Here is a 57671-nt window from a genome sequence, read left to right on the forward strand (position 1 = left end):
CGATCTACAGGAATGCTATCCTGCCCCGTTAGTTAAGAACTTTTTTTATAGATATATAATAATTCCACATTCGTTAGATGGTCTTTAAGGGATTCATTCTTAGATTGAAATTTAAGTTGATTCTACTAAACGTACTTTACTTCTCAGTTAGTAAATAAGTTCAAATTGTAGAAATGTACTAGTTCAACCTAAGTATACAAATTTTTTTCTCAGGGTTTAAAGCATCAATTACTTGTCATCACAATTCAAAATTACTTTAACAACGTCGCTAGCCTAACCCTGTGTATTTCGTTAAATTTATCTAAAATTCTTAACTCATACATAATCTGATCTATATAATGTACTTTTCCAGTTAGTAATTGAAATTCTCCATTTCCGTACAGGGTAAACACTAGTTCCTGGTTATACTCCATTGCACTACAAATCGTTTGGTTTATTTCTTCTAATAGATGCTCATCTAAAATCGGTTTATCCACCTTTTTATAATCCCAATCAACCTTGTTTTGAGAAGCCAGCATTTCAGGTAACATAAATGTAGCCCCCCATTTTATTTTCCCACGATCTTTTATCACATTAGCCCCTCCTTTAAAATATATTGTATGCGTATATGTGTTCGATTAACAGTTAATATATAAACATAACTATTGTTATAAAAAAATAAACGTTAATCCTTCTTCAGGATTAACGCTAGGAAAACAAGTTCATATATCCTCTGTTCTAAGTACCTACTTACTAATTCAAACGGTTCCATACGAGTATATTTTTGATAATCATTGTTCTCAAATTTATAAAAGTCATGCTATTTATTGTTAAACGTTTATTTGATAGAAGTGAATTTTTGTACAGATTTAACTTTAAATTTTTAGATATATTAGGAATATAATAAAAAATACATAATTAGGGGGAATGAATTTGTATAAGTTACAGTTTGTTAATGCCTTTACTCAGGAAATTATTAGGGAAGTCGAGTACCATGATCGAACCTATATCAATAAATTTTTAGGTATTCTTGAAAGTGCTGATGAGGACTTAATTATATTCGATAATAAAATGAATTATTATACAGCAAGGTATTTATCTCATGCTATTGTACATGATGGATATACTATGATTTATAGAGTTTTATTTAAAACTAAACAAACTAGTAAAAATTAACGCTAGGTTTTGAAATTTGTTGATATATTTTTTATTATTTAATTTCGATTACTCCATTTCTCCCAAAGCTCACGAAACAATAAATTATATTTAATCATTACTACGTATCCAAAAGCTAATATGACTATAGATACAGGTTGAATTGGAATACCAAATATAATATTCATTATCATTACATATGTAAGTGCAACTGGAAAGCAGATACCGAGAATGTTTATGAACAGAAGCAACCTATGTGAATCCATATATACCCCTCGTTTCTCATTTTAGTTAATGCAAATATAAATGTCATTTCTTTTAATTTTGCCATTCCAGCACCAAGATATACTTTGATCTATTATAATTGAATCGTTGCTGTATATAATAGAAAAATCACGTAATTTCATTCCCTTAAGATGCTAAATTTTATACTCACTTCCATGCGTTTCACTAAATAGCCATAAAAATTAATAAACCCGCTGCCCTTTTTTCCAATATAGATTCCTGTCATTTTCAAAAGTAAACCATTCCAAACTACGCCAATGTGTTGGAGCGGGTTCAAGTTATAATTTTAACTGGGGAAAATGGTTCTACACCTTCGCTAGTTTATAGTTATTGTGAACTTATACTTTAAGTAAAATCTTTTCAAACATCATCTCTATTTAGTCGGGAATAACCACCATTTACTAGTTTCATACAGTCTTTATTCCAAGAACCATTTTAGAGGGATAAACTTCTTTTATAACCAATGGATGATATAATAAGGGTTATAAACAAATGACCGGAGGAGAAAATTGTGGAAAAAATCTTAATACAAATTTTTAATGAAGTAAAAGAGATGCGACGTGACATTAATGAATTGAAACAAGGACAATACAGACTTGAACGTGGTTTAAATGAAATTAAAATAGGACAAAACCGACTTGAATTTGGACAAGAAAAGTTACAGGAAAACCACGTCTATAGTTTAAACACTGAAAAAATTTGTTGATCATGTTGATATAAAACAGAAGTAGAGCAGACAGTTTGGTTATCTTAGAATCTAAGTGGAAATTATATTGTGTAATTAATTTTGTGTTAATTAAATTACCGAAACAAAAAAACGACATTTTTCTAAATGTCGCCGCAATATTTCACATAAGGAAAGTTTTGAGTACTTAGTAAGATAATACTCAAGCTTTCTTTCTACATAAAATTCGTGAATTGCGATGTACTTTTCTTCAATTCGGATTTGGCCAACTCCTGCCTCCTTTCGATCTCCTCTGACTTTTTAAGAATAAATTCTCCTATGTAAACGTTCTTTCACACATGACAACCCTTTATGGTAAAATGAAGTTCCTTGACAGGGGCATTTAAATAAGCGAGTTGGCTCTTTTAGGGCCAGCCCGCTTTATCTTTGACAGGTGATTTTTATTACTTTTGGAAAAACTAAATACAACTATCCGGAGAATATAGAATACTTGTAAACATTGCTTTAAAAAGCAACAAACTAATAAATAGATGAACAAACCTGCCAAAGATTTATTCATCCAACCTTCTCTTCCCTTTTCCTATTTGCATTAAGTCCTTTCATCTTTGTTGTCCCAAAACATAAAACCACCCCTACAAAATAGAAAACACCTTTTATACTTACCACTTCAGCAATACTACCAACAATAACGGGGGCTATCAGTTGAGTTAATCTGTTTGCAGACAATCGTAATCCCAAGCCCTCCCCTACTCTTTCTTTAGGTAGGTATTGGATTGTAGCTGATATCGATAATGGCTGACCAATCCCAAGCCCCATTCCTAATGTAAACGATAGGACAGTTAATACCACCCAATTCGTAAAAAACGGAAGAATGATTATACAGATACCAGACAGAAAAATAGATCCGACAATAATTTTTGTTCTCGAAAAATTATTTAATAGAAAAGGTAAAGACCATCTTATGATGATTCCTGCTAATGCATTAATAGAGATAATAATCCCAATCATACTGTTAGAAAGTCCAAATTCTAATCCTAATAATGGAAAGAATGCCGCATACATATCTTTTCCAAATAAAATTAACACACCGATTAGAAATACTTTACGCAATGTAGAATCTTTTAATAATCCAATCGTGTTAGTAATCTTTTGTTTTTTTGATTCTTGAGCTTTATCCCCTTTAATTTCCACTAGTAATAAGGCTAAAAAAAGAGCAAATAAACAGCCTAACCCTAAGCCCAAAAAAGCATTTTGATAACCCCATTCCTCAGAGATGAGCCCTCCAATAAAAGGACCTAAAAAACTTCCCAAGGCCATACCAATGCTAAATCTCATAACATTAATATCTCTGTTTTTATCATTTGCATTTATTCCAGTCATAGTTTGCCCAGCCACAACAAAAGTAGTGTAGGCTACCCCCGTGATAACCTGTGATATATAAATACCGAATATGTTTGTTATAACCATTGGCAAAAGTAACCCGATAAAGCTAAATAGCGAGCTAACAAGTATGATTACTTTATAGCCATGCTTGTCAATATACTTACCAATTTGTATAGCTAAAAAGAATGGAAGTAAAGAAAATATACCAGTAATAATTCCTATTTCAACTGGACTTGCTCCTAGTTCATGGGAAAGTAACGATACTAATGGACGAGTCCCCATTACACCAAGCATAAAAAAAACCGTCATTATTGTGACTAGATATCTACGGATGAACTGTTTCAAATTCATTACGCAAAAGTTCCTTTCCTCAATCGATTAAGTGACAAGAATACTTACACAGAAAATAAGTAAGGTGGCATAGATGCCACCATTACTTATTAATAGATTCATTAGCTTGGTTTGCTTTTTTTTTTCGAATGGGTACATTCTTTATGAGTGGATATGCGATCCAAACAATCGCCAAAATCAATAATATCAACGAAAGTGGTCTTTCAATGAAAATCATATAATCTCCATTTGTATTTGTTAATGCTCTTCTAAAATTATTTTCTAGCATTGGTCCAAGAATAAGTCCAAGAATGATAGGAGCTAACGGAAAATCATTTTTAGATAGAAAATAACCAGCCACCCCGCATCCAACTAAAAGGAACAAATCAAATGTATTAACTTGAACAGCATAAACTCCAAAAAACGATATTGCAATAATAATAGGAAGCATATACTTAGCTGGAGTTGAGATTATCTTTGCGAACACTTTTATTAAAGGTAAATTTAGAATAAGTAAAAGAACATTTCCTATAAACATACTTGCAATGAGTCCCCACGCAACCTGAGGATGCTTTTCGAATAAGAGTGGGCCAGGTTGTACATTATACATCATCAAAGCACCCATCATAATCGCGGTGGTAGCTGACCCAGGGATACCTAATGTTAGCATTGGAATTAACGAACCACCCGAGGCAGCATTATTGGCAGCTTCAGGTCCTGCAACCCCTTCAATCGCTCCATTTCCAAACTTCACTTTGTCTTTACTAAGACTTTTTTCAGCACTATAAGAGAAGAACGATGCAATCGAAGCACCCGCACCTGGTAATAACCCAACGAAGAAGCCAATAAAAGAACCACGTAACATGGGAAGTGTACTTGTCTTCAACTCTTGTTTTGATGGTAACAATCGATTAATTTTTTGAATCGAAGAATTATTCGTATCCCTCTCTAATATAGTTCCCAAAACCTCTCCTATTGCAAAAAGACCAACTGCAAGTGTTAAAAACTCAATTCCTTGGTATAGAATTGGTTGATCAAATGTAAAGCGTGCCACACCAGAGATCGAATCGACACCAATGGTTGAAATTAGAAGACCGAGAACTGCCATAAGTAGGGCTTTCGTCATTGATTTTCCCGCTAACCCAGATACAGTTGCTAAACCTAAGATAATTAATGCAGTATATTCTGCTGGTCCAAATTTTATTGCCCATTCAGAAAGCGGTTTCGCCAATAAGATAAGACCAATTAATGCTAAAATTCCTGCTATAAACGATCCAATTGCGGAAATGGCAAGTGCTTCCCCTGCCTTCCCTTTTTTCGCCATTTGGTAACCATCAATGGTTGTAACAACAGAAGCTGATTCACCAGGGGTATTGATTAAGATGGAAGTCGCAGATCCTCCATACATTGCTCCATAATATACACCTGCTAACATGATGATGGATGCTGTTGCAGCCTCCTCCGGTGATAAACTGCCTGTTACCGAGGTTGTAATAGGTACTAATAGCGCAACCCCACTCATTGGACCTATACCTGGTAATACTCCAACGGATGTACCAATTATAACTCCAACAAGTGCGAATAATAGATTGTGCCATTGAAAGGCAATAGCAAACCCATTCCCTAAAAATTCTAATACTTCCAAGTTATTCACCCCTTTCTAAAAAACTAGCCATTTAGGAAAACCTTGTAATGTGCCACTTAAGACCTCTACGTACACATAATAAACAACTACAGTTAACACACCGGAAATGAGTATTGAGTTTAACATTTTTCCTCTTTTCATAATTTGGAAGCCAACTACTAAGAAAATAAAAGTAGAAATGATATAGCCAATCCATTCAAGGGTTAATGCATAAAGGAGAGTTATTCCGAGTGTTTTCATAAATTTTATATAATCGAGTGATTCTTTTTCTTCATTCTTGTTTTTATATGTAGTAGTTTGGAAAAATAATAGAATGCTTAATATGATTAAGACAGACCCTAGTACTTTAGGGAAAATATCCGGACCAACACTACTACCATAAGTACTGGCTGATATTTGAAGACTTTGAGCTATAAAAAAAGTGCCCACTCCAATCAAAATAACAGACATGTACCGATCAAAAGTTTTGCTTGGCAATTTCTCCACCACCATCTGCAGAAATGTATAGCTAGAGAGAAGAGATAATCACTCTCCCCCCTTATTTTACTTACTTAGTCATTCCTAATTGATCTAACACCTTTTTAATGCTTTCTTCTTGTTTTTTGAGGATTTCCATAAATGCTTCTGAATCGTTATAAAAATGCTCCCACCCTTTAGCTTCTAATTCTGCCTTCCATTCATCTGTTTCCACGAGTTCTGCTATTTTCTCTTCCCAATATGCTTTTGCTTCTTCTGTCATATTTTTAGGTCCAAAAATCCCTCTCCATACAGCGAAATCAGAATTAATTCCTAATTCTTTCATTGTAGGAACATCTGCAAATGCCCCTGGTAAACGTTCTGGAGCATCCACCGCTAACACCTTGATTTTTCCTGCTTCTAAAAATTCGCTGACTGACGATGCTACACTCGTTAACACATCTGCATTTCCACCAAGTAATGCTGTCATAGATTCAGCTTTTCCATCGTATGGAACATATTTCAGTTGTGCACCATTTAAGCCATAATCTGTTGCAGGTATTAAAAATGATAGATGATCCACTGCACCCGGTGCAGAACCACCTGCAACTGATAAATCAGATGGGTTCTCTTTCATATAATCAAATAAAGATTTCAAGTCGTTAAATTGTGAATCTGCTGACACTGCAATTACACCATAATCCTGGAATAATGTAGCGATAGGAGTTGTATCTTGATACCCGTAAGGACTATTTCCATCTTTTTTTAGATGATTAATCAACATTGTTGGTGAAGTTAGAAACAATTTGTAATTATTATCAACATCCTGAGTTGCATACTCCGCTAAAAATACAGAACCACCGCCGCCAGGTTTTACCTCTACTGTCAATTGTTGTTCAACAATTTTTGTATCAGTTAAAACCTTTGTAAACGATCTTAACGCAGTATCAAATGCTCCACCTGCTCCAGAAGGGGCTACAAATGTTACAGGCTTTTCAGGATAAGTAGATTCCTTTTTGGCACCTTCACTTTCACTAACACCATTACTATTTGTGTTTGATGAACAAGCAGTAATTAATGTAATCAGTAATCCTAAAACCAAAATATTCCGAAAAAACAATTTAAATTCACTCATCTTTTATCCCCCTTTATTTGATTACAATCCCTTCTAATCCCTTTAATACATCTGTGTAACTATTAGGTACTGTATTGTTGAAGTATCCCTTCAAATCATTTTCTACAATCTCTTGCAATGTAGCTTTTGTTTGTTTAGACATTCTCGATGAAACATGCAAATCCTGTAAGGTGTTAATCACCTCATCCATCTCAGTTACTCGTCTTTCGGCATGAATTGAGGTACGTGTAATTAGTAGATTAACCAGTGCTTCAAAAGGTTGATTGTTAATGGTCTTTTCGATTGATTTCAATATTTCTTTATCAATTCCAAATTTATAACTAGCACTTAATGTTTCTAGTAATAGTGCGGTAAAGCCTTTCATAAAAATACTTCGGCACATTTTCATTGCAGATGAACTACCAGCGTCCTGATTCAAAAAGGTAATCCTCATTCCATATTCATTTAGCTCTTTTTCCAATTGACTTGCACCATCACCGCTTGCGAGAATTGGAACTTTATGCTTATGGGGAGGGACTGGTTCCATGACAGCACCATCTACAAACTTTGCGCCCTTCTTGTTAATAATTGATGCAACCTCCTTTTTTAAGGATGGTGAAGCCGAATTTAAGTCAACATAAATTTTTTCTTCATTAATATCTTTCGCTACTTCCTTCGCAATCGATGCTGCATACTTTGCACTAGTAGCACAAAAGAGAATTGTAGATTTCTTAATTAATTCTTGCAAAGATTCTACTAAAATAACCCCCGCATCTTTGGCCCTTTGGTGTATAATTGGCCCAGCAACTGGATGATCTGACTGAACATCATAGCTATATATTTTACTAATACCTTCATTTTTAAGGCCACTACAAATATGAAAAGCAGCCTCTCCTAGACCGATAAAACCTAAAATGGGTGAACTCAAGTTTTATACCCCTCTCATGTGTTCCTTTTCTAAATCACAAAATGTTTAAACGCTTACAAACTCATAACCACTCAATCATGTACTCTGTATATGAGGGGAAAAGTGGTGAATGCTTTTCGATTCATCCCTTTTCCCTGTGAGTCAACTAAATCTTTCATACTTTACAATAATAACGAACTGTGTTCTTGAATCGTCTTACGAACATTCGATAAATGCGTTTTTATTGCTTGTGCAACCAATTCTTCGTCACCTGATTTTAAAGCCTCTAAAATAGCTCTGTGTTCCGCATAAGAATTCTTATTTCTTCCTGGCACCAATATCGTTCTTATATGAAACCTAGCTAATTGAGTTTTTATGATATTGACCATTTCTACTGCTTGCTTATTCGTACAAGTATCATAAATAATTTGGTGAAATGCTTTATTCAATTTAGAGTATTCATCAAATCGGTTATTTTGTAGATGTTCTTCCATTTTGTGTAGAGTTTCAGATAGTTTGTTTATTTCTGTGTCTGTAATATTGGAAGAAGCATCTACTGCAACTAATACCTCTAAAACCTCGCGAATCTCCATATAGTTGACGACTTCTTCAAGGGTATATGATTTTACATTCGCACCCTTATTACTTTGGACTTCTACCAATTGCTCTTGTTGAAGTTTTAAAAGTGCTTTTTTAACCGTGTTCCGGCTGACACCTATCGAAGTTGAAAGTTCAATCTCATTTAATTTTTGTGAAGGCTTAAACGTGCCATCTAATATTTTTTCTTTTATAAAACAATAAGCAACGTCCATAGGTCTACTCATATTTTCATCATCCTAACCAATTGTTTACTCATTTAAATTATATAATAGATTACGGTCAGAACAACAGATTTGGAATCTTCAATTTAACTAATTAAAAATGACTTCTAGATTAATAGCTATTTATAAAACAGCTATCATTTCTATTTGAACCCGAAGCCCCTCACGTAACTTCTGAACGTTAGTATGTCTCGCTGGGCGGTCATTCTCATTCGGAAACATCTTTAACCATTCTACATTTACTACTTTTTTATAGGCTACATCTGTTGCTAACACGCTAAAACGAGCTATGTCGTCGGTTGTTCCTCCAGCTAACTCCATAATTTCTCGTATATAGTGAAAAATGTTGGCGACTTCATCTTCCACACGTTCCGGAACTTCACCAGTTTCTGGATCAGAACCAATAATTGCAGAAGTATAAACCATGTTTCCAATCTTCACTGCTGTAGGAATTGGATTTTGATGATTCGAGCCCTTTACATGCAGTACCTCACGTTTTGCCATTACTCTAACATTCCTTTCCACTAACATATAAGTATAATAAATAATCTTTTATCTGAGCGTTTTGTTCAATGAAGCAGGAATACTCTCTTCGTTTTCATAGTAGACGACATTTTCATTCTCTAGTATCGGTCGTAGATTATAGAAATCAATGCTTAGTTCGCCTCTATTAATTTTTGCCTTCGTTTGTTCTTCCTTTTCCAGCCGTTTTATAGAAGCCTCGAAACTATTCTCTACGTCTTCCTTCTTAACAATTACTACACCATCGTCATCTGCCATTATCAAATCACCAGGGTTTACAATTGCACCTCCACACACCGTTGGTGCGTTTACCCAGCCGCCTTTAATTTTATTCGTTCCAGCAGAATGAACCGCCTTCGACCAAACAGGAAATTCTAATTCTCGTAATCTAGTAACATCACGAATGGCAGAATCAATAATGACTCCTTGCACACCACGCTTCATTAAGGCTTTAACTATCAATTCTCCAATCATCCCTGCAACATTTTCACCAATTGTAGTGATTACAAGGATATCACCAGGTTTACAAACCTCGATTGCTGCATGGATCATCAAATTGTCACCCGCATAACAAACAGCTGTCACTGCAGGACCTACGATTAGTTTATTGGATAGAATAGGTCGTAACTGATAATCCATTAAGCCTTGTTTTCCTTGCGCTTCATACACTGTAGAAACATCTAAATTAAGGTACTTCTCAATTAATTCCGGGTCTGGGCGTTCAATGTTTTTAAGTATGTACTTTTGCATTATATGAATTCCCCTCCGACATACGGGAAGCAACGAGAAAATGCTTCGGCATATTTGTATTCATTGTTACCAGAGCATCTACGAGCATGATTTCCACGTAATTTTGCTTTCAACGCATAATACTCAATTAAATGGGGTTGTGCTTTAAAGCAATTCATTGCAGCCTGTTTTTGTTCGAATGTTTCGGATATATCAATAATGACATCAGGGTTAAAATTGCTAATTTCTGGTTGATGAGGTTCAAAACCAAATATTCTGGCTTGTTTTGCAGTAGTTGTTCCCTCAAGTCTAACACCACTAGAGGTAGACAATACACTTGCATCAAAGACATACTTGGATACTAATTCATGATCTGGATTGAATGCATCTGTAGGCCCATGACTTAAAATATGGTGTGGTTTCACTTCCCTAATCTTACGGACTAATCGTTCCATTCTCACTTCATTGATTTCCATGTGATAGTCCTGGTAATCCCAAATTTCATAATCCGTTACACCTAAATATTTAGCTGCTTCTTCAATTTCTTGTAGGCGGGTAGCTTTTACATTATCCAATGTTTGCCCATTTTTCTTCCAAAGGTCATTGGATTCCCCCCTAGCGCCATAGCTTAGAATTACTAGTGATACCTTTGCACCATGTTTCACATATTTTGCAATCGTACCTCCACCCCGCCAAACAAAATCAGCTGCGTGAGCGCTTACAACTAATAGATTCGTATTTTTGTCAATCATTTTCGTGCCCCTCTCCTGTATAATCTATAATATGTAAACAAAATATTTAAACTATATTGTTTAACAATTTTGTATATTTATAGTGTAAAATAACCTGATTTTCATGTCAATATAATTTAACAGAAAATTATTAATAAATTTTAAATATAGAAAAATTATTAAAACTCCAGGAAAAACCAGGCAAAGCCCGGCCCTTTTAATTTCCATTTCTTCGATTTGTAATATGTCCAATTCAGGTCTTGGTTGTTTTTGAGAATCTCTATCTAGTTTCTTTAATAAAGAAGAAGGAATTTTATCAGAAGCATTTCTGAAAAACAAAATAGGAGCAACTTGTTTTAATAACTCCGTTGCTCCATAACTTTTGCACATGTTTGTTTAAATATATACCTTAACAAACTTTATATATTAACAAGTCTAATTCATAAGTCTCTAATATTAAAACGACCCTCACAATCATCACAAAATAAAAAAAGTAATAGTTTCAAGCTGATAAACCGCCATCTCCTAATAAATATTGGCTATCATCATAAGCTAAAAATAAGGCTCTGTTAAAGGTAAATGTTGATATTTGATACTTGTGTTAATTCTTGATTCACTCCAATTATTAACTTAAAATTATAACTTCCTGTGCAAACGTAATTAAAAAAAGCGAAAGTCTTAAAGACTGCCGCTTAATTCATATAATGTTGATTATGTCAATTTCTACCCACTAACTTTCTTGCTCATTCGAATCAAAATACTAAAACCATGATCAGATTTATATTTTATAATAAATTTTATATAATTCCATACTCCTTAATATTGAATCACGTAACGACTTCTTATCAGATGTAATTTATAATTGAGTACACTTATTAGTATCCTTCCTTGTGACCCTCAAAGACACCCCTGAAAAATGTTGAACTTTTTCAGGGGCAAGAAACCGTCACTCTGCTACCTATTTCGCAATTGCGAATCTAATAGTTGCGGCAGTGTTTGGTACTTGATATCCATTTTCATCAATGGCTACCACTTTAATTTCGTATTCAGACCCACGGTTAAGTTTTTTGATGGATTCTATCCACTTTCCATTTGGTAGCACTTTGACTTCTAAGACACCATTTTGGGAACTAAACCGTTCGTGCCAGTAAATCTTTATCATTTCTACTCCTACAGCTTTACCTTTAACACTCACACTGCCACTATTTATTGTTATATTATTAACTGGTTTTTCAATTGTTAATGACGTATCAGTTTGGATATTTTTACCTAGATCTGCCGCTAACATTAGGTAGCCTGCCTGTTCTACAGTTAAATCCTGAAAAATGTTCCCATCAGCTAAAGCTTCTACTAATCTTTCCAGATAACCATTCACCCGTGGTTTGTCGCCCATTAATGCTGCTGTGTAGACAACAGTTGCTTTATCTCCGGTGATTTGTGAGTCTGTATACCAATTAGGAAATTTCTTGTTATAAAAATTATACAATTCAATTGCTCTTTCGCTATCTGGCTGAATCAACCCAGTATAAATTCCGGTTAATTGTTTTGCAACATCAGCCTCGGATGTTAGATCAGGAATATCCTTCTCATTTGCTTGGTTAAGCGATAAATAATAGTATCCATCTTGATTATTCCAGAGGTGATTTTCAATTCCTGTTTCGAGTTGAGATGCAAAACTTTTAAAATAGCTAGCAGGACCAGAAGAATTAAAGTGTTTTTCAAATAACCAAACACTATCTTTCATACCTTGAAGGGTTAAAGCGTTATCTTCAAAGCTCTTAACTGTATTGCCAGGGTGTTTCCACATTAAGCCGTCACTTGCCTGTGTCCTCATTATTCCTAGCCCACCAGTCATAATGTCCAAATTATATTGAGTAGTTAGAAATTGATTTTCCTTTTCATAGTATGCTTTTAAGAGTGATATAAAGGTTGCATTAATCACACTAGAACTTTCATATCGGTTAGATTTTTTCCATTCACTCGTTTGAGTATCCTTATAATAATCGTAATGTGTTCCGTATACACCCAGATTATCGCCCCAGTTCCAGTTAGTCATGTACCAATCCATATATTTTTTAACATTAGGAATCGTTTCTTCTCGTAATAATAATCCTAATGCTGCAACATTCGATGAAGCCGTTTTGATATCTGAGTTATGCTGATTTAATGTAATTGCACCATTGTCCAACTGACGATCCACAATCCAAGAAGACAATTGATTCATTACTTCATCATATAAAGTTTGTGCACTAGAAGAAATTGGAATAGTTAGGTCCTTTGTTCTAACAACATTGTTTTCATGCTTAACAAATGCCCAAACTGTTAGTTCCTTCATTTCTGGTTTAATTCCCTTTAACACTAGAAGTCCATCATCACTAATTTCAACAACCTCAGGTTGATCAGAATGGTAGGTAATTTGAGCATTTGAAAGGTCAACACTTGAACCATCATTGTAATGTGCAACTGCCTTTATTTCAGTCGATTCGTCTCGATGAAGATTAGTCTTAGCAGATATTAGATAAGCATCCTTAATAATGTTTGCTTCGTTTCCAACTTTTACCTCAATTCCAAACTGTCCTTCTTCTATAATATTATTAAATTTATCTTTTGCCTGATATTTTAATAAATAATCCCCATTTAATAAACCTTCTAATAAAATAGACCAGCTACCATTTAAAATATTTGTGGTAAACACTGTTTTTTCTGATGTTAACTCATGAGTAAACTCAAAGTTAACCTCATGGATTCCTTTAGCAGTTCCGTTCAAAGTATAAGGCATTTCAGAAATGATGGATTGTTCACCTAGGTTTGCTATTTCAAAACTCTTTGTTTCATTTGAGAGTTCCATAGCTTTTGAAGCAGTAAGCATGGTGATCCCACTTTCCATGACATACCATGGCCATGGATGATTTTCATCTATATAAGTATTTTTTACGGTTTCTAAAAATTGATCAACGCGAATTTTATCCCCCATAATTGCAGCTGTATACGCAATAAGTGCCCATGGGAATGCATCTTCTTTTTCCAATACTGGCCAACCTGGGTGATATTCATTAAATGTATTATAAATTTCTAATGCTATGTTGCTTTTTGGATCTATAATACCAGTCCATATAGGGAATAATTGTGCAGTAGCATCTGCGTAAAATGTATTCCAATCGGGATTAAGTAAAGTACCATCTGTCATTTTGCCAGGTGAGTATATGTTTTTATTTGATATCCATAACTCATTCTGAATCCCCTCAAATACCTCAGTTTGGTGTTTAGAATATGTTGCTGATGATTCTTGATCATTAAAAACTTGATTACAAATCCATACCATATCCTCCAAACCTTTGTATACTTCCGTATTATCCATTAAGTATTTTACTTTGTATGAAGGTTTTGCCCAAGTTAAACCATCCTCTTGTTTGGTTGATAGCATGGCAGAAGCTATCAGTAAAATGTCTTCTTTATGTTCTTTTAAGTATTGATAATCACCCGTTACTTCAGCATATTTACGTAAAAGATTAATAAATGTTGATGCATAGGAATCTGTAGAATCAAAATCGTTGGTTGGTGTTTCAGTCTTTTTATCAGTTTCTATGATGTAATCATATACGGATCCAGCAGGAGTGGATTCTGTTTCTTCTCTGTTTAAGTGTTCAAAATACCAATCCATATAATCTTTAACTGTTGAAGAATGTTCCTCTTTTTCTAATAAACCTAATAAACCAAGATGAGTAAAGTAAGGTACTACTTTATATTTTCCATTGTAATTCGAAATCGGGTGGCTGTATGTCGGTATGGCACCGTTTTCGAATTGTAAACTACTAATCCACTCTGCTTCTTGTTTTAATATTGACGTGTACAAATCCGAATCCTCGTTATCAATCTTAGTTATTGCAAAACCCCTTGTTGGTAAAACGATTGATATTATCAAAATAGTAACGATGAATAGTTTGATAGAAATATTACATAATTTCCCCTTCATAACAACACCTCCGCATTTTTAAGAAATTCAATCCATTTCCTTCTTACCCTTTGATTGCTCCTGAAGTCATTCCTTTAATAAATTGCTTTTGCATCAAGATATAAATCAAAATTACTGGTAGGACCATAATGGTAGATGCAGCCATGAGAAGTTCATATTGTGTTGTATATTGGCCTACAAAAACAGATAAACCCATTTGAATTGGCATTAAATTATTATCTGTAAATACAACAAGGGCAAGCATAAATTCATTCCAAACGGATAAAGTATTTAATATAATGATTGTCGCGATAGCTGGACGTGCTAGAGGTAACATAATCTTATAGTAAATTTGGAATCTATTTGCACCATCCATAATTGCAGCTTCCTCCAACTCACGTGATATATCGTCAAAGAAAGCCTTTAAAATAAATATCGAAACAGGTAATGAAGTTGCTATTAGAGCTAGAATATAACCCGTTCTTGTATTTGCTAAACCTAAATTACTCATAACGATGTAAATCGAAATAAATGCTCCTGGTATAGGAATCATCAAGGTGGCCATAAAACTTAGGTAGATAGTTTTTTTACCGAACATCTTCAGTCTCGATATTCCATAAGCAGCTAAGGATGAAACAAGAACAACCCCTACCACTACCGCAACAGAGTAAATAATGCTGTTCATTGTGTAGAGATTAAAGCCACCATCTATCCATGCATCAATATAGTTTTTGAAATTTAAAGCATTGTTAGGAATAAAGCCTCTATTAGTGAAAATCTCATTTCTTTCTTTCAATGATGTAGAGACCATCCAAATTAATGGGAAAATAGAAACAAGCGCCCAACAAACTAAAAATAGGTGGATAAATCCATTTGAAAAAAGCCTCTTCACCCTATACAATATGCAACCCCCCTTTTTTACTCTTTTTGCGAAATTTTTAATTGAATTATTGATAGAGTAAAGAGCATGATCCCGAAGATGATTGAGAATGCACTAGCCATTCCAAAATCAGAGTTAGCAAACGCCTCTCTATATATTCGAAGTGCAGGAACCTCTGTTGTGAAACCAGGACCTCCCATTGTCATGGAATACACTTGGTTAAAGATACCTAATGCCCCTAAAATTGTAAGAATATTAACGAGTGTATATACACGTTTTAAGGATGGTATGGTTATATAGATTAACTTATGAAAACGGTTGGCTCCATCGATTTCTGCAGCTTCATAGATATCTTTTGAGATACCTTGCAATCCAGCCAAGAATAAAATAAATGAACCTCCTATTCCTTGCCACATAGATGTAACTGCAACTGCATATAAAGCGGTATCTGTCGAACCAATCCAGATATGTGTCCATTCTTCCAAACCAATATTCTCCAAAAATGTATTTAGTATCCCTTTTGGTTCATAAATCCACTTCCAAACATAACCTACAACAATACCTGAAAGTATTGGTGGAATATAATAAATTACTCGGTAAATCTTACTTCCCCTAATCCCGGAATTAACGGCTATTGATAGAAGTAAAGCAATCGTATTCATAAAAATCAATGACAACAATGCAAATATAGCTCCATTACCTACAGCATGCCACCAATTGCTATCTGTTATGGCTTCAATATAGTTCTGGAAACCTATGTAATCTAAATTGATATTAACCCCGTTCGCATCAGAAAAACTATATTGCAACGTTCGAATAATTGGGAAGAGAGAAAACGTAAGAAATAGCATGATTGCGGGCAAAACATATAATAGATTTAAATACTGCTCATAGCTTTTTTTTCGAGATCTTTTCTTCACTCCCGTTGACTTTTCTACCATTTGGTTTGGAATCATATGCACCCCTCCAGAAAACGGGTTTGTGTAAACTACAAACCCGTAATCTTTATTTACTACCTCCTTACTCTCCTTTTTTTATCTCTGTTGCTAAATCCTCTAACACTTCTTCTGGTGTTGCTTCACCAATTACAATAAGTTGAATCCCTTTTTGTAAAACAGTGGCAGCATTTGGATTTTTATAAACACCTGGAGATTCAAAAACGTGCTCCATTCCTAATGAGAAATTACGTAAAGCAGATGACATCCCATCATCTGATTGAGCAACTTCTAGATTTGCAGGTAAGTTAAAGCTTTCTTTTGCATAAGTTTCTTGTTGTTCTTTCGCTACTAAATACTTCACAAATTCTATTGTTTCTTCTTTGTGTTTTGTATTATTACTTACTACAAGTGGAACACCTATTCCTCCGGTAATCTTGATATCATATTGTGCATCTGATGGTACAGGAGGCATGAAAACATCATAATTTTTAAATTCTGGGTTCATTTGATTAAATACACCAATTCCCCATGAACCATCAAAAATCATCGCCACTTCACCATTTACAAACATTTGTTCAGCTGCTGGTAAATCCATTGTGGCTATACCCTCCGCAAATGCATCATGTTCATACAATTCTTCAAACAACTCTAACACTTTTATATAATCGGATCCTATTACTGGTTCTTCTCCTTGTTTGATTTTAAATAATTTGTCTTGACCTAGAAAAGCTAACTCATAGGGATTCAAAATAGGGTCAATTACCCATGACCCCATACCGGTTGCAAATGGAGTAATGCTAGCTGCATTGAGTTTATCGATAGCATCAATAAATTCATCCCATGTTTTAGGAGCTTCTGTAATTCCCGCTTTAGCAAATAAATCTGTATTGTAGATAAATTGCATATTATTTGCATCCATCGGAATGGCATAAGTTCCATAATTAGTTACCTCAAAAGGATTTCCCTCTTGAAAACTAAATGTTTTAACCAATGTTTCTGGGAAGTTTCCTAGCACATCCTCCATTTCTTTGCTCAACTCAAGTACACTATTGGTTTCAACTAACTGAGCTAGGTCTCCAGCTCCACCGGAATAAGTCATTAAATCTGGTAATGAATCTGTTTGGGCGGCTGCAATAATTTTTTGCTTAAATCCATCACCACCGAAAAGTTGAACATCAACTTTTGTTCCAGTTTCTGCTTCAAAGTCTTCAGCAAATCCTTTTAATAGATCATGACGGTCATTAAGATAATGCCAGAATACAATTTCTGCACTCTCATCTTTACTTTTATTATCCTTATTTGTTTCCTCCGAACTGCAACCAGCAACGAACAATAACAGGAATGTAAAACTAATAATCATTTTTCCCCATAAATGATCTTGCTTACCAAACATATTTAAACCCCCCATATTTTTAATAAGTTATATTTCTTTTTTCGTATTTCTTTATAATATTTTTGTTATGTTCATCCCCACCATCTACATTTGCACTTATAAAGACCGGAGGGGCTTGATTACTTTCTAGAAATAGATTTATTATTTCTACTGTAAGGGATTGTGCAATTAAAGTTCCAACAACAGTAGAGGCAGAACCGGTTTTAAACTCATACTTAGGAATTTCTAAGAGTACATCCCCATATGGACAGTGATTATCAATAACAATATCTGCTACTTCATATAACTTCTTCCCGCTATGGTGTCGACTTGTTGTGTTTTTTGAATGTTTTAGGGAAGTTACAGCAATGACTGGAATACCTCTATTCTTACATTCCAATGCTAATTCAACTGAAGATCCATTTCTACCAGAATTCGAAACAATGAGGAAAGCATCTTCTGGGTGTACATCATGAATCTCTAATAATCGATTTGCTGTTTTAGGACTCCGCTCCAATTCGACTAAATTAATAGAGTCGTTATCTCTTGCTGCAATATCTTCAAGACCAACAAGTTTCATCGGGGCTAATCCTCCAGCCCTTCCACACATTTCCATTCCAAATGATCTAGAATGTCCTGCTCCGAAAACATGAATAATTCCATCTTCTAATAACCTTTCAGCTAATAATTTTGAAGCTCGTCGGATATTATCCATTTCTTTTTCCTTAACTTCTTGGCAAATGTTTAATATAGAACTGTAAATATTTTCAGCGTTTAGACTCATATTTGATATCCTCTCCTTTAGAATTAATAGCATCAAATTTAATATCCATATTTAAAACCTCCCCTGCTAAAATGATTGTACCTATTATTGGTGGATACTTTGGTAAACAGATTTGAGCAGAATTTCTATATTCCTCAACTTTCTCTTTTAAACTAGTTAACACCCATGCTTGAGAATTAAAGACACCACCGGTAGGATATATTTTTAAAACCTCTCCATATAATCCGTCATCTTCCAGTTGTTTTATAATTGAAATGATTAATTCACCAAGCTCTGAACCCGCAGCCTTTAATATATTTTGTGATGCAATATCCCCTTCATTCGCTAATCTCTCTACTAGTAGTGACAAGTTTGAGATATCACTTCGATCTATGAAATGACCGTGGATTTTCTTTTTGATTCCCCAATAGGAATCCTCCCTAAAAATATGAAGGATTTCATCTGTTAATTTGGTAGGAATGCCTCGATATTCAATATGTTTGATAGCTGCTTTAATGGCTTTTAACCCTATCCAATATGCACTACCTTCATCTCCCAAAATATGACCGTACCCACCAGCAACATACTCTTTAGTATCATTAAAGCAATAAGCAATGCTTCCACCACCTGCAATCACAAGAATGCCATCATTTTTACCAGAAGAGGCACCTGCCAAATTGGCTTTGACATCACCCTCAATGATAATATTTTCAACATTTATACATTCAAGAATCCAGCTGGATACTAGACTTTCATGTTCTTTATGAATACCGCTAATACTCACAAAAGCAATCTTGATTAAATCAATGCGTGTAGTCATTTGACTTAATAGCTCTTTAATCGATTGCTGAATACCCTGCTTTGATTTAAACTGTCCTTTATCGGTTAGCATGTGATCAATAGAAGGACCTTTTGCAAATTGAAAAGTTCCATCTTCATGATTATAAAGACAGGATTTTGTAGAAGTTTGACCAGCATCGATACCAAGTATGAACATACTTTCACCCCTTAGCTGTATAAGATTTAAATGCTATATGGCACGAACAAAGCGATTCGTAATTTCCCAAGGGGCAGTAATAGATGTTCCAATTACAACACTGTGAGCTCTTCTAACATTAATAGCTTCATTAACTTCCTCTGGTTTTGAAAATCTTCCTTCTCCAATAACGGGTATTTTTACCTTTTTCACGATACTTTCTAACAAGTCTAAATCTGGCCCGTCCGTCTTTTTTGAATATGGTGTATATCCCGCCATGGTCGTTGCAACAATATCGACTCCACTAGCTTCTGCCCTAATAGCTTCATCTAGATCTGAGATATCAGCCATCACAGGCATTCTTAATTCTGTTTTGATTTTATAAATGAATTGCTGCAGTTCTTCGATGTCAGGCCTTGCCTCTATAGAAGCGTCTATTGCTATAATGTCAGATCCTGCATCTGCTATCTTTTGAGCACTTTCAAAATCAGGAGTGATGACTGTTTTACCTCTTTTATCTGGTAATTTATAAATACCTATTATCGGTAGTGGCACATTTTTCTTAATTTCTTGAATGTCATCTACCCCATTGGCTCTAATTCCACCGGCACCTCCAATGTATGCGCTTTCAGCCATGGCGCGAATTAGTCGTGGATCACCATAAAATGGAGTTCCAGGCCAAGCTTGGCATGAAACAATTAACTTCTTTTTCAATAATTCAATCATGTTACATACTCCTTTCTTTTTTAATACAATTTATCTAAAATGGATTCAGTCGTTTTCCATAAGCTCTTCTTAGAAGCTGGTGACTGATTATTTAGCTTCATCGTTAGAATGACAGTGAGAAGTTCAATTACGTATAGAATAGATGTTTTACTTTTAAAACTTTCCACCTCTTTGAAGTTCGTTAACTTTCTATTCACACAAACCAAAGCGATATCAGATACTTCTGTAATAGGTGATTTTCCATGACCCGTAATACATATCGTTTTAGCCCCTGTTTGCTGTACTGAATCAAGAATTTTTACAATATCTCTTGTACTTCCTTGCTGGGATATACCAATCGCGATATCATTTTGATTTAAATGAGCTGCGGAGATTGATTGCAAATGACTATCCATTTGGGCATCGACTGTTAGTCCAAGCCCCATTAACTTAATTTTTAACAATAATGCCATTGGTCCTGATTCTCCTACACCAAAAATGGCTATCTTATTAGCTGTTGCAATCATGTCAACCGCTTGTTTTATTGAGGGTTCATCAAGACTTAAAGAAGCATCACGAACACTTTTCGAACAAATATGCGCAAATTTTTGCGAAAAACTTAAATCCTCCTCATTTTCTTGTGTGGATTCCTGTCGCTCTAAATCTTGGGCTAATCGAATCTTTAAATCTTGGAACCCTCTTAATCCAATGGAACGACAAAATCTTGTTACCGTTGATTGTGCGATCTGCAATTCTTCCGAAATTAATGTGACGGTATTATAAATAATTTTTTCAGGCGAATGTAATATAAGATCTGCAATTCTTTTCTCCGTCAGACTTAATCCTCCATAGTTACTTTGAATAAGTGTTTGGACTGATAAACCATCTGAATCGGTTTTGTCCTGTATATTTTTAGTATCTTTCATATTGATTCATCCTATCTCTTTATTTATTTTAAATTATAACTCTATTCAGATAATTTGAGCAAGAAATTTTTTTCGAAAAAACTACTTTTCAAGAAATTTTTTTCGATTCAATAAATAGTTCTCACTATACCAAATAATTTAAGCGTACTTATGTAGTATAAGTATCTTAGTTTAAGCTTCATAATAAAGGTAAGAATATTATTTTTTTAAGGCCAGTAAGTAAAGGCACAGTAGAAAATTTGTGTCTAAATTCATTACTATGATCATTACCTCTAATTATTGGTGTACATAGTTAAATAAGGAGAAAAAAGGCCTTTCCTTCTTATTTACTTATGTTTTGTAAAATAGTAATATAAATCTAATACATTCAATAAAAGTAATTTTAGATACTATCTGTAGTGCTTTTTAAATATAATGAGTAAGTTAAAATTATAGAAGCTTATAAAACCTCTTTTAACTGTTTGCCTCTAATCTAATAAATTTCTATAAGTATTTTAATTACTTATTTTTTTGTAGAAATTGTTTAAAACTATTCCCCAATAGACATAATAAAAAGAGTTATGTTTAGATAAACATAACTCCCTATGACACACCTATTAATTCCCTATCCCGCTCTAATAATTATAGGAAGTGAAAAATAAGTCGATTCTTGTCGAAATCTAATAGATATTATGTAAACTAGTTTCAAACTGCATCCGAACAATAACAAATGACTTAACTTCCTATAGTAATGGATATTGTGGAGTTGGCTCCCCCTAACTTGACGATAATGTGCTGGAGCGTCCGGATAACTTCCGGTACCGTTCTGATAACTCCTAGGGTCGGGATTAAATGACAAGGTGCGTCCAAATAATTTCATTTTTTGGAGGTCAATTCCTATGGATTTGCAACAAGCCTTTTACTGCATTAAATTTTTCTTCTAATGTAAATTTAACCATATAAAAAACCGCACCTCTGGATCTACGTCAAAATTTTGGACACAAGAAAGTTAATATTATAAATAGTGACTGCCCCTCGAAAAATAAGTTGGGCCATGGCGCTTGACATGGAGCCTCCGCGGGCATGATCTTCCCGCCGAGAAACCAGATGGCACACCATCGGCTTCGCCAGCCAAGGCTATCATGCCGACCCTCCATGTAAAGCGGTGCACAAGCGACATCTTGAGACTACGCCGAGAGCCTGATATTGTTTTCAATCTCTTGTGGGGTTTTATAGCCGAGGCTGCCATGAATCCTTTTGCGGTTATACCAGCCTTCAATGTATTGAAATAACGCTATTCTCGCAGTTTCAAAATCTATATATTGAACATGGTTAACTTCTTCTTTTTTTAGGATCGCATGAAAAGATTCAATACAAGCGTTGTCATAAGGACTACCCTTATAACTAAAGGAATGTGTCTTGTGATAAGATTGTATCTTTTTAGCAAAATCTTCGCTTGTATACTGTGAACCCAAATCTGAATGAAAGATAACATCATCACCTGGTTTTTGTGTGATATAGGCATTTTTTAAAGCCTTTTCTATCAAATCTGTTGTCTTTGAACGTGAAAAAGAATACCCGATAACCTTTTTGGAATGCAAATCTAATACAGATGCTAAATAGCACCATCCATCTTTAAGCGTATGAATATACGTAATGTCGCCAACCCACTTTTCATTGATAGTAGTAGTAGAAAAATCTCTTTTTTTAAGACATTTTCACGCTCTACTACGTTTCCTTTACTTGGGGTAGGACGAAACTTCTTAACTGTTATCGAACGGATACCAGCGACTGACATTAATCGTTGAACACGTTTAATACTAGCTATATAGCCCATATTGCCAAGTCGATCCTGGATTTTCGGTGCTCCATATCGTCCTTTGTTTTCCTTATGAATTTCCTTGATTTTTTCGGTTAATTCTCGATTTTCACGATCACGATTTGATTCCGTTTTGCTTAACGATTGATAGTAAGAACTTTTAGGCATACCAAGTGTTTCACACATTTTCTTAACAGAGTAGTCCATTTTATGTTCTTCAATAAATTCTGTAAGTTCAGCGTCACTTACTTTCTCGCGAATATGGCCATAGCATTTTTTAAGATTTCAAGCTCATGTTTAAGACGGAGGTTTTCCTTTTGAATATCATCAATTTCTTTAGGAGTAATCTCCTTACCCTGGGGTCCTTCAATAGGGGTAAAGCTCTTAATCCATTTATAAATAGTTACTTACGATACGCAAAATTCGCTACTTAAATCTTTCACTGAACTGCCAGAGTGATATAGGTCAACTACTGTTTTTTTGAAATCATCATTATAATTTCTTTGTTTCATCGGACACATCCTCCTTAGTTACTGATTGTAACTACTTAACTAAGCTGTGTCCATGGAACTATACTAACATCACCTCCAATTGTTAGTCTTTGTCTCTAACAATTAGGGTGCAGTTTAATAGGTAGACTTTTTTTAAAATGTCTGCTCTATAGGGTACATTGTAATAAGACCCAAGCCTTTTTAAATACATATAATATTTCACGAATACCCTCTTGATAACGATATGGCAATGTATATTAGCTTAATATCTCATTTCAATTCTCTTATTATTCTTTTATATAAAACTAACAATTTGAAACGTCAAATTATCGTCTGTTTATTTTCAACAATTACAGCTATTCCCTGACCAACTCCAACACACATAGTAGCAAGTCCGTATTTCACTTTCCTTCTCTTCATTTCATGTAGTAGAGTGGTTAGTATTCGTGCCCCACTTGCGCCTAGAGGATGACCCAGTGCGATTGCTCCCCCGTTAACGTTTACAATTCCTTGATCTAATTCTAATTGACGAATGCATTCCAATGATTGTGACGCAAAGGCTTCATTTAATTCAATTAATCCTATTTGTTCCTTAGATAGACCACTGCGTATCATAGCTTTTCTTGTAGCATAAATCGGCCCGAGCCCCATTATTGAGGGCTCTAACCCTGCCGTTGCACCTACAACATATCGAGCCATGGGTTTTACCCCTAATTGCTCTGCCTTTTCCGCACTCATTAACAATAGAGCTGATGCTCCATCATTTACTCCAGATGCATTTCCAGCAGTTACAGTCCCACCTGAAAAAATAGGCTTTAATTTAGAAAGTTTTTCGAATGTTATTTCAGGACGTGGATGCTCATCATTTTCTACAATTATTTCATTCTCTTTCTCGTCACGAATACTGACAGGTACAATTTCATCAACAAACCGATTCTCTTCGATTGCTTTCTTTGCCTTTAATTGGCTTTGTAATGCAAATTGATCTTGTGCTTCCCTTGTAACATTAAAACGTTCCGCAACATTTTCAGCGGTTTTGGGCATTGATTCTGCTCCGTACACTTCTTCTAGTTTCTTATTTATAAATCTCCAACCAATGGTTGTATCGTTAAGTTGCATGGAACCTCTAGGAAATTCTTTATCAGGCTTAGCCATTACATATGGAGAACGGGTCATACTTTCGGTTCCACCTGCTATAAAAATATCCCCATCCCCTAAAGCAATTGCTCTAGCTGCGTAAATCACAGCATCCATACCTGAGCCACACAACCGATTAAGAGTTGTACCACCTACCTCAACAGGGAGATCTGCTAGTAGGGATGACATTCTTGCAACATTACGATTATCTTCTCCAGCTTGGTTTGCATTTCCTAATACAACTTCTTCAATTTCTGTAAGTGGAACACTAGGATTCCTTTCAATAAGAGCCTTAATTACAATGGCACCTAAATCGTCTGGGCGAACAGTTTTTAACGTACCTTTGTACCGTCCTATGGGTGTTCGAACTGCATCAACTATAACTACTTCTTTCATTAATTATAATTCCCTCCTTGCTTGTAGAGTTATAATCATAAACACCTTTGCCAGATTTCCTCCCTAGTCTACCAGCGCTGACATATTGCTCTAATAATGGGGCTGGCCTATATTTTTCACCTAGTTTTTCATGTAAGTATCTTAAATTATTTAATCGGGTATCAAGACCGACTAAGTCTGCAAGTTCAAATGGGCCCATAGGAAAATTAAGCCCCAGTTTTATAGCTTTGTCTATTTCTTCAGGTTTTCCTACTCCCTCTTGCAGCATGTAGAATGCTTCATTTCCGACGAGTGCACTAATTCTACTTGTCACAAATCCAGGAAACTCATTAATAACTACTACCTCCTTTCCCATTTTTTTCGAAACTTCCTTAATTACTTCTGTTGTTTCAACACTGGTTTCTAAACCTCTAATAATTTCTACAAGTGGCATTTTATGTACTGGATTAAAAAAATGCATCGCAATTGTTTTTTCTGGCCTCCTACCATAAGAGGCAATTAATGTAGGACTCATTGTTGATGTATTTGTAGCAAAGTAACAATGTGCTGGTGCATATTCTTCCATTTGTTTAAAAACAGACTCTTTAATTTCATGTTTTTCCGTCACAGCTTCGATAATTAAATCAGATTCTCTTGCTACCTCAGCCAAATTTGTAGAAAAAGAAAGTCTATTTTTTGCTAAAATTGACTCTGATTCTAATAATTTTCCAAGCTCAATCCCCCTTTCAAAAATTATTTCTATTTCTTCTTTTGCACTGTCTAATGCCACTGGCTTTACATCTACCACTGTAGTATTAAAGCCTGCAACAGCAGATATATAAGCAATCCCTCTTCCCATTATTCCTGAACCCACTATTAATATATTTTTTATCATCTATTGTCCCCACCTTAAATTTTTAACTAGCTTTAATTCCGGTGATCTAACATAATGTAAAACTACTATCTATACAAAAAAAGAATGTGCCTTATACATGAGGTTAAAATAGTCAACGTTGTCAACTTCTAGTTCTATTATAATTGTATAGCAACGGTCACACTTTCAAGGAAATCATTGATTCCTTCTTGACCTCCTTCTCTACCCCAACCGCTATTTTTTACACCGCCGAAAGGAGATTCGATATAAGCAGAAACAGCACCGTTAACTCCAACATTTCCAACTTCTAGCTTTTCTGAAATACGTAATACACGTGTAATATCCTGAGAATAAACAAAAGCCATTAAACCATAGGGGGTAGCTGTTGCGCGTTTTATTACTTCTACCTCGTCCTTGAACGTCAAAAATGTTCCTACAGGGCCAAATGTTTCCTCATTACAAATATCCATTTCCTCATTTGCATTCCATATTAACGTAGGGCGATAATAATAACCGTCAGATAAGTCTACATCATTTACAACATCCCCGCACACATAGGTTTTGGCCCCTTTCTTTATAGCATCACTAACTAATCTATCTACTTTCTCAACAGCACGCTGGTTGATTAATGGACCAACAGTTGACTCTTCATGGTGACTAGGGCCTACTTTAAGTTTATTGATTTTTTGCATAAAGCGATCAAAAAATTCAGCAGCAATTGATTCATGTACATAAATTCTGTTTGGTGAACCACAGATTTGCCCAGCATTTCGAAATTTAGCATAAAGTAGCGAGTCTAAGATTTTTTCTTGGTCTATATCTGGAAATATGATGCATGGAGAGTTACCACCTAATTCCATTTGTGTTTGCTTCAAATTGCTTGCTGCTTTAGCCGCGAGATGCCTACCTACGTTTGTTGAACCGGTAAAAGTAATTTTCCGGACGGCAGGATGTTCACAAAAGACATTTCCAATTTCTTCAGCATTCCCAGTAATAATATTTATAACACCATCTGGAAAACCCGCTGTTTTAACTAACTGGGCTAATATTATCGCAGATAGAGGTGTATCCGGTGCAGGTTTAGCTACATACGTACAACCTGCAGCTACTGAAGCAGCTAATTTTCTTGCTATTATTCCAAAAGGGAAATTAAATGGGCAAATAGAAGCTACGACTCCAACTGGTTGTTTTATTACAAAAATCCGCTTATCACTGTCTGCTGGAGGAATAACCGTACCATAAATACGTTTAGCTTCTTCTGTATACCAACTTATATAAGCAATTGCTGACCTAACTTCTCCAATAGCCTCCTGTAAGGTTTTTCCGCTTTCAGCCGATAATAAAGAAGCGATAGGTAGCAACTCTTTCCGTAACAGATTTGCTAGTCTAAACAAATATTTAGATCGTTCTCTTCCGCTCTTAACCGACCAAAGTGGAAATGCTTTAGATGCGGAATCAACAGCTAGTTCAGCCTCAACTTTTCCACCTTGTGGTACATAACCTATTACATTTTTTGTTGATGGATCGTATACTGGATCCCATTCATTAGATTCGGCTGTTATCCACTTACCATTTACAAACATATTTAAACGGTTATCTTGGCCGATTAATTCTTCCCATGGAAATTTCTGTTTTATCATCATTTATCCTCCCAACCAGAAGCTCGAATTGTCAAAACTTTATATAGAATAGGTATTGAATCCTATAAACCACGGTTTTAAAATAAAAAATTGTCACCCCTTAATTTAGGATAATTGTGAGATTATCAGACGACTCCAAAAACCCTAAAGAAAGGATGTGACAAGCGATTACCTCACTTATTACTTTATTTATAAGAATTTAGGTAATTAGAATCCTACAGACTTGTTAAAAAAACGTTTTAAAAACTTCAAGTCTATAATCCTGCCAAACAATCGGAAAGTAGAAAAACAGATTTTTATAAAATATTTTAAGAAAATGGTTATTGTAAATCGTTTGGTTTTTTTAGGTGTTTCATTTTTTCAAAAGGATTTTTACATGTATTGCAATAATAAATTTCTCGACAGAGTGTTGTTCCAAAAAACGTCTCTTGAACTGCATGAACAGAATTACAATATGGACAGTTCACCTGATTGTTCAAAGCAACAGCGATTCCATATTCTTGAAGTTTTTCAACCCCTTTTTTACTTATCAGCTCGGCACCCCAATCACCATTAAAGTCCCACTCTACATGCACATTTATATTTGTATGTTCCTTCTCTATCGTTTTTTTAACCAAATCCTCAATATACTCTAATGCGGGACAACCTGAAAAGGTAGGTATGAGCCTAATTTGAATGGTTTTACTTGAAACCATAACATCTTTAACAATTCCTAGGTCCATAATACTAATCGGCAATTCCGGGTCATCTATTGTTTCTAATAACTCATTAACTTGTTTTTTTCTAACTTCGACAGATAATAACTCCATCATATTCCACTCCTTTCTATTAACTCCAAACCATATCAGGGCTTTCCCTGTATACTGTGGTTAACTCATCGTACAATAGAGAAAAACCTTCAGAGTGATTACCGTTACGTCCGCCTTTTTGTACTAATTTAGCCATCATTTGTTCTTCAGAATATGGAATGTCTACATTAAGTAGTGACAAGATCTTGTTTATTTTTTGTAATGACTGTGATAAAAGATCTTCCGGCTTCGAAGGCACATCCAAATATTTATCTGATATTTCTTTGTACAATGTACCTGAGAAAAAGTCAGAAATAAGGGGATATATTTCATCGACGGTTTCTTGTATCTTCATTCTTCCTTTTTCATCTTTTGAAATAATAAGTGCCCACTCTGTCCAATGCTCGAGGTGTATAGATTCTTCTCTCTCCATTATGTTCGAAATATTCAGAATTATCTGCAGTGAGAGCTTTTTGCTAAACTTAAATCTTTCATTATCGACTACCTCATAAAATAATTGTTTGATTATTAATTTTACCCAATCATATTCATACCAGTATTCAGCTAGATGGGAAACACGCAACTTCTCGGGTGACCGCTCATACATCAACTTATCCATCTCTTTTTCTGATTTTGATTCTGTAATTGTACGAAGCAGCATGCGGCAGTGACCCATTTCATCCTGAGAAATTGAGCCAATAGCGATATTTTCCTCTAAATCAGGACCATAATCGTATACCTTTTTAGCCATTAAATGTCCTACCCAAAATTCATCTTCAGCCCATTCGAGTAAAAATTGTTTAATAAGAGGGTTTATATTCATCACTTTTTCCTCCTTTTTTTAATATGTGATAATGGTTAATATGTTACTGTCGCTTGACGGTATGATTTGTCTTTAGCTAAACCTAAATACTCTGAATCCTCAATCGTATGAAACTGATGTCTTTCAATAACAGTTAATTTATAGCAGTTTTCACGCCGCGCAAAAATTTCGCGTGCACTGTGTAGAGCCAGTCTTTCATTCGGTGCACGCACACTTCCAACATGTACTGGGTTTCTCTCGGCTTGTTCATGTCTAATCACTTCATAAATTTTGAATCCATTCATGATTACATCCTCCTTATCTACCGTCTTTACTATATTTTTTTGATTAGTTCTCTAATCCAGCGTGAGGATTCGTAACTTGTTTCAACTTTCTTACGCCAATATTCAGAACATGGGCCATTCCCCTTTAAGACATGTTTGACCTCTTCCCAATTTGGCATTGTGTAACTCCAATATCCGGTTTCTTTATCTTTCAATAACTGTGGGTCATTAATTTGGTATCCAAGTGATTCAATTAATGGAACAATTTTATTTAACCAATTGTCACGAATCGTATCGTTAAAATCTACTTTCACTTTCATTTTCAGTGCCTTATTCTTAGGTTTGTTTCGGTCTGATGGTCCAAAATAAGCTAACATTCTTGGAAACCATAAATCTATCGAAGCTTGAATCGTATCCTTTTGTTTCTGAGTTCCGTTTTTTGATATTTGTTTAATCATATTAATTGCAAGATTATAATGAAATGCTTCTTCTTTCATGATTTTACGTAAAGACCTTTGATAAGGAAGAAAACTTGTATTAACTAAAGACTGAAATTGAACAATGGCTGCTGTGTTCTGTAACAACATACCGGAAACCATTTCTTCAAAAGTTTTGAAGTCATAATGAAAAATATTTAATAATTTATTTTCCCCACTTATATACCCTTCAACAATTTCCTCTCTTGATAAACCCATATCTTCACAAGATCGAATAAGGATATGCGCATGCCCCATTTCATCTTGGGATTTAGCCGTGTACATCATTTTTCGAATAATGGATGGATTTTTAGGGATCCATTCAGAAAATATCATTCCACCGACAATTTCTGCCAAAGCTTGAAATCCCATTACACGTCTAACTTCAATTTTATAATCCTCAGGCATCCAATCTGTAGCATCAACCTTGCCGCCGTTTGATACATATTCAATAAACTCTTGCGTTTTATCGCCAGATACAGTCATTCAAAGCCCCTCCTCTAAATATTTAATTAACGTTAATTAAAATTACATCTTAAATATATGGATACCGACAGCTGCAGAATCTTCACCAATTCGACCACCTGAATTATGTGTTAATCCAACCTTGGCATTTTGTACTTGTCGTTCTCCTGCATCCCCACGTAATTGCCAAACAATCTCACATATTTGTGCCACACCTGTGGCTCCGCTTGGATTCCCTTTCGATACTAACCCACCGCTCGTATTGACAGGAATCATACCTCCTAATGTTGTATCACTATTTTCTATCAATCTAATACCTTCTCCTTGTTTTGCAAACCCAAGTGATTCATATAGAAGAAGTTCTGCTGGAGAAGTTGCATCATGAACCTCAGCTAAATCAACATCACTAGGATCAAGTCCGGCAACTGCGTAGGCTTTCTGAACTGCTTTTTCGACAGCACTATTGCCACTCCCAAGATTAGCCGAGCCCGATTGTATGACTGAGGCTGCAATACTCACTGCTTTCTTTACTTTTTTTCGGTTTGAAACAGAACGGTTAGATAACACAATTGCCGCAGATCCATCTCCTATTGGAGAACACATGAACCGAGTCAATGGGTCAACTACTTTAGGAGAAGCTAGTATATCCTCTATACTTAATCGATCTCTGTATTGTGCTAATGGATTTAAGGAAGCGTGAAACCGGTTCTTACTAGCTATTTTGGCTAAGTGTATCGGTTTAGCTCCATATAGATCCATGTATTTCTTTGCTTTTTTTGCATACGATTCCATAAACACGCTGTTGTTTTGTTCTGCTTGAGTTTTTTCAACATCTGTTGCCGCTGCTAAAGCAAGTAAGGTTTTTTTTCTTTCTTCATGATAGAGCTTTTCCGTTCCAACAACTAAAACTGCATTATATTGACCTAATTCAACTGCCATACTTGCTAAATTAAAAGCGGTAGACCCGCTTGCACAGGCATTTTCAATATTGTAAATTGGTATCCCTGACAAACCCGAATCCCAAAAACTAACCTGCCCCCTGATACATTCTTGCCCTGTAATAAATCCTGCCATGGAATTAGCAAAAAATATTGCTTCAATTTCATTTTTTTCTACGTCTGCATCTTTCAACGCTAGTTCCACTGATAGTCGAGTCAAGTTCCTTAACGTTAATTCTGGGTATCTGCCAAATCTGGTCATACCAACACCTATAATTGATACTCTTTTCATAATCCTACTCCTTGTTAAATGTCTTTATCGTTTCAGTCCGTTTGATATCATTTGATAAAATATATCTACTATACTATCAATATCTACTTTTTCGTTCGGATCATACCATTTATAAATCCAACTACACGCCCCAAGAATTCCATTAACTACAATAACAGGGTCTAATTCGATAAAATCTCCACTATTTACACCTTGCTTATAAATATCTTGAATGAGTTTAACAAATTTCTTTTCTTGCTCAGTTATAAGGATAAAGTGTTCATCTGTTAGTTGGTGTTTTTCTTGAAAAAATACAGTAAAGATATCCATATTGTTTGAAACTAAGTAGATATATTCCTTTATTGCTCTTTTCAATTTCTCATCTGGACTACTGGATTCTTTAACAATTCGTTTCATAGCTTCTAAACCTAAATCCATGGTTTTTTGATATATGAAAAATAATATTTCTTGTTTGTTTTTCACATGATAATATAAAGCTGGTGCAGTTATTTGTAATTCTTCTACCACGTCTTTTAATGTTGCATTTTTATAGCCTTTTTCACGAAAAATTTTCGCAGCGTGCTCTATAATCTCAATACGCCTAGAGCTTTTTTTATTTTTCCTTCTTTCTATAGATTTTTCCATTTAATCACACGTCTCCATCTGTAGTTATTACTTGATTCTCACCAAAACGACAGCAGAAGCTTCAACTACTCTTTCTTCATGTTGGTTCGTACAATATCCTTTTAATTGAACAAATCCCGCCTGAAGCTTCTCTTTAAGTGTCAATTTATCTACAACCCATCTTGTTTGTATTGTGTCATTGGCGTAAACTGGGCTTGTAAATTTCCCTTGAATATCTGTATTAGCCACTGCTGTTCCTGAAAAATAGTTTCCTAATGCGCTTGCCATTACTCCAAGAGTAAAGGGACCGGGAAATATTCGCTGCTTAAACTTTGTCTGATCCACAAATAACTGATTAACATGTACAGGGTTAAAGTCGCCTAACAAGGCACTTCCTAAAACAAGATGTGTTTCTGTCAAAGTGATTGTTGAAGTAAACTCATCGCCGATTTTTAAATCATCAAAAAATCTTCCTTGAGCTACATTTACTGTTATCATGCATAATTCACCTCTTTTTGGATTTGTAAAAACTTCAAATATAAATCATTAGGTATTCTAATGGGTTTAAAATTAGTTATATCGATAAATCTATGGTCTGTTCTGCCCCTTACCAAAGTTTTATCCTCTTCTTTAAAAATCTCAAAATGAATACTAAAACCTTTATCTGATAAGTCCTGTAATTGAATATTAACCACTAGTTTATCTTCCAATCTAGCAGGTTGAAAATAATGACACTGGCTATACACAATAGGAGTTCCAATATTAAATTCCTCTGATAATACTTTGTTTGATAAGCCAAATTTTCTAAGCATCTGAGCTTCTGCTTTTTCTGCATAAGTGTAATATCTACCAAAATATACTACCCTTGCATAGTCAACATCATCGAAATCAACGATCAATTCAAAGTCCATCCACAGTTCCTCATTTCAACTAATTTGGTTTTAATTTATGCACTAATTTTGATGGATTACTAAGTTATCGTTTGTTCTTCAATTTCATGAACTGAAAAATCAGGAGAATCCAACTTTATGGTTTAAAGTTCACAATTTTAGTTGGGTGCACCCTCCTTAGAACAAATACTAAGGAAGGGTGCATTATCTATGTTTATTTTCCAATTTGATTGATGTCTGTTGTTTCAGGTGCTTTTGGATCGGATACTTGTGTCCAACTTTTGTCAGGAATATTACTTTCAAAAACTCTTGTTTCAGTAAGTCCATAATGGCGCTCAGGACTAAAGGATAAATTAGACATTAATCCCTTCATATCAATATTTGACATTCTTTCTGCTTGTGTAATAAATTTTTCAGTAGTGATGTCGTCCCCAACTGCTTTTAATATTTCAACTAACGTAATGGCATTTACTAATCCAAACATCATATTATTATTTAACGTTTCACCTGGAGCAAACTCTGAAACAATCCCATTAATTTCATCCAATGCTGGATCATCAAGCGGCGCGAAATAATCAACCAATAAATACCCTTCACCAGTATTACCTGCAATATCAAAGAATGGGTCGCCACGAGAAGGTCCAGTTCCTATCACCAGTGGGTCATAACCTATTTTATTTGCTTCTTTCATAAATTGACCTGCAGTAGTATAAATACCAGCGACAAATACCTGCTCTACTCCCTTTCGTTGCAGATTTGTAACTTGAGAACTTATATCCTCAGCACCCCTAGGGAAAGCTTCCTCAGCGATAATTTCTACACCCAATGCTTTTGCCTCTTCCTTTGCACCATTTAAGAAATCTATACCGAAGTCATCGTCTTGGTATAACACACCGATTTGTGGTTTAGATATGTCTAATTCTTTTGCAATATAATTAATTACTCTGCTTCCCTGCAGACTATATGGTACAGCTGAGCTAAAAATCATAGGTCGATGTGGAATATGGTTAACGGATGAAAATCCTAAACTAAAGGTTGGGACTTTATTTTCATCAATAAAATCATATGCTCCCGCAAACGCAGCTGACCCCTGTACACCTGCTAATGCAAAAATCTCGTCATTAAATACTAGTTTGTTAATTGCAGTTGCAGTAGTGGCTGGATTCGCACCATTATCCTCAGTAGAAAGTTTCAGTTGTCTGCCATTTATTCCACCATTTTTGTTAATATAATCAAAGTACGTCTTTACCCCTACTTCCATTTGGGTGCCTGCAGCTTGATATGGGCCAGTTAAGTCCACCAATAATCCAATATTAATAGTTTGATCAGATATACCTCGACTCGCATTATTACTAGATTCATTGGCAGTTTTGTTTCCTCCCCCTGAACATGCTGACAAGACAACAAGAGTTATTAATACAGTGACAATCCACAATCGTTTTACCATAGTTTCACTCCTTACTTTCTAGTTTTAAATTGTCGTCAACTACCTTTTGACTTCATTTTTATTTTAAAACAATCCTTATCAGCCTTACCTTCAAGTATTTCTTATAAGTGATTGCTAAATAAACATAATATTCAATCTACTAAGAGTGCTTATATGGAAAAGAATCAAATTTTCCTTTAATATTTTTCCAAATCCCATATAATCCCTTTGGTTCAAACATCAGAAACAGTATAATAATTAGTCCATAAACACTTTGACTTAACAAAGCAAACATGGATGTTAATTGTGGTACTAAGTCATTGAAGGAATTTACTGCCATACGTAAACCTTCTGGAAGTATGGAGATAAACAAAGCACCAATAACTGCTCCAGGTATAGTACCCATACCACCTGCAATAAGCATTGCTAAATACCCAATCGACATCTCAATACTAAAGTGATCAGGACTTATAAAACCTACCAAATATGCAAATAGACAACCCGTAATACCAGCATAAAATGATGAGATTCCAAAAGCTAAAACTTTGTACTTAATCAAATTTATCCCCATTGTTGCTGCTGCTACATCACTATCCCTAATGGCGACAAGAGCTCTCCCCAACTTACTACGAAACTTTATATTAGCTGCCAAGATTATTAATACAATGACGAAGGGAATAATCAAAAAATAAAATTCTATCTGTGTTTTTACAACCCAAAACCCAATTACAGGTTTAGTTATGCTCATACCATTATGTCCACCAGTAAAATTGGAAAGCTTTGCAATGACATACAAAATAATAAAATGAAAAACAAAAGTTGATACTGCTAAATACAGTCCTTCCAATCTTAATGCTGGCAACCCCACTATAAATCCAAATAACATTGTAATGATCGCAGTTAAAAAGAGAACGAGTATAAATGAGAATCCATAACTTGATAAAATCGCAGCCACATATGCACCAATAGCCACAAATGCTCCATGCCCTATTGAAATTAACCCTGTCAATCCGGTTAAAATATTTAATCCCAAAGCTCCTATTACAGCAATCAAAGCAAAGTTCAATGTGTTCAACCAATAATTCCCTAAAAACAGCGGCAATCCTAGTGAAAAAATAATCGCCATCGTTACAAATAATTTTCGATTTACTGTATTAAGCAGAGTAATTTCTTGTTTATAGTTAATATGAAAGTTTCCACTTCTAGCCAAATTTCCACCTCCTTGAATTACATCAAACTCTTTTGACCTCCACTGTGCCGTATAATCCATGTGGTTTGACCATTAAAACGATAAATAAAACAACAAATGCGGCTATTTCTTTAATATCCCCACCAATAAATCCTCCTGCAAAGGATTCCACCAAGCCAATCGTTATTCCACCTACAATAGATCCTTTAATACTATCTATTCCTCCTAGAAAAATAGCAGGTAGTGCTTTCAATCCTACTATATACATGCTTGGAGTTACGTAATTTATTTGGCTATAGAATATCCCTCCAATTCCTGCCACTAGTGTAGCGATAAGCCAAGAAATCATAAGAATTGAGGTAACACTTATTCCCATTGCCTGTGCGACTTCTTTGTTTTCTGCCGATGCTCTCATTGCAAGACCAATTTTTGAATAACGAAAAAAGATAGTGATGGCAACAATTAAAATTGTACTGGATACAATCGTCCAAAACTCTAATTCATACAGAGAGGCAGAGCCTATTTTTAACGTTCCCTCACCAAAAAAAGATGGAATTCTTGTTTCTTTTAATCCAAACACAATTCCACTTAATCCTCTTAAAAAACTAGCAATCCCAATAGTAACCATAATAGAAGAAAGGACTGATTCATCGATAAACCTTTGCATAACAAGCCGGTTTAAAAGGTAGCCGAGTAAAACCATACAAAGTAACGTAATCAGTAACGCTATTCCAATCCCCCACTTCATATCAACTAAGAGGAAGAGAGCGATATAAGCTCCTATCATAACGAGTTCTCCCTGGGCCATATTAATGATTTTAGAAGCTTTATAGATGACTACAAACCCAAGTGCTACTAATGCATAAATACTCCCAACTGACAAACCACTTACAAATAACTGAAGAAGATATTCCATTACACAACTCCTTCTTTTTCAGAGTACATTCCTTCGATTACATCCTTATATTTCCCTTCTATAGTTTCACGCCTTAACATAAAGATACTTGTTAGCTCCTCATCACTTTGATCGAGTTCCTTTTCTAACAATGTAAACCTCTTAATTGTTTCTTCTAAAGGTAATAGATTGTTAATCGTACTAATTTCTTGTTGAATGAGTGAGACCACTTTTTCATTCTGCACCATATTTTTAAAGGTAGTGTACGGTATTTTATTTTTTTGCATCCAGTACCCTATATTCTTTACATCGACTTCAATCAATGCTGTAAGGAACTTGCGATCTTTGCCTATTAAGATCATTTCTTTTATATATGGACTAACTTTGAATTTTTTCTCGATTTCTTGTGGAGAGATTCTAGTCCCTTCCGAGGTAAAAAAGATATCCTTTTTTCGGCCGACTAAGTACAATTGCCCAGAATCAACAAATCTTCCAATATCACCTGTTTGCAACCATTCACCATTAACAGCCGAGGCAGAAGCTGCAAAATCCTTATAGTATCCAGCGAAAATATTTTTACCTTTAATTAAGACTTCTCCCTCATTATTTAAAGTAACCTCAACTCCAGGAACATTTTTCCCGACTGTGCCAAATAAATAGTCATCCCCTTGATGGACAGTTACAAATCCCGTGCATTCTGTTTGCCCGTATCCTTCTCTAATTTCTAAACCTAACATACGATAAAACTTAATAATCTCATGTGCTATTGAACCAAATCCATTAATACAAACGCGTACTCGACGAAGTCCTAGATGATCTAACAATCTTCTAAACACTAAAAAGTGAAAAAATCGATATTGTACTTTGAGACCAAAGTTGATGCGATCACCAGTGCTTTTCTTATTAATATAATTCAAGCCAACCTTAGTACCTTGTTTATATATAACACGCCCAAGAAATGTAGATTCTTTCATCTTTATTAAATGATTAGAATAGATTTTTTCCAAAATGCGGGGAACTGCAACAAATAACGTCGGGGCAATCTCTTTTAGATCCTTTTCTACGGTTTCTACACTTTCTGCAAAATTTACGATCCCTCCAATATAAAGAGGACTATATAATGACATTATTCTTTCTAGCATATGGGGCAAAGGGAGAAACGAAACAACTGTATCGCCTTCGTATAACTTACATACCGATTGAAATTGTATAACTGATGTAAGTATATTATGTTGAGTTATCATTGCCCCTTTAGGAGAACCAGTACTTCCAGATGTATAGACGATCATAGATACATCATGTTTTTCAATAGATAACAATTCTTCCAAATATTCATCTGGATGTAGATTCACGTGTTTTTTTCCGGTTTCTTGAACAGCACGAAATGTAGTAATCGTATCTTTAAGATAACGTTGAATTCCTTTAACATTGATCACAATGATTTTCTCTAGTTTAGGCAAGGTTACTTTACACTCTAATACTTTATCTAATTGCTCTTGATCTGAAACTACACATACTTTTGCGTCTGAGTGGGATAGCATGAAGTGCAGATCCGACTGAGTGCTACTAATGGGAATCCCAACACTAATTCCGCCAATATGCTGTGTTGCCAAATCAGCATAAATCCATTCAGGGCAGTTATCAACTAATATTGCGAGTTTATCACCCTTCTTGAACCCAGAAGCTTTTAACCCAGATGCAAATAGCTTAACGTGCTCATAATATTCATTCCAACTTGTTTCTTTCCATATCCCTAACACCTTATGTCGAATAGCCGGTTTATCTCCTAATCGTAAGACTTGATTTAGAAAGATGATTGGAATGGTATTATTAAGCATTAGTTTTTCTTTATATTTATCCTGAATCTTAGGGGGAACCCCATCGACAGATAAACACCTTTCGCCGCTGCTAGCCAGTGATTTCATTTATTTCAGCCTCGCTCTGCTCGGGATTTGAAGTTTGATTAGAGTCATTTCCTAAATAAGCTCTAATTACATTTGGATCATTTTGAATTTGTTGTGGATTACCCTCGGCTATTTTTTCACCGAAATCTAGAACTGTAATTTTGTCAGCTAAATCCATGACGAAACTCATATCATGCTCAATCAATACCATAGTTGTTCCCAGTGTCATGCGGACTTCATTTATATAACGTGCCATATCTTCCTTTTCGTCAATGTTCATTCCGGCAATTGGCTCATCTAGTAATAACAATTTTGGTTCTCCAGCTAATGCACGCCCTAAATCTACTCGTTTTTGTAAACCATAAGGCAGATTACCTACAGTATGCATTCTATAATTCTCTATCTCCAAAAATTCTATAATTTCCTCTACCTTTTCCCTATGTTCAATTTCCTGTTTCATAGATTTACCTAAATAGACTGCAGATGCCAAAACACCTGATTTTATTAAACGATGTCTCCCTAGTAGTAGGTTCTCGATAACGGTCAAATTTTTAAACAACTCTATATTTTGAAAGACTCTGCCAATCCCTAACTCTGCAATTTGATGAGTTTTTTTACGATGTAGAGCTTGATCTTGAAAATATATATCTCCTGCTTGAAACTTATACAGCCCACTTATACAGTTAAGTAGACTGCTTTTACCCGCTCCGTTTGGCCCTATAACTGCGTGTAACTCACCGTTTCTGACGTCAATATCTATGTTGTGCAATACATGTAGTCCACGAAAGGATAAATTAAGGTTACTGACACGTAGTTGAATTTCAGACACTTGAATCCTCCCTCATGATAACCATCTTTTCTTACTTTTATATGATTTGATATTTTTGAAACTTCTTCTACTGGAATCTTTCCCTAATCCAAGGTAATATTCTTTAATATTGTCGTTTTCTAGCAAATTTGTACTAGTGTCTTCAAATACAATTTGTCCGTTTTCCAAAATATATCCATAATCAGAAATATTTAAGGCTATATTTGCATTTTGTTCTACCAACAAGATAGTGGTGTTATTTTCTAAATTAATTCGTTTGATAATTTCAAATATCCTTTCCACGAGTAACGGTGCCAATCCTAAGGAAGGTTCATCGAGGATCAACAATTTCGGATTGGCCATCAGAGCCCTACCAATAGCTATCATTTGTTGTTCTCCACCACTTAGATAGCCAGCTAAAGATTTCCTTCTTTCTCTGAGGACAGGAAAATAGTTGTAAATAAATTCAATATTTTCAGATATTTTCTTCTTTGTAAATCCACCAATTTTAAGGTTTTCTTCTACTGTTAATTCTTTGAAAATACCTCTTCCTTCAGGGACAATGCTAATTCCGCTTCTGACAATACTCTCTGGCTGTTGCTGATGAATTTCCTTACCATCTAGAATGACACTTCCCATTTCAATTTTTCCATTAACTGTATTTAAAAGACCCGTAATCGTCCTTAAAGCAGTTGTTTTCCCTGCTCCATTATTGCCTAGAAGGGCAACTATTTTGCCCTCAGGTACCGAAAATGAAATTCCATTTAGGGCTAAAATAACTTCGTTGTAGTAGACCTTTATATTATTTACTGCAAGCAATCCACCGCCTCCTTAATCTATTTTCTTAAAAGGCAGAAATTTTTATGAATAGTAACTTTGCTGTAGCTTCACGCATTTACAACTGTGAAAAAATAATATTCTTTTGAATTTCGGTCGTTCCACCTGCAATTTCCCAAAACTTCGCATCCCTCCATGCACGTTGAACGTCAAATTCCATCATATAGCCATTTCCGCCGAAGATTTGCATACCTTTGTTTGCCACATAGGTTAATGTTTCAGAGCTATAATATTTTGCCATGCTAGTTTCTTTGATTGCCAGTTCGCCATTATCACGCAATTCTGCTGCATGATTTGTTAGCAATCTTGATGCATTTATTTTTGTCTGCATCTCTGCCAAGTAATGTTGGATAACTTGAAATTCGGAGATACTTTTATTAAATTGTTTTCGCTGATTTGAATATAATAGAGCATCATCCATCACCTTTTGGGCATAACCTACTGTTACCGCAGCACCTGCAATCCGTTCGTCCCCAAATGTACTCATCAAATGATAGAAGCCATTTCCCAATTCGCCTAATACATTCTCTGCTGGCACAACGACATCTGTAAAAAACACTTCATTCGTTGATACAGCTTTCATTCCAAGCTTATCTAATTTGATTACTTCGATACCTGGTGTATTTTTATCTACTAAAAACATCGTTAATCCTTTATTCTTTGTTGCAGCTGAGTCTGTTTTTGCAAGTACCAATAAATAATCAGCAACATGAGCCCCGGTTGAAAACACCTTACTTCCATTCATAATAAATTCCTTGTCACCATTAAATTTCGCGGACGTTTTAATATTTGCAATATCTGATCCGGCATTAGGCTCCGTGACAGCTAGCGCAAACTTGATACTCCCATCGATAAGTTTTGGAAGATATTTTTCTTTTTGCATTTCATTTCCGTAAGAAAGTATTGATTTTCCTCCAAATACCACGCACATTATATAAGCGGTCGCAACAGCTGGAGCATGATATGAAAGTTCCTCCATTACCGTCACTAAATCTTTCATATCTCCATCCATGCCACCGTATTTTTGGGGAAAAGGCACTCCGAGAAAGCCCATCTCAGCCAAATCACGCATTTCTTTTTCTGGAAATTTTTCGTCAATATCTATTTCTCTGATGCGTTCAATAGGTATACTTTTTTTACAATATTTCCTTAACGTTGCTTTTAATAATTTTTGCTCATCAGCTAGCAATAAACTCATTTTATCCTCCTCTATCCCAAAAAGTATTTATTATTATCTGCCAACAAAGTTTGCTTTGCGTTTTTCTTTAAATGCTAGGATGCCCTCTTTAAGATCCTCTGTACCAAATAAGAATGTAGTAGAATCTATTAAATATTGATCTCGTTCGCCACCTAAATCTTGATCAATTCCTTGTTTAATCAATTCCAAAGAAAATGGTGCTTTCTCAGCTAAAGTATTGCCCCATTCTAATGCTTTAGGAATTAAATTCTCTGGATCGACATTCTCATTTATTAGACCCATTTCCTCTGCTTCGGCCGCAGAAAAATAGTGGCCTAGTAACAATAATTCCTTGGCTTTTCGCCTTCCAACTATACTCATTAACCGTGAAATCGCATATGGAGGAATGATGCCAAGTCCCCCCTCAGGAAATCCGAATTTAGCTTTACTCGATGAAATGACCAAATCACAAAATAATGTCAATTCCAATCCACCACCAAGTGTAAGACCATTTACAGCAGCAATAACTGGTTTTGGAAATCGCTCAATCTCACGAAAAACCTCTAATTGGGATTTGATATACTTACGGGCTGATTCAAAATTACCTATAGGAAGATTTTTTAAGTCTGCACCTGCTATAAAAAACCTCTCTGTCCCTGTTATAATGACCGTCTTTATTCTATTGTTCTCTTTTAATAGATTAAAAGCTTGCAAAATACCATTATTAACATCTTCACTTAAAGCGTTTGCATTTTCTGGTGAATGTATCGTCAACAATGCAATGTGTTCATCCTTAAATTCACAGATAACCTTTCTATTTCCAAATTCCATATTTTCACCCCTAAATCACTGAAGTACTGTGACCTTTCCAGTAATTTTTTCGTAATAACACTTTGTTGATTTTCCCTAATTCATTTCTCGGAAGAGCATCTACAAATTCAACCTTTGAAGGTTTCTTGTAACCAGCAATATGTTCTTTACAAAAACTAATAATTTCTTCTTCTGTCACTTGGTAACCAAGGTTTGGTACCACTACTGCCAGGACCGCTTCTCCCCATTTCTTATCAGGAATGCCAATGACTGATACTTCATTTACGGCAGGATGTCTATATAAGACTTCCTCTACTTCTCTTGGATAGATGTTAAAACCGCCACTGATAATCATGTCTTTTTTACGGTCTACAATATAGATAAATCTATCTTGATCCCATTTACCTATATCACCCGTATGGAACCATCCGTCTTTTATTACTTCTTCAGAAGGTTCATGATTCCAATAATTTTTCATTACATTCTCGCCTTTTACAATAATTTCTCCGGGTTGACCTACGCCGACCTCTTCACCATCTTCATTGACAATTTTTATACTCGCATTTAAAATTTCTTTCCCACAAGAAGCCAACCGTTCAGTCCATTCAGCGGACCCATTTAAAACATGCTCTTCTTTTCTTAAGGTTGTAACAATACTAGACGTTTCGGTTGAACCATAGCATTGACAAAATATAGAGCCGAATTGTTTTAAAGCCTTTTTTAAAATTTCAACTGGCATTGGTGCAGCTGCATATAAGATCATCTCTAAACTAGAGGTGTCATATTTTTCAAGTTGGTCAGAATCTAATAGCATGGAGATCATTGATGGCACAAGAAATGCATGTGTAATACTATATTTTTGAATTAATTCTAAAACAGTCTTAACTTCAAACTTAGAAACCACAACACGCATTCCTCTTAAAATCGCAGCCATATGGGGAACGCAAACAATGTGATAATAGGGCATTACAGCTAGATAAGTACCATTTTGATTATGAATAGCTTCAATAATAAAATTCGTAGCACTCTTTACTAGATTTATATGAGACAGTGGAACACCCTTTGGCTTTCCTGTAGTCCCACTTGTATAAAGTAACAATGCAATATCTTGAGGGCTTTTGTTTATAGTTGGCTTAAAATCGGATGAATTCTCCAACAGAGATTCGTATAAATAATCACAATTACCACCATCAATGGAAATCGTATAGTGTAATGAAGGAACATCAATGTTACTTAAGAGTTTTATAAATTCACTGCTGGTAACTACCACCTTGGTGCCTGAGTCCTCCAAAATATACTTAATCTCCTGTTCTCTTAACCTTTCATTAATGTTAACCATAATCATACCTGCCATTGTAATACCATATATTAATTCAGCAGACGCATAGGAATTGCTTAATATCATTGCAACCCTATCTCCGGGCTGTAATCCTAAATTTAGTAAAGCATTTGCAAAGCGTTTACTCCGCTCAAAAAGTAGAGAATACGTAATGTTTTTTGTATGTAACTCGTCAATAATAGCAACTTTCTCTGGTAATAACCTTGCCTGTTTTTCCACAATACTCGATACAAACTCCAAAATTAATCCCTCCTAATTAATAATTAAATATTATTGCAAAGGGTAACATCTACATTTTTTCTTCAACTTTAGTACAGCACATATGAGTAATAGAGTTCTTATTTTGACAAACGCCTTTACCTATTTTTTGGGAACAAATATTCTAGAGAGATTATTCATAAGAAGTGTGAGTAGTATAGTAGATACAGTCGGCCGCTCAAAAAAGAAAACCCTTTCATTATCTGCGTGAATAAAAATGGTGGAGTATCACAAATTAGATTAATTAATACTAATTAAAATAATTTAAAAAATAAAAAGATCTGCTCCACCTGTAATCGGTATACATTGGCCTGTTAGATAATCTGATTGGTCCGATAGTAGAAAGGCAACTAGATTTGCACCTTCCTGCGTTTCACCTACTCTTTTCAAAGGAACCTTATTTTCCATTCTTTGTTGATATTCTCTAGGAATTGTCTCCCATGCTGGAGATTTAAGAAAAGAAGGCGCAATACAATTCACACGAATATTATATTTTCCTCCCTCTAAAGCAAGTGATTTTGTAAAACCTATCACACCTGCTTTGGCTGCAGAATATACCACTTGACCAAAACCACCCATCATACCCGCTATAGAAGACATATTTACAATTCTTCCATAGTTTTGTAGACGCATGTCATCCCACACTGCCTTTGTCACATTAAATGCCCCAGTTAAATTAACATTTAGATCAGTTTGCCACATTTCGTATGTCATGTCTTTCATTTGTGCCATCGTATTCATTTTCGCTGCATTATTCACTAATAAAGAAATACTTCTATTCATATCTGTTTTAATATCATCAACAACAGCTTGAACTTGTTCAAAATCTGCAACGTCCATTTTATATGCTTTGGACTTTCTCCCCATATTTTGAATTTCATTCGCTGTTTCAACAGCAGCTTCATAATTCAAGTCAGCTACCACAACATCAGCACCATACCTAGCTATCGTTAATGCATCCATTTTCCCAATTCCTTGCCCTGCACCTGTCACTAAAGCCAATTGGCCTTCAAGATTATAGCTCATACTTATCATCCCTTCAGAATAAATAGATTATATTAATTGAAATGTAGGTAATACTCTGTCTTTTGAATATGGACTGTCAGGTACTTTTAACACATTAAGAGTTACCTTTTTGTTAATTTCGATATCTTCTTTTTGCGAATTCACGATTTGTGTATACAACCTTATTGGGCCAACCTTCACCAATGCAAAGACAAGAGGTCCTCTAAATTCTGCTGGAATGCCTGTTTCCTGTATTGTAAAAGCTTCAATAGTACCCTCATTTGGTAGAGTAATCCACTCAAATTGATCAGAAAGGCATTCTGGACAAACAGATTTTAGGGGAAAACTAATATGCCCACAATCCTGACACTTTGTTGTAGATAGAATTCCATTACGTAAATTATCGTAATAAGTGTAAAGCTTAGTAAATTGTTTGGTTTGTTGAGGGAAAGGATCCATTGTGTATGCATATTCCATTTATAACACCTCCGATGAAAAGATATTTACAACATGTTCACCAGGACCGCTATTATTGTGTGTAAGTCCTATTTTGGCTCCATTTACTTGTCTATCGCCAGCTTCTCCACGTAATTGCCAAAAAATTTCGCATGCTTGTGCAACTCCCGTAGCCCCTAACGGATGTCCACAGCCAATTAGCCCACCTCTGGGATTAACTACTACGTCTCCCCCATAAGTTGCGCGTCCACTCGTAACAAAACTACCGCCTTCTCCTTTTTCACAAAAGCCCATTTCTTCATAAACCAATAGCTCAGCAACACTAAAGCAATCATGAATCTCTGCTAAATCCACATCACTAGCTGTTATTCCCGCTGATTGATATGCATTTTGAGCAGCTAATTTTAATGCCGGCCAGGAAGCTAAATCTTCATATGAATTAGAAACTGTAAAGTTATTAACAACTTGACCACTTCCTGCTAAATAAACAGGTTTCGGGACAAGATCTCTAGCACGTTCATCAGAGGTTAATATTACCGCAGCAGCTCCATCCGTAATTGGGGAACAATCAAACAACCGTAATGGAGATGAAATGATACGTCCATTTAATGCATCCTCTATAGTTGTTGGTTTTCTAAAGTGAGCATTTTGATTTTTGGATGCATGATATCGGTTTTTAACAGAAACTGCTGCCAACTGTTCCTCTGTTGTACCATATTTATTCATATGAGCTTGTGCAGTAATGGCAAAAACAGGTGGAGCAGTCAAACCTATCGAGCTTTCAAATTCTCTGTCGAGTCCTGCACCCATGTTTCCAAAGGTTTCAGATATAACGGGTGTATTTAATTTTTCAACACCTACTACCATAACCGTTTTTGCTAAACCAGACACAATACTTGCATAAGCTAACCGAATTGCAACATTACCACTTGCACACATATGTTCAACACGAGTAGATAATGAAGTAGGTCGTATCCCAAGCGTTTCTTCAGCTAACGAAGCAACATGGCTTTGAAAGACATTTCTCTCTGGCAAAACCGAAGCAAGGATAAATCCATCAACATCCTTTGGCTTTATTGCACCCTTCAGCGAATCAAAACATGCTTTTCCAGCCTCAGCAATAAGCTCACGGTAAGTGGCATCTCGGACTCCGAACTTTGTCATACCTGCACCAATAAGACAAACTTTATTTTTCACTATGTTCACTCCTTCTTCTCAAGCTTTAATTTCTATTCTAGAATTTCTTCCAATAAATCATCTCTAAGATTATTTAATCATCTCTTTTTAACAAGCCCTTTTCACAGTAGTTAACAATATTTATTAATTTTTCCTCGTGACTAGATTGGTCTCCTTCTTGATTCCAAAATGGAATCCAATGCATTACTCCTAATAACATCTGGATAGCAATTCTAGTAGGCATCTTTTCAAAACTTCCTTCTTGAACACCTTCCTCATATAACTTTTTCCACAAAGATAGAAATTCAGATTGCATTTTTCTAATAATCATTTGGTGTTCATCTGTTAGAGAGTTATGTTCAGTGAAAGCAGAATAAAATAAATTGCTATTATTTAAGATTAACTCTGCATAAGCAGAAAGAGCTTCACGCAAGCGTGTTCGTGCTGATTTTGACTGTAAAATAATATCCTTAATGCTTTTAGTTCCCGAAGTCATTGCAGATTCTAGTATATAAAAAAGCAATTCTTGTTTACTGGATATATACGAATAAAGCGTAGGTTTTGTAAGACCAACTCGCTCAGCAACAACATCCATACTCATATTGTGATAGCCTGTTTCTCTCATTAAGTCTATTGCTTGGCTTGCTATTTCCCGCTTTTTATCTTCGATTTTTTTAGCCGCCCTTTTTACCTTTAACTCTCCCCCGATACTCATAACTAACCATCAAACCTTTCTGACTTTTAAAATTAGTAGTTAATAAACAAAGTTGTATTCTTTGTTTTTAACCAACAAGTTAAATAAACAGATAATTTAACTTGTGAGTTAAATATATTATACACGTTATTAAATGTCAATACTTTTTTTATATTGTTTATTTTCAGAAACTTTAATAAATAATTCCACTTTCCTTCTTGTTCTCAGATCATATTATACTCTTGTAAAGCCTTCTCAAAATCACATACAATTTTGTATCCTGCATGACTATATCACCACACATTATTAACATATATAGTAAATTAGTAAATCTGCAATACGGATGAAGTATAAAATGTATCAACAATGGGACAATCGCTTGAAGAATTTTTTTCAGAATCTGGGGTATGATGTGATCAACCCTGAAGAATTTGAATCTGAGTTTGTAGCATACGTCTGAATCAAAAAATGAGAAAAAATAGTTTACGCTTTCATACAGGAAAAAAACAGTGAACATAATTGAACCAAAATCGGGAATATTTGTAAAAATTTATATAATATGATGCCCCTTTTCTCCCTTCCGCCCAACAGTAGTGATAAAGAGATGATGTACATAAAAGCAATTCAAGACATTCAACGTTCTCAGTTACGCTTGTATTTGAAACGGATTATGACGATAAGTGGAAAATGACACAAAAACAAACCCTGCTGCAACAGCTAATAAACTTTATTCAGTGGCTGTTGCAATCGTTGGTCTACAAGACCTACAGCTTTTCAACGTCGAGCGTAATGATAGCTTTTTTATGCTATCTCAAAAAATTAACTAATTTGAGGAAAATCTAGAGAAAGGAGGAATAACAAATAGCAAATTCACTCGAAATGCTATTTACAAATGAAGATGGGAAGACAGCTAAAGTTTCCTTTGAAAATCCAAACGAACCTGTTGTTACAGGAGCAGTATCAGCTACAATGGACGTAATCGTTGCGTCTAATGCATTTTTAACACCAAGCGGCGCAATCGTCGCGGAAAAAGCCGCACGTGTTGTAAAAACACAATGTTGAAGATGTTCAATTTTATAAGTTGATCAGGCCGACTCTCTTCTAGGGAGTTGGCTTTCCTATTGTTGTGACATTGTACCCACTGCAGCGGATTGAAACGAAGCTAGATAGTGTCATTGACTCGATTCAAATGCTGCCAAGGCCACTCCACCGTATGAAACAAAGAAAGGTATATCGTAGGACAAGGACATCTAACGTGTTGGCGTTAGGTGTTCTTTTTTTATATGAAGAAATTGATTACAGCCACAAAAATGTACCATCTCTGTCATGTTTTTTACCATCAGTTGCCACGAAATTTACCACTTGCTTTTAAAGTATTTACCCAATAGAAAAACGTCAACGATCTTGAAGTAAAAAAGCCTAGATCCTCTTTATTTGAGGACTTAGGCTTTTGGTCATCTGCAATCAGGCCAATTTTGGAATATCATTTTCTATTGAATAGTATCGTTGTACTGCGCAGCAAAGATCTTTTTATATATGACAGTTCTTGTAAAACTAATGCTTCCGTTTTGTTTAAAAACCCGCTAAATACTATTCATTAAGTTAATAAGAAGTTTTCAGTGAAACCTTAAAAGGAACCAGGATGACAATCCCTGATTCCTAACATAACGCCCTAAGCCTTTTTCGCAAATAATTCTAATAACTCCTTGGCACTATGTACTTCTTTATCTGGTTTATAGCTTGCATTTGTTGGTAAATCTTTTTTACGATGATTCATCCAGATCGCTTGCCAGCCCGCTTGTTTTGCTCCGATAATATCTTTTTCAAAATTATCCCCGATATACACGGTTTTGGTTTGGACTAGGTCCAGTTTCTGTTCTATAAAATCGAATACTTCTCTTTTCGGTTTTGCATGACCAATCGAACCAGAAATAAACGTCATATCTGCCGGAATCCACCGATTAAGGCCGAGCTGTTTAATTTTCATTGCTTGATGTTTTTCTTCACCATTTGTAAGAATTCCAAGCTGGTTCCCATCTTTGTAAAGTACATTTAGTAGTTCTTCTACTTCAGGAAACAAGGTAATGTTATTTTGTTCGGTCACATACGTTTCATGAAAAATAGTCGCCATTTCCGTATCTATAGGGATATTAAAATCCTTACAGGCAGCCATGATTCGTCCGGTTTGCCATTCATATTGGGGTATTTCACCTGCTTCACTTTGATCAAATAAAATCTCGCTATACTTACGACTAGCTTTATATAATTGATCGATTTCTTCGTCTGAAAATGGCTCTTGAAAAAGCTTCCTCACCGTATTATGAAAAGATTGTGCTTGATCATATAGTGTATCATCGACATCAAATATTATCGTATCCATTCTCATAGCCCTCCTTATACTATGATGATATCATTTATTTATAAACTAGAGAAAACAGATAGCCAACTAACTACTTCCTTCATCTAATCAAACTAATAAGCAACAGCACCTACCCTAACGTGTAGGAAAGGTGCTGTTACTAGTTATTATAATAAAACTCATTACTTATGTCTTGTCCCCTACTATTAATACTAAACTAATCCTTAACCAATCTGTACCGATTGTTGAGAATCAACCACCAATAAATACAACCATTACATTAAAGAAAATTCTCTTTTATCAGCGAAAATATTTACTGCAAAGTATTTAGTCTAATACGTAATAAAAGAATTACTCTAAGTCATATAGAAAAAGATTTCGTAATTTGTCAGATTCTGCGCTTAACTAAGAAATTACAACTATTAATATATAAGGAAACTACTCCTGCCCTATGGATATAACGTTAATTATATGGACTTCTTTAGGTAATCTTCTCTGTTATTAATTTTCATAATTTGCGAAAAATACAATATTGGTTAATCTAGTCTTAATATTTTTACAGGCCGCCTCAAAGTCTATCACATCCCTATGATGTGACCGCTACTATGTGAAGGTAACGAAGCAAATTTACTTTAGATTCCTAGAATATCCACTAATTGCTTTATATCAAGTATTGTAGGGAATTATTCTTGTTAATATAAATATTAAGCTACTACATTTTGTATTAAAAGGATCGGTTCAGAGGCATAATAAAGGATATTATGTTTAATAAACGTGACACTCAAAGACACACCGTCTAATTCCTTATCCCTGTCCAATAATTAGAGGAAGCCAAATGATAATTCAAACTTTGTCGAACCTAATGTTTATTTTGTAAACTTAAAAAAAGAATATGCATTAGATTATTATCTAATCCAGTACCTTCTTTTGTGAAGTTTCTAACTTTAATAAAATTGTTATATTTGGTTTATAACAACAAAAAAACATGCAACTTTTAATCCTGCATGTTTTTCGGATGGTTAATCTATTTTTTGAAGTATATATTCATACATATCCATTTTATTAATATTATCCCCCTAGGTTTGGTAACCATAAACTCAAGCTTGGGAACATTATTATGATGACCAATGCGACCACCATCATTACTAAAAATGGAAATGAGCCTCTGAATATATCTTCAATACTTGCTTTATCGCCAAGTGCGGATTTCATTGAGTAAACGACCATTCCAAATGGTGGAGTTAATAGCCCCATCTCGATGACAATAACAGAAATAATTCCAAACCAAATTAAATCAAATCCAAATGCAGTAACGACTGGAAGCATGAGAGGCATTGTAATTAATAGAATTGATGTAGAATCAAGCACCATTCCAAGGATTATTAAGATAATAATAAACACAATTAACACTAAGTAAGGAGATAATGATAGATTATTTATGAAATTTTGAAGAGAATTTAATATCCCACTCATTGCAAGCATTCTTGAATACATTTGTGCGGCGATCAATAGAAATAATACACTGGCTGAAGTATATCCTGTTTCAATTAAAGTATTCCATAATGAACTTTTAGTAATTTGTTTCTTTGCGAACGCTAACAGAAAAGCTCCAAAAGCACCTACAGCACCTGCTTCAGTTGGAGTAAAAAATCCTGCATACATTCCCCCTAGTATTAATACCATTAGCAAAACTAAACCCCAAGGTTTGAATAATATTTTTACATCTCTTTTTGTCCATTTTGATTTGTCTGGCTTTTGATGTCCTACAAGTTCAGGCTTTGCTAAAGCCATAAGATAAATTCCGACACTATATACTAATGCCAAAACAATCCCTGGAATAATCCCCGCCATAAATAGTTTTCCAATTGAAACCTCTGCCAACATTCCATATATGATTAAGAGTAAGCTTGGTGGAATCAACATTCCTAGCACTGAACTACCTGCAATCGTTCCTAAAGCAAACTTTTTGCTATATTTATGTTTCGTCATGGGTTCTAATGCAACTTTACTAAAAACCGCTGCGGAAGCTACACTTACCCCAGTTATAGTAGCAAAAATTGCATTAGCACCAACTGTCGCAATACCTAGCCCACCCCGAACTCTTCTTAAAAATACATTAAATGAATCATATATTTCCTGACTAACGCCCGAAATATTTGCAAAAAGCCCCATCAAAACAAACAGTGGGATAACACCAAAAACATATTCTCTTATGGCTTGAAATGAAGTGGTATGGAGAATATTAAGACCTAGATTTATGTCACCAAGACTAAACCAAATTCCAGCTATACTTGCTACGCATAAAGCAACTCCGACATGAACACCCAATAAAATTAAGGCTAGCAAGAATGTAATCGTGATTATGTTAGCAACAATAGGATCCACACTGATTTCCCCCCTAAACACTAATCATTGTTAAATGCTGATATCATCTTTTACTTCTTTAGATTTACTAAATATGGTCCATAGAGAGTTAATAAAATTGATTGTAAACTGAATTGCCATAACTAAGCTTCCTAACATAACAAGAAAATGTGCAGGAAACGTGGGAACGCGTAACGCCCCTTCACCTTCATACTCACCGGAACTTAACGCAGTCCATGTCGGATCCCATGATTTAATAAATATCAGAAAAAATAAACCAAATCCTAGAATTGAAGCAAATCCATTTAATACAGATTTCCATTTATCTGGAAGTTTGTCGAGTATAATAGTTGTTCTTATATGCCTATTATTATTTAGGACATGTGCCATTTGGAGAAAGGTAATCCCAACAATTGAATTCCTTACGATCTCAGAAGTTCCCATAAATGTCGAATTAAACAAATTTCGAGCACCCACATCGTAAACAATCATTAACATAATTAAGAAAATCCATATTGCGCCAATAAAACTTAAAAATGAGGCCATTTTAGTAAAACCTCTTACAAACTTATTTGAGGATTTTTCCAAGTTCTATTCACCTCTTTTCTTAGTGTATAAATCTTCCAATCTCATGTGAGATTGGAAGATTCATATGATTAATCAATCGTGTATGGTTTTGGGAAGTTGTGTCCATGATCCATTTGTCCTTGAATATAATCCTTCATGATATCAGATCCAGGCAGACCTTCATCATTCATTCTTTTTGCGTAGTCATTCGGTATATTTGGTAGTACTTCAAGCCATTTAAGTTTTTCTGCATCAGAAAGTGTTGTAACTACTCCACCTTCTGACTCAATTTGATCTAAGTTCTTACTAGTTTCTTTGCTTAGTTCTTCTGCCATGTTAAAGGAATATTTTTTACCAACATCAACAAGTACATCCTGAACCTCTTTAGGAAGACCTTCGAAAGTATCTGCATTAACGGATAAACCACCAACAATTACAGAACCAAAGCCTACCTGAGTGAAATATTTTGCAACCTCATATAATCTGTAGCCAATTGTAGAGCCTGTATACATAATGTAACCGTTGTATACTCCTGTTTGGATGTTCTGATATGTCTCGGTTAATCCACCTTGTACAGGCACTGCGCCTACAGGTTTAATCCATTCAAGATTAGCTCCGGCACCCCCGATTTTTTTTCCAGTTAAATCTTCAACAGTTTCAAAAGGGAAATCCGTAATAATCTCATATGACTCCGTAAAGCCAAGGCCTAATAGCTTTTGATTTTCTTTTTCATATTCCTTTTCAAATTCTGGGTACTTTTCTACGAGATCATATGCGACTTCTGCAATTACACCAGGGTCAGGGCTTGAAAAAGGGGTATTGTACCCAATATTTGTAATTGGTAGTTTTGAAGGCTCAAATGGGCTTACAATAAATCCGATATCAAGCAATCCTTCTCCAATTGCCTCTATTTCTTCTCCAAGCTTTGCTACTGTACCACCAAACGCCTTGGTCCATTCAATCTTGTAATTAGTAGATTCAAGTGCCTTATCAACTTCTGGAATAAAGTAATTATCAATCGTTCGAATCCAAGTTGCTCCTTCTACAGTGTGACCAGAACCAATTCTTAATTTAATAACTTCTTTTCCATCGGATGAACTATTGCTCCCAGGAGAGCTACATGCAGCAAGTAATCCAAGCATAATGCTTAGTAATATCACAAACCCTTTTCTAATAAACTTTATATTCAATTTAATCAATCCCCCATTATAGGCTATTTATAAAGTATTTTGTATTATGTTCATACGATGGGTAGAAATTATTTCTTAACTGGTACTTCTTCGCCTTTAAACTTACGATAAATCCGTTTCGCCTTATGTTCAAATCTTGGGAGACTATCTTCTGGCACAAGATTTACTATGGATTTAAACTGTAGTTTTTCTGCAATTACAGTTTGTACTTTTCTCTGTAAGCTTTCTATGTCCCCGCTATAAGTTGGAGCGAATTCAGCTACAATATGAATGATATCTTGTTGAACCCCTTCTTTTTCTAGATTAATTCCGAAATGACCATTCATTTCTTCCATGTTTCTTAAGACATCTTCTACAGCACTGGGATAAACATTAACCCCTTTTACGATTAACATGTCATCACTTCTACCTACAACTTTGAACCGATAACCTGTTCTACCACACTCACATTCAGTATCGATTACTTCAATAATATCGTGTGATTTAAATCGAAGGACTGCGTTTGTATAGCGCTCGATATGCGTGTAAATCACTTCACCTCTTACACCCTTTTTAATATCAAGTGGTGCACCTGTCTCAACATCAATCAACTCAGGATAAACCAAATCCCCAACCAGGAAATGCATCCCATTTTGATGCTCACATTCTGCCCCGATAATTGGGTGAATATCAACCATTCCGTAAAGTTCACAACATTTAGCATTCCATGTGTCTTGAATTAGCTTTCTTGTAGCAGGAATTGCTCCCCCTGGTTCACCCCCTGTAATTATCTTTTTTACTGTAGTATCAGCAGGATCTATCCCTAATTCCTTCTTAACAACATCTGCCAAGTACATGATGTAGGATGGAGTTGCATTAATAGCTGTTATTCCCAAGTCTTGAATCATACTAGCTAACCTTTTTGAGCTACCAATCCCAACTGGAACCATTGTTGCTCCCGTATATTCACATCCCATATGGTCTGCTAATCCACCTACAAACATGCTGTAGTTCCAACTATGAGCCACAACATCATCTGGCCTAATTCCACATGCCCAAAAGGTTCTGGCGGTACTTTCATCCCATAGTTCGGCATCTTTTTTGGTTATTCCTACATAAGTTGGTCTTCCTGTACTGCCACTTGAAGCATGAAGTCGTACAATATCTCTTGAGGAAGATGTTTGATTCTCCCCAAGAATTGGCGGCTGTTTTAATAATGCATCCCTTAATTCCTGTTTAGTTGTATAAGGAATTTTAACAATATCATCTAATGAACAGATATCACTAAGTTCTAGCCCAGCTTCTTTAAACTTACTTTGATAAAATGGTGAGTTTGTGAGTGAATATTCTACTTGCCTCAAAAATTTTCTTTCTTGTAACTCACGTAAACTTTCAGCTGAGATAGATTCTATTTCTTGATTAAACAATGCAACTTCGCTTTTTACTGTATTAACCATTATTTATCATCCTCCAGTACAGCAATTGCTCGAACAGGGGAGCCAGTTCCTTTTCTAATTTTCAATGGTAGGCCAATATACTGAAAGCGCTTTCCTACAACTGGTCTTAAGTCTGCTAAATTTTCAACATTTAGTAATTTATATTTCACACAAGCATTATGTGATGGGTATGTTTTATCTATTGGATTATCGATACTTGGAGCATCGACTCCAACATTTACAGCCCCTTGTTCTGCAATCCATGCAGTTGCTTCATAATCAAGACCTGCATAGTTTCCTAACCAATTTTCTGTTCCATAATTTCGAGTATAATGTCCTGTATAGAGCAAGACGGTATCACCTGGTTTAATCTCAAGGTTTGCTTTTTCTAATGCTTCTTTCAAATCATTCACTGAAATAAACCCACTTGACGGAATATGTGATAAATCAAGTGCAATGCCAGAGGTATAAAATTTTTCAAGTGGAAGTTCGTTGATTGCCTCTGCATTTGGATCTGGATCCATATGACTAACAGCATCAACATGTGTTGGGCCATGATCACTCAGCATAAGTCCACGAGTAGCATATGAAAATTCGCCCTTCAACATCTTTCCAGTTTCCTCGTGAGAGTGATGATCCCAAATAACTGTCTTCACATGTCCAGGATACACAGGCATTCCTTGAAAAATTTCTTGAGATAAATCAATTAATTTTGCCATTTCTTATTCCTCCTCATTAAATTTGTGATCTTTTTCATATTGTTCTCGCTCGAAAGGCGGTGAAACCGTTGAAAGTACTTTTAAGACCTGATTACTGTTATTGATTAATTGGTGCATCTTCAGTGGTGGTACATAAACAACAGTCCCTGGCTCTAATGGTTGCTGTTCTCCATCTACAATGATGGCACCCTTTCCACTGATACAATAAAACACTTCTTCTTGGACTTCATGTGAATGCATATTACTGGTACAATGTGGTTGGTAGTCAATAACACCCATCCATACATGCTTTGCTCCTAATGTCCAAGGTGCACAAAGATGTTTTATCTCCCTTGCATTTTCACCGGTATAAACATCTCCTTTTACCTCATGTTCCTTGATAATCTGCATTAAATCTCCTCCAATTGATTATTGATATTTTTCAAAAATAACAGCGCAGCCCTGGCCTCCGCCAATACAGAGTGTCACCAAGCCGTATCGAGTATTGCGTTGTTCCATTTCATACATGATCTTGACTGCTAAGATATTGCCTGTCGCTCCAACTGGGTGTCCAAGAGCAATTGCACCACCATTGACGTTAACGATATCATCATTAAAATTAAGAGTTTTTGAGACTGCTAGACATTGTGCAGCAAATGCTTCATTTGATTCAATCAGGCCGATATCATCAAGTGATAAGCCTGCCTTTTCAAGGGCCTTTTTAACAGCGGGAACAGGTCCAATGCCCATAATACTTGGCTCTACTCCAGAAAATGCATAGCTCTTGATGGAGACCATAGGTTTTATACCTCTCTGAATAGCTTCAGATTCCTTCATTAAAACTAGAGCTGATGCTGCATCATTAATACCGGAAGAGTTACCTGCTGTTACACTTCCGTCCTTTCTAAACACTGGGCGTAACTTTGATAGCTTTTCTAAGGATGTTGCATTTTTTGGGTATTCATCTGTATCAAACTGTTGATATTTTTCTCTGCCTATTGGAACTTGAATCGAAACAATTTGATTTTTAAACGCTCCATTCTCAATAGCTTGAGTTGCTTTATGCTGACTTTGATATGCGTATTCATCCTGTTCATCCCTACTAATATTGTATTTTGCAGCTACATTTTCAGCGGTAACACCCATTGCATATTTTTCAAATGGATCTGATAAAATTTCAGTTAAAGCATCTCTAACTGTAACCTCGCCCATTTTCCTTCCCCATCTTCTTTCATAATCTAAGAAGGGAAGTTGGCTCATGTTTTCCGCCCCTCCTGATACCACGATATTGGACATTCCTGTTTGTATTGATTGAGTCCCACTAATAATTGACTGTAATCCAGATGCACACAACCGGTTAACCGTCAAAGCTGTCGTTTCGACTGGAAGTCCTGCTTGTATTGCTGCCATTCTTGCAAGATAGGCTGATTCTCCAATCTGTCCTACAGAGCCAAATACCACCTCATCAATTTCTGTTACTTCTAGCTTTGACCGTAGAATCGCTTCCTTAGTTACAATAGCAGCCAATTGAGATAAAGGAATATCTTTTAGAGAACCACCAAATGCTCCAATTGCAGTTCTAACACCACTTGTAATTACAATTTTTTCCACTTTGATCACCCTTTTCATAATTTAATGTCTATTGGAAATATTCAGTATATTTGTGGCGGATTTATCCAGCTCTTTTGTAATCCTATTATATTGAGGTCCAGCCCCCATCGACAATGATGGTTTGCCCAGTCATGAAGTTAGAAGATTCTGAACACAGGAAATGAAAGGCACCTAATAAATCTTCTATTTGTCCTATTCTACCAAGGGGTATATGTTTTTTGATCTCATTAAGTATTTTTGGATCTTTATATAATTCCTTTGTCATTTGTGTTTCAGTAGCTGTTGGGGCAATTGCATTCACCGTAATATTGTATGGAGACCATTCAATCGCTAATGCCTTAGTTAATTGAGTAACACCTCCTTTACTAGTAGAATATATACTTCGG

The 57671-nt window shown here is 35.3% G+C and carries 55 protein-coding genes and 2 pseudogenes (1 of these 57 running past the window's edge); 5 read left to right on the forward strand and 52 right to left on the reverse strand.

The window, feature by feature from the left end:
* Nucleotides 1–251: 251 nt before the first annotated feature.
* Nucleotides 252–572: a YolD-like family protein gene (locus tag V7138_RS07395; protein WP_335395554.1), complete on the reverse strand. Its 321-nt coding sequence runs from the start codon at nt 570–572 to the stop codon at nt 252–254.
* A gap of 340 nt (nt 573–912) precedes the next feature.
* On the opposite strand from V7138_RS07395, the gene V7138_RS07400 reads away from it, so the two are divergent.
* On the forward strand, nt 913–1155 hold the full coding sequence (locus V7138_RS07400) for a hypothetical protein (protein ID WP_335395557.1): 243 nt from the start codon (nt 913–915) through the stop codon (nt 1153–1155).
* A 775-nt stretch (nt 1156–1930) separates the two neighbouring features.
* Nucleotides 1931–2125 carry a hypothetical protein gene (locus V7138_RS07405; RefSeq protein WP_335395558.1) on the forward strand — a complete coding sequence of 65 codons (195 nt, stop codon included), beginning with the start codon at nt 1931–1933 and terminating at the stop codon, nt 2123–2125.
* Nucleotides 2126–2659: 534 nt separating this feature from the next.
* Here V7138_RS07405 and V7138_RS07410 read toward each other — a convergent pair.
* The 42 genes and pseudogenes from V7138_RS07410 to V7138_RS07615 form a co-directional block, all read right to left on the reverse strand.
* Complete coding sequence (locus tag V7138_RS07410) at nt 2660–3838, reverse strand: MFS transporter (RefSeq protein WP_335395560.1); 1179 nt, start codon at nt 3836–3838, stop codon at nt 2660–2662.
* Nucleotides 3839–3920: 82 nt separating this feature from the next.
* The gene (locus V7138_RS07415) at nt 3921–5462 is read right to left on the reverse strand and encodes a tripartite tricarboxylate transporter permease (protein ID WP_335395563.1); all 1542 of its coding nucleotides are present in this window, start codon (nt 5460–5462) and stop codon (nt 3921–3923) included.
* Nucleotides 5463–5477: 15 nt separating this feature from the next.
* Entirely contained in the window at nt 5478–5939 is a 462-nt protein-coding gene (locus tag V7138_RS07420) for a tripartite tricarboxylate transporter TctB family protein (RefSeq protein ID WP_335395565.1), read from the reverse strand.
* Between the two features lie 70 nt (nt 5940–6009).
* Nucleotides 6010–7053, reverse strand: coding sequence for a tripartite tricarboxylate transporter substrate binding protein (locus V7138_RS07425; RefSeq protein ID WP_335395568.1), 1044 nt, complete (start codon nt 7051–7053; stop codon nt 6010–6012).
* Between the two features lie 13 nt (nt 7054–7066).
* A complete protein-coding gene (locus V7138_RS07430; RefSeq protein ID WP_335395569.1) occupies nt 7067–7960 on the reverse strand; it encodes an NAD(P)-dependent oxidoreductase in 894 nt (297 codons plus the stop codon).
* 161 nt (nt 7961–8121) lie between these two features.
* Nucleotides 8122–8763, reverse strand: coding sequence for a GntR family transcriptional regulator (locus tag V7138_RS07435; RefSeq protein WP_335395571.1), 642 nt, complete (start codon nt 8761–8763; stop codon nt 8122–8124).
* 120 nt (nt 8764–8883) lie between these two features.
* Nucleotides 8884–9264 carry a RidA family protein gene (locus V7138_RS07440; RefSeq protein ID WP_335395574.1) on the reverse strand — a complete coding sequence of 127 codons (381 nt, stop codon included), beginning with the start codon at nt 9262–9264 and terminating at the stop codon, nt 8884–8886.
* 48 nt (nt 9265–9312) lie between these two features.
* On the reverse strand, nt 9313–10032 hold the full coding sequence (locus tag V7138_RS07445; RefSeq protein WP_335395577.1) for a 4-carboxy-4-hydroxy-2-oxoadipate aldolase/oxaloacetate decarboxylase: 720 nt from the start codon (nt 10030–10032) through the stop codon (nt 9313–9315).
* Complete coding sequence (locus tag V7138_RS07450) at nt 10032–10763, reverse strand: PIG-L deacetylase family protein (RefSeq protein WP_335395580.1); 732 nt, start codon at nt 10761–10763, stop codon at nt 10032–10034. The genes V7138_RS07445 and V7138_RS07450 overlap by 1 nt, the downstream gene beginning before the upstream one ends.
* Before the next feature lie 937 nt (nt 10764–11700).
* Nucleotides 11701–14715, reverse strand: coding sequence for a hypothetical protein (locus tag V7138_RS07455; RefSeq protein ID WP_335395582.1), 3015 nt, complete (start codon nt 14713–14715; stop codon nt 11701–11703).
* A gap of 43 nt (nt 14716–14758) precedes the next feature.
* The gene (locus V7138_RS07460; protein ID WP_335395819.1) at nt 14759–15586 is read right to left on the reverse strand and encodes a carbohydrate ABC transporter permease; all 828 of its coding nucleotides are present in this window, start codon (nt 15584–15586) and stop codon (nt 14759–14761) included.
* Nucleotides 15587–15612: 26 nt separating this feature from the next.
* Nucleotides 15613–16530: a carbohydrate ABC transporter permease gene (locus V7138_RS07465; protein ID WP_335395585.1), complete on the reverse strand. Its 918-nt coding sequence runs from the start codon at nt 16528–16530 to the stop codon at nt 15613–15615.
* Nucleotides 16531–16594: 64 nt separating this feature from the next.
* Nucleotides 16595–17905, reverse strand: coding sequence for an ABC transporter substrate-binding protein (locus tag V7138_RS07470; protein WP_335395587.1), 1311 nt, complete (start codon nt 17903–17905; stop codon nt 16595–16597).
* A gap of 19 nt (nt 17906–17924) precedes the next feature.
* Nucleotides 17925–18668 (reverse strand): SIS domain-containing protein, encoded by a 744-nt coding sequence (locus tag V7138_RS07475; RefSeq protein WP_335395589.1) that lies wholly within the window; start codon nt 18666–18668, stop codon nt 17925–17927.
* Nucleotides 18652–19644: a BadF/BadG/BcrA/BcrD ATPase family protein gene (locus tag V7138_RS07480; RefSeq protein ID WP_335395591.1), complete on the reverse strand. Its 993-nt coding sequence runs from the start codon at nt 19642–19644 to the stop codon at nt 18652–18654. The genes V7138_RS07475 and V7138_RS07480 overlap by 17 nt, the downstream gene beginning before the upstream one ends.
* Before the next feature lie 33 nt (nt 19645–19677).
* Nucleotides 19678–20349, reverse strand: coding sequence for an N-acetylmannosamine-6-phosphate 2-epimerase (locus tag V7138_RS07485; protein WP_335395593.1), 672 nt, complete (start codon nt 20347–20349; stop codon nt 19678–19680).
* 20 nt (nt 20350–20369) lie between these two features.
* The gene (locus V7138_RS07490; RefSeq protein WP_335395596.1) at nt 20370–21254 is read right to left on the reverse strand and encodes a MurR/RpiR family transcriptional regulator; all 885 of its coding nucleotides are present in this window, start codon (nt 21252–21254) and stop codon (nt 20370–20372) included.
* Between the two features lie 1166 nt (nt 21255–22420).
* Nucleotides 22421–23564, reverse strand: a pseudogene (locus tag V7138_RS07495) (IS3 family transposase).
* Nucleotides 23565–23864: 300 nt separating this feature from the next.
* Nucleotides 23865–25076, reverse strand: a complete 1212-nt coding sequence (locus V7138_RS07500) for an acetyl-CoA C-acyltransferase (RefSeq protein WP_335395599.1) — start codon at nt 25074–25076, stop codon at nt 23865–23867.
* Nucleotides 25054–25950 (reverse strand): 3-hydroxyacyl-CoA dehydrogenase, encoded by an 897-nt coding sequence (locus tag V7138_RS07505; protein WP_335395600.1) that lies wholly within the window; start codon nt 25948–25950, stop codon nt 25054–25056. Before V7138_RS07505 ends, V7138_RS07500 begins: the two co-directional genes overlap by 23 nt.
* A gap of 137 nt (nt 25951–26087) precedes the next feature.
* Complete coding sequence (locus V7138_RS07510; RefSeq protein ID WP_335395603.1) at nt 26088–27569, reverse strand: NAD-dependent succinate-semialdehyde dehydrogenase; 1482 nt, start codon at nt 27567–27569, stop codon at nt 26088–26090.
* Nucleotides 27570–27889: 320 nt separating this feature from the next.
* Nucleotides 27890–28378, reverse strand: coding sequence for a 1,2-phenylacetyl-CoA epoxidase subunit PaaD (paaD, locus tag V7138_RS07515; protein ID WP_335395604.1), 489 nt, complete (start codon nt 28376–28378; stop codon nt 27890–27892).
* Nucleotides 28379–28397: 19 nt separating this feature from the next.
* Entirely contained in the window at nt 28398–29180 is a 783-nt protein-coding gene (locus V7138_RS07520; RefSeq protein WP_335395606.1) for a Phenylacetic acid catabolic protein, read from the reverse strand.
* Between the two features lie 35 nt (nt 29181–29215).
* Entirely contained in the window at nt 29216–29464 is a 249-nt protein-coding gene (locus V7138_RS07525) for a hypothetical protein (RefSeq protein WP_335395608.1), read from the reverse strand.
* Nucleotides 29465–29493: 29 nt separating this feature from the next.
* Entirely contained in the window at nt 29494–30405 is a 912-nt protein-coding gene (locus V7138_RS07530) for a Phenylacetic acid catabolic protein (protein WP_335395611.1), read from the reverse strand.
* Between the two features lie 42 nt (nt 30406–30447).
* On the reverse strand, nt 30448–31614 hold the full coding sequence (locus V7138_RS07535; protein WP_335395613.1) for a thiolase family protein: 1167 nt from the start codon (nt 31612–31614) through the stop codon (nt 30448–30450).
* A gap of 24 nt (nt 31615–31638) precedes the next feature.
* On the reverse strand, nt 31639–32238 hold the full coding sequence (locus tag V7138_RS07540; RefSeq protein WP_335395616.1) for a TetR/AcrR family transcriptional regulator: 600 nt from the start codon (nt 32236–32238) through the stop codon (nt 31639–31641).
* Nucleotides 32239–32265: 27 nt separating this feature from the next.
* Nucleotides 32266–32715, reverse strand: coding sequence for a MaoC family dehydratase (locus tag V7138_RS07545; RefSeq protein WP_335395618.1), 450 nt, complete (start codon nt 32713–32715; stop codon nt 32266–32268).
* On the reverse strand, nt 32712–33128 hold the full coding sequence (locus V7138_RS07550; RefSeq protein WP_335395621.1) for an acyl-CoA thioesterase: 417 nt from the start codon (nt 33126–33128) through the stop codon (nt 32712–32714). The genes V7138_RS07545 and V7138_RS07550 overlap by 4 nt, the downstream gene beginning before the upstream one ends.
* Before the next feature lie 193 nt (nt 33129–33321).
* Nucleotides 33322–34554 (reverse strand): ABC transporter substrate-binding protein, encoded by a 1233-nt coding sequence (locus tag V7138_RS07555; protein WP_335395624.1) that lies wholly within the window; start codon nt 34552–34554, stop codon nt 33322–33324.
* A 139-nt stretch (nt 34555–34693) separates the two neighbouring features.
* Nucleotides 34694–35743: a branched-chain amino acid ABC transporter permease gene (locus V7138_RS07560; RefSeq protein WP_335395627.1), complete on the reverse strand. Its 1050-nt coding sequence runs from the start codon at nt 35741–35743 to the stop codon at nt 34694–34696.
* A gap of 22 nt (nt 35744–35765) precedes the next feature.
* On the reverse strand, nt 35766–36638 hold the full coding sequence (locus V7138_RS07565) for a branched-chain amino acid ABC transporter permease (RefSeq protein WP_335395630.1): 873 nt from the start codon (nt 36636–36638) through the stop codon (nt 35766–35768).
* Nucleotides 36638–38542: an AMP-dependent synthetase/ligase gene (locus tag V7138_RS07570; RefSeq protein ID WP_335395634.1), complete on the reverse strand. Its 1905-nt coding sequence runs from the start codon at nt 38540–38542 to the stop codon at nt 36638–36640. Before V7138_RS07570 ends, V7138_RS07565 begins: the two co-directional genes overlap by 1 nt.
* On the reverse strand, nt 38526–39350 hold the full coding sequence (locus V7138_RS07575; protein WP_335395636.1) for an ABC transporter ATP-binding protein: 825 nt from the start codon (nt 39348–39350) through the stop codon (nt 38526–38528). Before V7138_RS07575 ends, V7138_RS07570 begins: the two co-directional genes overlap by 17 nt.
* Before the next feature lie 12 nt (nt 39351–39362).
* On the reverse strand, nt 39363–40148 hold the full coding sequence (locus V7138_RS07580; RefSeq protein WP_335395639.1) for an ABC transporter ATP-binding protein: 786 nt from the start codon (nt 40146–40148) through the stop codon (nt 39363–39365).
* A 76-nt stretch (nt 40149–40224) separates the two neighbouring features.
* On the reverse strand, nt 40225–41364 hold the full coding sequence (locus V7138_RS07585) for an acyl-CoA dehydrogenase family protein (protein ID WP_335395641.1): 1140 nt from the start codon (nt 41362–41364) through the stop codon (nt 40225–40227).
* Nucleotides 41365–41397: 33 nt separating this feature from the next.
* On the reverse strand, nt 41398–42174 hold the full coding sequence (locus V7138_RS07590) for an enoyl-CoA hydratase/isomerase family protein (RefSeq protein ID WP_335395643.1): 777 nt from the start codon (nt 42172–42174) through the stop codon (nt 41398–41400).
* Nucleotides 42175–42184: 10 nt separating this feature from the next.
* Entirely contained in the window at nt 42185–43732 is a 1548-nt protein-coding gene (locus V7138_RS07595) for a class I adenylate-forming enzyme family protein (RefSeq protein ID WP_335395645.1), read from the reverse strand.
* A 282-nt stretch (nt 43733–44014) separates the two neighbouring features.
* On the reverse strand, nt 44015–44776 hold the full coding sequence (gene fabG, locus V7138_RS07600; protein WP_335395646.1) for a 3-oxoacyl-ACP reductase FabG: 762 nt from the start codon (nt 44774–44776) through the stop codon (nt 44015–44017).
* 27 nt (nt 44777–44803) lie between these two features.
* The gene (locus tag V7138_RS07605) at nt 44804–45232 is read right to left on the reverse strand and encodes a Zn-ribbon domain-containing OB-fold protein (RefSeq protein ID WP_335395648.1); all 429 of its coding nucleotides are present in this window, start codon (nt 45230–45232) and stop codon (nt 44804–44806) included.
* Complete coding sequence (locus tag V7138_RS07610) at nt 45233–46408, reverse strand: thiolase family protein (protein ID WP_335395651.1); 1176 nt, start codon at nt 46406–46408, stop codon at nt 45233–45235.
* Between the two features lie 73 nt (nt 46409–46481).
* On the reverse strand, nt 46482–47102 hold the full coding sequence (locus tag V7138_RS07615) for a TetR/AcrR family transcriptional regulator (RefSeq protein ID WP_335395654.1): 621 nt from the start codon (nt 47100–47102) through the stop codon (nt 46482–46484).
* Nucleotides 47103–47761: 659 nt separating this feature from the next.
* Between V7138_RS07615 and V7138_RS07620 the strand changes: the two genes are divergently transcribed.
* The 3 genes and pseudogenes from V7138_RS07620 to V7138_RS07630 all read left to right on the forward strand — a co-directional run.
* Nucleotides 47762–47908, forward strand: a complete 147-nt coding sequence (locus V7138_RS07620) for a hypothetical protein (protein WP_335395656.1) — start codon at nt 47762–47764, stop codon at nt 47906–47908.
* A gap of 52 nt (nt 47909–47960) precedes the next feature.
* Nucleotides 47961–48143 carry a DUF2922 domain-containing protein gene (locus V7138_RS07625; protein WP_335395659.1) on the forward strand — a complete coding sequence of 61 codons (183 nt, stop codon included), beginning with the start codon at nt 47961–47963 and terminating at the stop codon, nt 48141–48143.
* 58 nt (nt 48144–48201) lie between these two features.
* Nucleotides 48202–48288, forward strand: a pseudogene (locus tag V7138_RS07630) (YvrJ family protein); the annotation flags it as partial.
* 465 nt (nt 48289–48753) lie between these two features.
* Here V7138_RS07630 and V7138_RS07635 read toward each other — a convergent pair.
* The 9 genes from V7138_RS07635 to V7138_RS07675 all read right to left on the reverse strand — a co-directional run.
* Complete coding sequence (locus tag V7138_RS07635; RefSeq protein WP_335395662.1) at nt 48754–49461, reverse strand: HAD family hydrolase; 708 nt, start codon at nt 49459–49461, stop codon at nt 48754–48756.
* Between the two features lie 1047 nt (nt 49462–50508).
* Nucleotides 50509–51825, reverse strand: a complete 1317-nt coding sequence (locus V7138_RS07640) for a TRAP transporter large permease (protein ID WP_335395665.1) — start codon at nt 51823–51825, stop codon at nt 50509–50511.
* A 30-nt stretch (nt 51826–51855) separates the two neighbouring features.
* A complete protein-coding gene (locus V7138_RS07645; protein WP_335395666.1) occupies nt 51856–52392 on the reverse strand; it encodes a TRAP transporter small permease subunit in 537 nt (178 codons plus the stop codon).
* Nucleotides 52393–52460: 68 nt separating this feature from the next.
* Nucleotides 52461–53561 carry a C4-dicarboxylate TRAP transporter substrate-binding protein gene (locus V7138_RS07650; protein WP_335395668.1) on the reverse strand — a complete coding sequence of 367 codons (1101 nt, stop codon included), beginning with the start codon at nt 53559–53561 and terminating at the stop codon, nt 52461–52463.
* A 68-nt stretch (nt 53562–53629) separates the two neighbouring features.
* Complete coding sequence (locus V7138_RS07655; protein WP_335395670.1) at nt 53630–54997, reverse strand: phenylacetate--CoA ligase family protein; 1368 nt, start codon at nt 54995–54997, stop codon at nt 53630–53632.
* Entirely contained in the window at nt 54997–55695 is a 699-nt protein-coding gene (locus V7138_RS07660; protein WP_335395673.1) for a cyclase family protein, read from the reverse strand. Before V7138_RS07660 ends, V7138_RS07655 begins: the two co-directional genes overlap by 1 nt.
* A 3-nt stretch (nt 55696–55698) precedes the next feature.
* Nucleotides 55699–56085 (reverse strand): cupin domain-containing protein, encoded by a 387-nt coding sequence (locus tag V7138_RS07665; RefSeq protein WP_335395675.1) that lies wholly within the window; start codon nt 56083–56085, stop codon nt 55699–55701.
* Nucleotides 56086–56103: 18 nt separating this feature from the next.
* A complete protein-coding gene (locus V7138_RS07670; protein WP_335395678.1) occupies nt 56104–57285 on the reverse strand; it encodes a thiolase family protein in 1182 nt (393 codons plus the stop codon).
* A gap of 85 nt (nt 57286–57370) precedes the next feature.
* Nucleotides 57371–57671: the 3' end of an SDR family NAD(P)-dependent oxidoreductase gene (locus V7138_RS07675; protein WP_335395679.1), read on the reverse strand. The gene runs 467 nt beyond the window's last position; the window shows 301 of its 768 coding nt (coding positions 468–768); the start codon falls outside the window, past its right edge — the gene reads right to left on this strand; the stop codon is at nt 57371–57373.

Source organism: Bacillus sp. JJ1533 (assembly GCF_036965045.1).
Taxonomy (GTDB): Bacteria; Bacillota; Bacilli; order Bacillales; family Bacillaceae_L; genus Ferdinandcohnia.

What these genes read in the sequence shown, in the direction of transcription:
- V7138_RS07410 (WP_335395560.1), bottom strand. Translation starts at nt 3,838, where the DNA reads ATGAATTTGAAACAGTTCATCCGTAGATATCTAGTCACAATAATGACG.
- V7138_RS07425 (WP_335395568.1), bottom strand. Translation starts at nt 7,053, where the DNA reads ATGAGTGAATTTAAATTGTTTTTTCGGAATATTTTGGTTTTAGGATTA.
- V7138_RS07435 (WP_335395571.1), bottom strand. Translation starts at nt 8,763, where the DNA reads ATGAGTAGACCTATGGACGTTGCTTATTGTTTTATAAAAGAAAAAATA.
- V7138_RS07440 (WP_335395574.1), bottom strand. Translation starts at nt 9,264, where the DNA reads ATGGCAAAACGTGAGGTACTGCATGTAAAGGGCTCGAATCATCAAAAT.
- V7138_RS07445 (WP_335395577.1), bottom strand. Translation starts at nt 10,032, where the DNA reads ATGCAAAAGTACATACTTAAAAACATTGAACGCCCAGACCCGGAATTA.
- V7138_RS07450 (WP_335395580.1), bottom strand. Translation starts at nt 10,763, where the DNA reads ATGATTGACAAAAATACGAATCTATTAGTTGTAAGCGCTCACGCAGCT.
- V7138_RS07455 (WP_335395582.1), bottom strand. Translation starts at nt 14,715, where the DNA reads ATGAAGGGGAAATTATGTAATATTTCTATCAAACTATTCATCGTTACT.
- V7138_RS07465 (WP_335395585.1), bottom strand. Translation starts at nt 16,530, where the DNA reads ATGATTCCAAACCAAATGGTAGAAAAGTCAACGGGAGTGAAGAAAAGA.
- V7138_RS07470 (WP_335395587.1), bottom strand. Translation starts at nt 17,905, where the DNA reads ATGTTTGGTAAGCAAGATCATTTATGGGGAAAAATGATTATTAGTTTT.
- V7138_RS07475 (WP_335395589.1), bottom strand. Translation starts at nt 18,668, where the DNA reads ATGAGTCTAAACGCTGAAAATATTTACAGTTCTATATTAAACATTTGC.
- V7138_RS07480 (WP_335395591.1), bottom strand. Translation starts at nt 19,644, where the DNA reads ATGTTCATACTTGGTATCGATGCTGGTCAAACTTCTACAAAATCCTGT.
- V7138_RS07485 (WP_335395593.1), bottom strand. Translation starts at nt 20,349, where the DNA reads ATGATTGAATTATTGAAAAAGAAGTTAATTGTTTCATGCCAAGCTTGG.
- V7138_RS07490 (WP_335395596.1), bottom strand. Translation starts at nt 21,254, where the DNA reads ATGAAAGATACTAAAAATATACAGGACAAAACCGATTCAGATGGTTTA.
- V7138_RS07500 (WP_335395599.1), bottom strand. Translation starts at nt 25,076, where the DNA reads ATGAAAGAAGTAGTTATAGTTGATGCAGTTCGAACACCCATAGGACGG.
- V7138_RS07505 (WP_335395600.1), bottom strand. Translation starts at nt 25,950, where the DNA reads ATGATAAAAAATATATTAATAGTGGGTTCAGGAATAATGGGAAGAGGG.
- V7138_RS07510 (WP_335395603.1), bottom strand. Translation starts at nt 27,569, where the DNA reads ATGATAAAACAGAAATTTCCATGGGAAGAATTAATCGGCCAAGATAAC.
- paaD (WP_335395604.1), bottom strand. Translation starts at nt 28,378, where the DNA reads ATGGAGTTATTATCTGTCGAAGTTAGAAAAAAACAAGTTAATGAGTTA.
- V7138_RS07520 (WP_335395606.1), bottom strand. Translation starts at nt 29,180, where the DNA reads ATGAATATAAACCCTCTTATTAAACAATTTTTACTCGAATGGGCTGAA.
- V7138_RS07525 (WP_335395608.1), bottom strand. Translation starts at nt 29,464, where the DNA reads ATGAATGGATTCAAAATTTATGAAGTGATTAGACATGAACAAGCCGAG.
- V7138_RS07530 (WP_335395611.1), bottom strand. Translation starts at nt 30,405, where the DNA reads ATGACTGTATCTGGCGATAAAACGCAAGAGTTTATTGAATATGTATCA.
- V7138_RS07535 (WP_335395613.1), bottom strand. Translation starts at nt 31,614, where the DNA reads ATGAAAAGAGTATCAATTATAGGTGTTGGTATGACCAGATTTGGCAGA.
- V7138_RS07540 (WP_335395616.1), bottom strand. Translation starts at nt 32,238, where the DNA reads ATGGAAAAATCTATAGAAAGAAGGAAAAATAAAAAAAGCTCTAGGCGT.
- V7138_RS07545 (WP_335395618.1), bottom strand. Translation starts at nt 32,715, where the DNA reads ATGATAACAGTAAATGTAGCTCAAGGAAGATTTTTTGATGATTTAAAA.
- V7138_RS07550 (WP_335395621.1), bottom strand. Translation starts at nt 33,128, where the DNA reads ATGGACTTTGAATTGATCGTTGATTTCGATGATGTTGACTATGCAAGG.
- V7138_RS07555 (WP_335395624.1), bottom strand. Translation starts at nt 34,554, where the DNA reads ATGGTAAAACGATTGTGGATTGTCACTGTATTAATAACTCTTGTTGTC.
- V7138_RS07565 (WP_335395630.1), bottom strand. Translation starts at nt 36,638, where the DNA reads ATGGAATATCTTCTTCAGTTATTTGTAAGTGGTTTGTCAGTTGGGAGT.
- V7138_RS07570 (WP_335395634.1), bottom strand. Translation starts at nt 38,542, where the DNA reads ATGAAATCACTGGCTAGCAGCGGCGAAAGGTGTTTATCTGTCGATGGG.
- V7138_RS07585 (WP_335395641.1), bottom strand. Translation starts at nt 41,364, where the DNA reads ATGAGTTTATTGCTAGCTGATGAGCAAAAATTATTAAAAGCAACGTTA.
- V7138_RS07590 (WP_335395643.1), bottom strand. Translation starts at nt 42,174, where the DNA reads ATGGAATTTGGAAATAGAAAGGTTATCTGTGAATTTAAGGATGAACAC.
- fabG (WP_335395646.1), bottom strand. Translation starts at nt 44,776, where the DNA reads ATGAGCTATAATCTTGAAGGCCAATTGGCTTTAGTGACAGGTGCAGGG.
- V7138_RS07605 (WP_335395648.1), bottom strand. Translation starts at nt 45,232, where the DNA reads ATGGAATATGCATACACAATGGATCCTTTCCCTCAACAAACCAAACAA.
- V7138_RS07615 (WP_335395654.1), bottom strand. Translation starts at nt 47,102, where the DNA reads ATGAGTATCGGGGGAGAGTTAAAGGTAAAAAGGGCGGCTAAAAAAATC.
- V7138_RS07625 (WP_335395659.1), top strand. Translation starts at nt 47,961, where the DNA reads ATGCTATTTACAAATGAAGATGGGAAGACAGCTAAAGTTTCCTTTGAA.
- V7138_RS07635 (WP_335395662.1), bottom strand. Translation starts at nt 49,461, where the DNA reads ATGGATACGATAATATTTGATGTCGATGATACACTATATGATCAAGCA.
- V7138_RS07655 (WP_335395670.1), bottom strand. Translation starts at nt 54,997, where the DNA reads ATGGTTAATACAGTAAAAAGCGAAGTTGCATTGTTTAATCAAGAAATA.
- V7138_RS07660 (WP_335395673.1), bottom strand. Translation starts at nt 55,695, where the DNA reads ATGGCAAAATTAATTGATTTATCTCAAGAAATTTTTCAAGGAATGCCT.
- V7138_RS07665 (WP_335395675.1), bottom strand. Translation starts at nt 56,085, where the DNA reads ATGCAGATTATCAAGGAACATGAGGTAAAAGGAGATGTTTATACCGGT.